The organism is Streptomyces aureoversilis (assembly GCF_042657885.1).
Classification (GTDB): Bacteria; Actinomycetota; Actinomycetes; order Streptomycetales; family Streptomycetaceae; genus Streptomyces; species Streptomyces aureoversilis.
In genome coordinates, this window is record NZ_JBHSKJ010000006.1 from 169,532 (window position 1) to 225,551 (window position 56,020).

Here is a 56,020-nt window from a genome sequence, read left to right on the forward strand (position 1 = left end):
CGGAGCGCATGGGGCTCGCGCCCAGCACCGTCAAGGACCACGTCCGTGCCGTGCTCGGCAAGCTCGGCGGCCTGAACCGCGTCCAGGCCGCGATCGTCGCCGACCGGGCCGGGCTCGTCACCGCGCAGGGCAAGCACCGTCCGCAGGCCGAGGAGGCGGGCCGGGCCCGGGGTGCGGGACAGGTGGGCGGCGCGGGGCAGGTGCAGGGCGCCGCTCCGCCGGGCGGCGGCGCATGACCGCCCCCGCCGGACTCCGGCTCGGCTCCCGGCTCCCCCCGCGGGCGCGCACCGCCGTGCTGCTGGTGGTGCCCGTACTGATCGCCGCCCTGGACGCGGTGCTGGTCAACGGGCCGGGGCTCGGCCTGGACCTCGGGGTGTCGCTGGTGGCCGCGGTCGCGCTGCTGTGGCGCAGGCGCTTCCCGCTCACCGTCTTCGCGGTGACGCTGCCCGGCATCTACATCGGCTACATCTGGTTCGCCCCGATGATCGCGCTGTACACGGTGGCGACGCTGCGCCCGGACCGGCGCCTGCTCGTCGGGGCGGCCGCGCTGCTGGCCGTCGCGCACTTCCTGCCGTACCCGATCTCGGAGCTGTCCTTCGACGACCGGCGCGAGGTGGCCCTGCAGTTCGTCGACGCGTGCGTCACCGCCGCCACGCCCGTCGCGCTCGGCCTGCTCACCCGCACCCGGCGCGAGCTCGCCTCCCGGCTGGACGAGCTGACGCGCAGCCGGGCGCGCGAGGACCGGCTGCTCGCCGACCAGGTCCTGGCCACCGAGCGCGCCCGGCTCGCCCGCGAGATGCACGACGTCGTCGCCCACCAGGTCAGCCTGATCAGCCTGCAGGCCGGCGCCGTGCAGATCAGCACGGGGGACGCCCAGGCGCGCGAGGGGACCCGCAGGATCCGCGAGCTGTCCGTGCGCACGCTCGAGGAGCTGCGGCACATGGTCGGCATCCTGCGCGCCGCCGGAGCCGACACCGAGGAGCTCACCCCGCAGCCGCGCCTCGCGGACCTGCCGCGGCTGATCGAGCTGAGCGCGCTCGACGTGTCCTACGAGAACACGTGCGACGCGCGGACCGCACGCTCCGAGGCGGTCGAACGGGCGGCGTTCCGCACGGTGCAGGAAGCACTGACCAACGCCCGTAAGCACGCGCCGGGCGCACACGTACGGGTGCGGCTGGCGGAGGACGTCGCGGAGACGCTCCTGGTGGAGATCCGCAACGGGCCGCCGGACGCGGCCGTACCGGCGCCCGGGCTGCCCGGCGGCGGGCACGGTCTGGTGGGGCTGCGCGAGCGGGCGCAGAGCCTGGGCGGAACGCTGGAGGCGCATGCGACGCGGGAGGGCGGCTTCGTCGTGCGGGCCGGATTCCCGCGGGAGGGATAAGGGGAGGCCCTTCCAAGAGGCCCCGCCGAGAGGCCTCGCCAGAGGCCCTTCCAAAGGGGGAGCGCCGCCCTACGCGGACTGCGCGGGGAGGGGTTCGCCGCTGTCGCGGCCCTCGTGGGTGGCCGTGGCCAGGTCCGGATAGATCTCGAAGAGGCGGCGCACCCCGAGTGCGCCGAGCACCCTGTTGACGTGGGAGCCGTCCGCCGCGCCGCCCTGCGGGGGCAGGATGAGTCTCAGGCGCCCCTGACAGGAGCGCATCAGGCGGCGGGCGGCGATCAGCACGCCGACGCCGCTGGAGTCGCAGAAACGCACCTCGGCCAGGTCGAGCACGAGGCTGCGCCGTCCGTCGGCGACCGCGTCGTGCACGCGTTGCCGGACCACCGGCGACGTCACCAGGTCCATCTCGCCGGAGACCCGGAGGACGGCCCAGTCCCCCCGCTCGGCGTCCTTCACCTTCAACGTCACGCGCTCGAAGCCCCTTCGCTCGGTCTCTCGCTCCCCGGAACGGACCTTTCCGCAGCCGTGGCTGCCCGGCGTCTCCCCCGTCTCTCCCTTGTGAAACGCCGGTGGGACCGGATGTACAGAACCGGCCCCCAACGAGCCTATGCCCAGCTCGAACCCTTAATCCCCAAAGTTCCGGTCACACCCGCATAACACATCGGCACATTCGCGCACGTACGATCCGTAACGATCGGCCAGATGTGCGGAAAGTGACCGGGGCAATACCATCCGGCGCCGTTCGGCGGGGCGATCTTCACGATGTTCCCCGCAAAGACGGCCTGACTGTCGGACCCGGCCACTACATTCGAGGAGTATGTGACCGTGAGCACAAGCGTTGTGCGCCGCGGACGGCGGTCATGAGTGCGACGCACACCAGCGCGACGACGACGGACCGGCAGGCCGGTTGACGTGCAGATGGCACGGGCAGACGGCACGGGCAGACGGCACGGGCAGATGGGCGGACGGAGGGGCAGACATGGCGACCGACGCATCAGCAGCAACAGCACCACCCCGGTGGGACCGCAAGATGCAGCAGCGGCTCGCGCACGGCGAGGCCGCCGCCCTCGGCGAGCTCTACGACCGCTTCGCCTCGCTCGTGCACACCCTCGCCCACCGCGTCCTCGGGGACGAGGCCGGCGCCGACCGCGTCACGCGCGAGGTCTTCGGCCATGTCTGGGAGCACCCCGGCGAGTTCGACCCCCGCGAGGGCTCGCTGCGCTCCTGGATCGCCGGGCTCACCCACCGTCAGGCCGTCGAGCGGCTGCGGCAGTCGCAGAGCGACGGCGCGGCCACGCCCGACGAGATCGAGGAGAAGGTCCGCGCGGCGTCCGCCGCCGCCCGCGCCGACTACATCGTCACCTCCATGCCGGCCCCGCTGCGCGCCGCCCTCGACCTCGCCTACCTGCGCCGTCTCGACTACCGCCGGGCCGCCGCCCACCTCGGCGTCACGGAGGACGAGGCGCGCCGCCGGCTGCGCCTGGGCCTGCAGCTGCTCTCCACCGCGCACCCCGGGCCGCGCGCCGTCGCGCCGCCCGCGCACGGAGGGGCCCTGTGAGCGAGGCACCCGGGCGGGGCGGGCCCGGCCGTCAAGACGGAAACGGCGCTTCCGGTCCGCCCCGTCCGCCGCGCATACCGCTGCCCCGGGCCGCCCCCGAGGACACCGCCCGGTGGCCGGAAGCCACCCCCACCCCCGCCCCTGCTGCCGTCCCCGCCCCCGCTGCCGAGACGCCTCCGATCGCTCCCGAGACGGCCCCGATGTCGCACAAGCTACTGAAATCCCTGCTCGGCGCGTGGGCCCTCGCCGCCTGCTCCCCCGAGGAGACCGCGGCCGTCGAGGCGCACCTGACCGACTGCGCCACCTGCGCGGACGAGGCCGTACGGCTGCGCGAAGCCGTCGCCCTGCTGCACCCGGAGGACAATCTGGACCTCGACCCGCGGCTGCGCTCCCGCGTGCTCGCCTCCTGCCTGGGCCGCCGCCCGGCCCGCGTCCCCCTGCCCTCCTGGGTCGCCCCCTACGACGCGGAGACCGCCCGGCTCGACGCCCTCCTGCGCGACTTCGGCGAGGCGGAGTGGCAGGCGCCGGTGCGGCTGCAGTGGTTCGACGGGTCGCGGGCGGTGGAGCGCGACATGTCGGTCGCCGCGGTCATCGCCCACCTCACGGCCGCCGACGGCTCCGTCGCCGCGGCCCTGGGCCTCCCGGAGCCGCCGGAGGAGGCCGCGGCGGGCCCGCCCGGCGCGGTGCGCACGGAGTGGCGGCGGCAGGGGCACGCACTGATACGGAGCGCGTCGTTCGCCGACGCGGGCGCCGCGGAACTGCCCGTCCCGGACGGACGGTTCACCCTCCCCCTGCGCGACGCGTTCCTCGACCGGGCCTTCGAGTGCTGGATCCACGCGGAGGACATCGCCGAAGCCGTCGACTACCCCTACCGCCCGCCCTCGCCCGGCCACCTCCACGACCTGGTCGACCTGACCGCCCGCATGCTCCCGTCGGCCATCGCCGACCGCCGCCGCGCCGGCCTCGCCCCGCCGCCGCGCACCCTGGCCGCGGCGGGCGCCCCGGGCCGCACGCTGCACCTGGAGGTCGAAGGCAGCGGCGGCGGCCACTGGTACCTCCCCCTCGACTCCCCCGCGGCCGGCGCCGCCCCGGAGGACGAGGTCGCCCACGTGGCCCTGGACGCCCTGGAGTTCTGCCGCCTGGCCGCGGGCCACGTCCACCCGGAGGAGGCCGCGGCGGGCCATACGGGGGACCGCGAGGCGATCCTGGACGCCTTGTACGCGACGGCTTCGCTGTCGCGGATGTGAGGATCCGCAGGAGACGCGAGAGACGCCGGAACGGCCTGTGGCCCGCATCGGGGATGCGGGCCACAGGCCGTTCTGCGGGTTCTGCGGGTCTGCAAGCTCTGCGGGCTCCGCAGGTTGCGGTCCTACGCGAAGACGACCGTCCGCCGCCCGTTCAGGAGCACCCGGTGCTCGCTGTGCCACTTCACCGCGCGGGCGAGCGCCTGGCACTCCACGTCGCGGCCGACGGCGACGAGCTGCTCCGGGGTGACCTCGTGGCCGACGCGCTCGACCTCCTGCTCGATGATCGGGCCCTCGTCGAGGTCCGCGGTCACGTAGTGCGCGGTGGCACCGATCAGCTTCACGCCGCGCGCGTGCGCCTGGTGGTACGGCCTCGCGCCCTTGAAGCTCGGCAGGAAGGAGTGGTGGATGTTGATGATCTTGCCCGAGAGGACCTTGCAGAGGTCGTCGGAGAGCACCTGCATGTAGCGGGCGAGGACGACCAGCTCGACGTTCTCCGCCTGGACGAGCTCCAGGAGCTTCGCCTCGGCCTCCGGCTTGTTGTCCTTCGTGACCGGAATGTGGTGGAAGGGGACGCCGTAGGAGCCGACGAGCTCGGCGAAGTCGGTGTGGTTGGAGACCACGGCGGCGATCTCCACCGGCAGGGCGCCGATCCGGGAGCGGAAGAGCAGGTCGTTCAGGCAGTGGCCGAACTTGGACACCATCAGGACGATGCGCATCTTCTCGTCCGCCCGGTGGATCTGCCAGTCCATGTGGAACGAGTCCCCGATGGCGGCGAAGCTGGCCCGCAGCTTCTCCACGGTGACGGACGCCTCCGCGCCGAAGTGGACGCGCATGAAGAAGAGCCCGGTGTCGCGGTCACCGAACTGCTGGCTGTCCTCGATGTTGCACCCGGTCATGAAGAGGTAGCTGGACACCGCGTGGACGATGCCCTGCTTGTCGGGGCAGGAGAGGGTGAGGACGTACTGCTCGGGCTGCGCGGGGGCCCCTTCGGCGGCAGGGGACTGGGAGGCGTTCATAGCCCAATAGCCTCGCACACCCGCGGGGCCCGTCCGACCGCCCCGGCCCCGCGGCGCCCGGCGTCGCGGTTCAGCGCGCCTGCGTGAGCCGGTCCAGCACGTCCAGCGGGCGCGGCGGCACCTCCGGCTCGTCCCCGTCGTTCAGCGCCAGCCGTACGTGCGCCTCCCGCGCGGCCCGTACGGCCTCGGGCCAGCCGTGGTGCTCCAGGTACGCCGAGACGGGCGCGTCGGGCCCGACCTGGTGCATGATCCGCAGGACCCGCAGCACGGCCAGGTCGACGAGCGCGGCCTCGCCCGAGTCCCGGAAGATCGTCCCGATGTACTTCTCGGCCGACCAGTTGTCCAGCCAGGTGTCCTCGACCAGCCGGTAGACGGCGTCGGTCACGTCCCCGAATCCCGCGTCGCCCGCGAGCCAGCGCTCGCGCTGGAAGTCGGGGTCCGAGAGCATGTGCAGCGCCGAGCGCACATGCGCACGCCAGCGCCACCACGGCATGTCATTGAGCGGCATGCCGTCCATGGTGGTCGAGCGGCGGCCGCGGCGGGAAGACTTCTCCGAACCCTGCATAGCAATCGATCGTACGTTCCCACCCGGGCGGCCCGCTCCGGCCCCCGCATTCCTGGCCCGCGACCGCTGCGATCGCCGTCGTCACGGGCGCCCCGCCGTCACCGGCGCCCCGCCGTCACCGGTGATCGCGGCTGAGCGCCGCGGCCGCCGCTACAGCTGCGCCCAGGAGTGCTGCGACAGTCCGTACTTCTTGGCGATCGGGTTCCACAGCTCCGCGGCAGCCTTCTTGGCGGTGGTCGCCTCGCCGCTGGCCCGGTCGCCGGCGACGCTCTCGCCGGACGGGCGGGCGTGGCCCTTGACGCACCCGTGCTTGCCGCCCACCTGGTCCGCCCACGCCGCGTAGTGGGTGTCCGCGGACGCGGAGGACTTCCAGGCCTTGGTGAGCTGTGCCGAGAGCTGGGCGCTGTTGGGGAGCTTGTCGATGGCCGTCTGCTGGAGGCGGGTCACCAGGCCGTCGCGCTGCTTGGCGGCGTCGCGCAGGTCGGAGGCGGACTTGCCCAGGTCCTTGCAGTTACGGGTGGAGTCGACGGCCTTGATGACGGCGTCGCGGCTGTTGTTGCTGTCCTTCAGCAGGGCGTCCAGGGCCTTGGCCTGGGCGAGGGCCGGGTCCGCGGGGTCGGCGGACGGCTCCTTCTTCTTGCCGCCGTCGTCCTCCGGCGCGCTGCTGGGCGCCGCGGAGCTGACCGCGGCGTTCTGCGGCGGGTCGCTCTTCTTGTCGTCCCCGCCGCTGAGCAGCGCCCCGGCGGCGAGCCCGGCGGCGGCACAGCCGGCGACGACGATGCCGACGATGGCTGCGGTGGGCAGCTTCCGCCGGGAGGGCGGGGAGGCGGGAGCGAGGTGCCGGGGAGCCGCGTGCGGGCCGCGCGGCGGGGGTACGTGCCCGGCCGCCGCGGGCTCGCGGCCGGCCTGCCGGGCGGCGGTGCCGGCAGCGGCGTCGGCTGAGGCGCGGAACAGCCCGTCGAACTCGGAGGGCGGCGGCCGCTCCCCCTGCGGGGCCATGCCCCCAAGGCTCCCGAGGGGCGGCCGGGGGGCGGGCGCGCCGGCGCCGGGCGGCGGGACGGGGCCTCCGGTCTGCGGGGGAAGCATCTGAGTCGCTTCACCGGCGGACGACGCGCCTCCGGCGCCGGGCGCCGGATACGGGGCGCCTGCGGCGGGGGCCGCGCCCGAGGACGCGTTTCCGCCGACCGGTGGCAAGTACTGGGTCGCCGCGGCAGCCGCGTCCCCACCGGAGGGCGCAGACCCCGGCACGGGCGGAAGGTACTGGGTGGCGGCCGAAGCCCCGTCCGAAGAAGCGTTTCCGCCGACCGGTGGCAAGTACTGGGTCGCCGCGGCAGCCGCGTCCCCACCGGAGGGCGCAGACCCCGGCACGGGCGGAAGGTACTGGGTGGCGGCCGAAGCCCCGTCCGAAGAAGCGTTTCCGCCGACCGGTGACAGGTACTGCGTGGCCGCCGCGGCCGAGTCGGGGAGCGGCGGCAAGTACTGGGTCGCGGGATCCGCGGACTGCCCGCCCGGGGCACCTCCCTGGGCACCCCCGGCGCCGCCCTGGCCGGCGCCGCCCTGCGCAGCGCCCCCCTGCGCGTACGGCGCAGGCGGCTGCGGCGCACCCGGAAGCGGTCCGGAGGAGACCGGCGGCAAGTACTGGGTGGCCTCGGAGGCGGAGTCGGGGGCGGCGGGGGCGGGCCCGGTGCCCAGGACCGGCGGCAGGTACTGCGTGGCCTCGGAGTCACCGGGGCGCGGCGGCGCGCCCGGCGGCGTGCCCGGCGGCATCTCGGGCGGCAGGGGGGCGCGCTGTGCGTCGGTCCCCCACGGCTCGCCCCAGGGCCGGCCGGGGGCCGGCTGAGGCGCGTTGCCCTGTCCGCTCTGCGTCACCGGGACTCCTCAAGCTGTACGGCAACTTATCGATAGCGCGGCCACGCTACCGGGTCGCCGCACGGCAGGGCCATGCGGCCGCCCCCTGCCCGGTAAGGGGCAGGGGGCGGCGGTTCCGGCGGTCCCCCTTACGCCGCCTGCACCTCCAGCCGGGCCCCGAATTCCCGTACCACCGGCTCCTCCCGGTAGGGCGCGAGTCGCTGCTGGAAGTCGTCCAGGTACTCCGCACCCCGGTTCGACCTCAGCGTGCCCAGCAGGTCCAGCGCCCGCACCCCGGTGGCACACGCCTCGTCGACGTCCCGCTGCTGGACCTGCGCCGTGGCCAGCAGCAGCATCCCGATGGCACGCCTGCGCACCCGTCCCTCCGCGTGCCCGGCGATGGCGTCCTCCGCGTGCCGCCGGGCCGGTTCGGCCTGCCCGAGGTCCCGGTGGCAGTGGGCCAGTTCGTCGGCCAGGTAGGCGTGGTCGAAGTGCCGGATCCAGGAGGGGTCGTCGCCGGAGTCCGGCGAGGGGTCCCCGGCCTGTTCGAGCTTGGCCATGGCCTTGGCCGCGACGCTCTGGCACGACCGTGCGTCGCCGAGCAGGGCGTGCCCGCGCGCCTCGGCCGCGTAGAACATGGCCTCGGCCCGCGGTGTGACGTGCCCCCGCGCTCCTTCCTGTGCTGCTTTCGCCAACTGGGCGATTTCCCTTGGGTTCCCCAACGAAGCCGCCAGGTGACTCATGCTGGCGGCCAGCACGTACCCCCCGTACCCACGGTCCCCCGCAGCCTGGGCGAGGCGCAGCGCCTGGATGTAGTACCGCTGGGCGAGGCCCGGCTGGCCGGTGTCGACGGCCATGTAGCCCGCGAGCTCGGTCAACCGGGCGACGGCGGCGAAGAGTTCGCGCCCCACGGACTCGCGGTAGGAGCCTGCGAGCAGCCCGGAGACGACGCTGTTGAGGTAGTGCACGACGACGGGCCGCACGTGCCCGCTGCCGTACCGGTGGTCGAGTTCGACCAGGGCCTCCGTGGTGGCGCGCACGGCGTCGACGTCGGACGGCCCCACGCGCGCCCCGGCGTTGCGGGCGACCTGGGGGTCGGCGCCGGTGATGAGCCAGTCGCGGCTGGGCTCGACGAGCGCGGAGGAGGCGACGGACGTCCCGCTGAGGAAGTCCCTCCGGCCGACGTCGCTCCGCCACAGCTCACACACCTGCTCGATCGCGCCGAGCACGGTCGGCGAGAACTGCAGGCCGACGCCGGAGGCGAGGTTCTTGCCGTTCGCCATGCCGATCTCGTCGATGGTGACGGTGCGCCCGAGTTTGCGGCCCAGCGCCTCGGCGATGATGGCGGGGGCCCGCCCGCGCGGCTGCTGGCCGCGCAGCCAGCGCGCTACGGAAGTCTTGTCGTAGCGCAGGTCGAGCCCGTGCTCGGCGCCGCACATATTGACGCGCCGGGCGAGGCCGGCGTTGGAACAGGCGGCTTCCTGAATGAGCGCCTGCAGCCGTTCGTTCGGCTGCCGCGCCACGAGTGGCCGTGCGGCCATGCTGTACCCCCTGAAACTGCTAAGCGTTCGCGGCGCCGTCCGCCGCGGAATGCGGAGAAGCTGAGACAGCTCACGACTGCGTCTTCCCCTGTGATCTTTGCCCCCTGAATGTCCGGAGAATGCGGACTTAACGGTAATGACAGCAAAGGCGGCATTGGCCAGACATTGACGGTCTCGCCCTGTCGCCGCAGAGGTGGCTACCCACCCTCGGCAGCCAACCCGCGTCTGCGCCCCCGTACATGCATCCGTGCGCCCCACGTGCATGTCCTGGCACCGCCCACAAGCGTGAGCCTGAGCCGTAACCCCTCGTGACGAGGGGAGTTGTGATGGGCGTGGAAGAGACCATCGCAGTAGGAGCCCCGCACATCCCCCAACAGCGCAGCGAGCAACTGCTGGACGCCGCTGTCAGGTATGCGGAGGAGCGGCACTGGGACGTATTCGGCGGCACGTGGCTGCAGGTGGAGGAGGGGCGGGAGCACTGCTCGTGCGGTGATCCCGGCTGCCCCGCCCCCGGTGCGCACCCCGACCGTCCGGACTGGGCGACCCAGGCCACCGGCAGCGCGGTCGCCGTCCGCCGCATGTGGCAGAAGCAGCCCGCCGCTTCGGTCCTGCTGCCGACGGGCCGCACGTTCGACGCGCTGGACGTCCCGGAGACCGCGGGGTGCCTGGCGCTGGCCCGGATGGAGCGGATGGACATCCAGCTGGGGCCGGTCATGTGCACGCCGTTCCGCCGGATGCAGTTCTTCGTCCTGCCCGGCGGGGCGCTGAAGGTCGCGGACCTCGCCCGGAAGCTGGGCTGGCACCCCACGTCGCTGGACCTCATCGCCCGCGGCGAGGGCGACTACGTGGTCGCGCCGCCCACCCGCATGGGCACGCGCGGTTCGGTGCAGTGGGCGCGCCAGCCCACGGCCGCCAACCGCTGGCTGCCGGACGCGGAGGAGCTGGTGAGCGCCCTGGCGTACGCGTGCGGGCGGGATGCGGCGGACGCCCGCCGCAGGTGAGGCACGCGGCGGCGGGCGCGAGCGGGGTCAGCCGTGATCGGCGGCCTCGGCCACGTACCCGTCGGGCCGGACGAGGAGCGTCGTGGGGCGGGCGTCGGCACGGGTGACCGTGGTGACGCCCGCCTCGTCGTGGGGCGGTGCGCCCCCGCCGCGCGGCAGGACGCGGACGTACGTCCCGGCGCGCAGCGCCTCGTACAGGCGGGAGGGCCCGCCCGGGCGCTCCGCAAGGGGCAGGTCCGGGGCGCGGCGCCCGGTCAGGGGGTGGGAGCCGGGCGGCGCGGGGTAGTCGATGCCGATGCCGGAGATCATGAGCGCGCCCCGGTCGGTGGCGAAGGGCACGGCCTGCGCGGCCAGGGCGACGGCGTCGCGCAGCCCGCGGGCGACGGGCGAGGCGAGCAGCACGGACCGCACGAGGGTGCCGCTCAGGCGCAGCACCAGCCGTCCGACGGGGTGGCGTTCGTCGTGGTAGCTGTCGAGCAGGGAGTCGGGGGCCGTGCCCTTGAGGACGGCGGCGAGCTTCCAGCCGAGGTTGGCGGCGTCCTGGAGCCCGGCGTTCATGCCGAGCCCGCCGGCGGGCGAGTGGACGTGGGCGGCGTCGCCGGCGAGGAGGACGCGCCCCTGCCGGTAGCGCGGCACCTGCCGCTCGTCGCTGTGGAAGCGCGAGGTCCAGCGCGCGTCGTGCATGCCGTAGTCGGTGCCGAAGGCGGCGCGGGTGACGGCCTTGAGCTCGTCGAGTTCGACGGGGGCACTGGAGGGCAGCTCGCAGCCGCGCCGCCAGGCGATGGCCCGGTAGTAGCCGTCGCCGAAGGGCACGAGGAAGGCGAAGCCGTCGCGGCCGCTGTTGAAGGCGGGCAGCCCGCCGGGCTCGGTCTCCAGCCGTACGTCGGCGAGCATGACGGACCGCAGCACGGACCGCCCGGGGAAGGGCATCCCGAGCGCCTTGCGCACGGCGCTGCGGACGCCGTCGGCCCCGACGACGTAGGCGGCACGCAGCGTCTCGGAGGCTCCGCCCTCCGCGCCGTCGCCGTCGTCACGGACGCCGTCGTCACGGGCGTCCTTGTTACGGATGTCCTTGTTACGGACGTCCAGCTCGACGCCGTCGGCGTCCTGCCGCAGCCCGGTCACCTCGGCCCCGCGCAGCAGCACGGCACCGGCCTTCAGGGCGCGCTCCTCCAGCACCCGCTCCGTCTCGTACTGCGGTGTCATCAGCACGCCGGGGAACCGGCTGGGCAGCCGGGAGAGGTCGATCCTCCCGCGCCCGAAGATCCGGAGGGTGTCGAGGAAGGGCCCGGTGGCCAGCAGCGGCTCGGCGATCCCCCGGGCGTCGAAGGCCTCCAGCGTGCGCGCGTGAACGGCGAACGCCCGGGTCAGATTGGACTCCCGCGCCCTCTTCTCCACCACCGTCACCCGCACACCGGCGGCGGCCAGGTCCCCGGCGAGCAACAGCCCGGTGGGGCCTGCGCCGACGACGATGACGTCGGCGGGGGCGGAGGGAGGGGTGGAAGCGGTCCGGGGGGAAAGCGGGGAGGACATGACGGCTCCTCGGGTGGCTCGTCAGTACATGTGGCCGTAATGCCAGTGCACACCCGCGCCCGAGATATGTCAACGCTTGTTGAATTAATGTGCGGCCACCAGCGCCGCCTGCCGCCGGGAGCGGCCCGCACCTTCCCCCTGCGCCGCAGCACCTACGCCCGCAGCGCCGACTCCAGGAACCCCTCCACCGCCTGTCGCCAGCCCTCCGGCTGGTCGTAGTGGACGAGGTGGCCCGCGTCCTGGATTTCGGCGTAGGTGCCGCGGGGCAGGACGCGGACCATCTCCTGGGCTTCGGCGCGGCCCAGTTCGCCGTCGGGGCCGCGGACGACGAGGGTGGGGCACTGGACGAGGGCGAGCTCTTCCCAGTGGGCGTCGTGGGCGTAGGTCTCGCGGGCCTGGAGCATCTGGCGGCGGGAGAAGGCGGGGCGCCAGCCGTCGGCGCGCTCGGCCATGATCTCGGCGTAGTAGTCCCCGCGGGCGGGGCGGGGGCGCTCCAGGGTGGGGTCGCCCTCGGCGAACCACTTGCGGACGTCCGCGAGCGTGGCGAAGGGGACCGGCCAGGACCTGAACCACTCGCCCCATTCCCGCTGCGTGGCGGCTCCGAGGGCGGAGGCCCGCATGTCGCAGATGACCAGGGCCCGGACGAGGTCGGGGCGGCGGGCCGCGAGCTGCCAGGCGGTCAGGGCGCCCATGGCGTGGCCGATGAGGACGGCGGGCGCCAGGTCCAGGCTCTCGATCGCGGCCTGGGCGTCGGCGATGTAGGCGTCGCGGGTGTAGGGGCCGTCGGCGGGGCGCTCGCTGCGGCCGTGGCCCCGCTGGTCCAGGGCGACCGCGCGGTGGCGGCCGGAGAGCCAGCGGGCGGTCTCCGCCCAGTGCGCGGCGCGGCCCATCAGGCCGTGGAGCAGCAGCACCGCGCCGGGACCGCCCGTCCCCTCCCGGCAGGGATGCTTGGGCGGATCGGCGAACTCCCAGGCCGCGAGCCGCACTCCGCCGCTCCCACTCACGTCGATACGCCGAACCATGAGCCCTGGCACCCCCTACTCTCCCCCGAGCAGCTTCACGATATAGAACTTACATTCGAATGCATGCTCATCGCGCGCAACACCCCTCGTTCGAGTGACCTCGGGGAAGGGTTGACCGGCGGCACCCAGGGGATTAATCGACCTGGGCGCGGACCGCTCGGGGAAGAAGGTCCGCGGGGCGGACCCTGAGAGCTCGGGGCTCCGGGTCGCCACGGGGGTATATGGGGAGGCAGGGCCCCGGCTGCCCGGAAGGGCGCCGGGGCCCTCGTCACACCCCACCGGCCTCATCGCGCTCTCCCTCCCCGGGGCGGCGGCGTGCCGCGCATATGCGCGCCAGCGACAGCGTGGCACGGCCGGGCCGCCCGCGGGTCCGTTACGCGGACTCCAGCCAGATTCAAGGGAGTTGACGCAGCGCAAGGGGAACCGGCGCAGCAGAACGCCCCGCCGCGGGCCGCGGAGGCGGCCGTGCGCAGCGGGGCGTCGGGCGAAACGGGGATCCGGGCCGAAGGCCTCAGCGCCGGAAGGCGTCAGCGCTTGGCGACGAAGACGTGCGCCGCGATGTCCGGCTCCAGCTCGGTGGCCTCGCCGCTGCTGCCGACGATCACACCACCCGCCGAATCCGTCACGCTGACCACCGCACCGGGCTGAACGCCCGCGCGCCGCAGCGAATACATCAGCTGGGCGTCCGTCTGGATCGGCTCGCCGATCCGGCGTACGACCACCGTCTTGCCGTCGGACCCGGCGTCCAGGTCCATCAGGCTGACCATGTCCTCATTGAGCAGCGGGTCCGGCTCGGCCTTCTCGCCCAGCTCCTCCAGGCCCGGGATGGGGTTGCCGTACGGCGACTCGGTGGGGTGGCGCAGCAGCTCCAGCACGCGGCGCTCCACCGCCTCGCTCATCACGTGCTCCCAGCGGCAGGCCTCGGCGTGGACCTGCTCCCACTCCAGGCCGATCACGTCCACCAGAAGGCACTCGGCGAGGCGGTGCTTGCGCATCACGCGCGTGGCCAGCCGGCGGCCCTCCTCGGTGAGCTCCAAGTGCCGGTCGCCCGCGACGGACACCAGGCCGTCGCGCTCCATGCGGGCCACGGTCTGGCTGACCGTCGGCCCGCTCTGGTCGAGCCGCTCGGCGATGCGGGCACGCATGGGGACCACACCCTCCTCCTCCAGCTCGAGAATGGTGCGGAGATACATCTCCGTGGTGTCGATCAGTCCGGACATGCGTGCCCCTCGATAAGTCGTGCGCTGGCCCCTGAACCCAATTCTGACGCATACCGCCGACAACGGTGCCGCGTACGCCCCCTGCCCGCCCGCCGTATTGACAGGGCCCTGGTCCAGACCGCAACGTGATCCGCGCCACGAGCGTACGCCAGACCGTACGCGCCACCGGATCTCGATCTAAGGAGCCCCGCAGCGATGAGCGAGAACAAGCTGGCCGGGCAGTTCTTCGACGCCGCGATCGGGCTGCTGCAGCGCGTGCGCGACGAGGAGGCCGGGCACATCACGGCCGCCGGGTCCCTGCTCGCCGACACCGTGGCGGACGGCGGCCGGATCTTCGCCTTCGGCGCCGGCCACTCCTCGCTCCCCGCCCAGGACGTCGTCTACCGCGCGGGCGGCCTGGCCCTGATCAACCTCCTCGCCGTCCCCGGAGTCGTCGGCCTCGACGTCATGCCGGCCACGCTCGGCAGCGCCCTGGAGCGGGTCAACGGCCTGGCGGGCGCGGTCCTGGACACCAGCCCCGTGCAGGCCGGCGACGTCCTGATCGTCATCTCCCTCTCCGGGCGGAACCCTCTGCCCGTGGAGATGGCCATGAACGCCCGAGCGCTCGGCGTCCGCGTCATCGGCGTCACCTCGCTCGCCTACGCCGAGCACACCCGGTCCCGCCACTCCTCCGGCACGTTCCTGAAGGACCACTGCGACCTCGTCATCGACAGCAAGATCGACATCGGGGACGCGGAGCTCACGGCGGACGGCATCGCGGCCCCCTTCGCCCCCGCGTCGACGGTCGTCACCAGCGCTCTGATGCAGGCGGTCGTCGCGGCCGCCGCGGGCGAGCTGGCCGCCCGCGGCATCGACCCGCCGATGCTGCGCTCGGGCAACGTGGACGGCGGGCACGAGTGGAACGGGCGGCTGCTGCGCGAGTACGGGGACCGGATCTTCTTCCGTCACTAGGCGCGCCCGCCCGCCACCACTGGACGCGCCCGCACGCCAACACCAGGCGCACCCGCCCGCATCAGGGCGTCGGTCCCGCCAAGTCGATCGACGCCGCCACCCGGCACGCGATGTCCTCCGCGTACGTCGCGTCCGAGCGGTCGAAGGGGCGGCGCGACGGCCCGCGCAGGAACGTCACCACGCCGAGCGTCCGCCCGCGGCTGCGCAGCACCGTGGCGAGGGCGTGCACGGTGCCCTCGGGCCACTTGCGCGCGGCGGCCCAGGTCTCGGTGCAGTCCGAGGCCGCGCGGACGGAGCCGCAGCGCTCGACGGCCTGCAGGGCGGGGTGCCCGTCCGGATACGGCACCGGCAGTCCGCCGCGGCCCATGGCCGGGCAGGGCCCCGGGGTGCCGGCCGGCGTGGCGGTGGCTCTGACCAGCCGGACCGGGGGCTCGGGAGCCGGGCGCGCTTCGGGGAGCAGGTCGATCAGGGCGTGGTCGGCGAAGCCCGCGAGGGCGAAGTCCATGTAGAGGGAGGCCGCTTCCATGGGGTCCTCGCACTCGGCGACGGCCCGGCCGGCCCGATGCAGCTGGCTCGCGCGAAAGCGCAGCCGGGCGCTGTCCTGTTCGGTGAGCCGGGCGGCCGTGACGTCCAGGAACAGCCAGGCGACCCCCAGCGGCACCGGCTCCTCGGCGAGCGGCGACGCCAGCCGCAGGAAGCCGCTGCGCCAGCAGCGGCGCTCCGGCGGGGTGCCGCCCTGGTCGCGCAGGGTCACCCACAGGTCGGTGGGGGCGGGCGGGGCGCCCGCCGCGAGGACGTGCTGGAGGGCGCCTTCGACCTCCTCCACCCCCTGGTCGAGCAGCTCGCCGAGCGGCCGGCCGAGGAGGGCGGTACGGCCGGTGCGCAGGGCGCGCGCGGCGTGGGCGTTGGCGAGGGCCGGGCGCAGGTCGGCGTCGACGAGCACGACGCCCCAGGACGCGTCCCCGAAGAGGGCCTCGCTGAGCGCGATGGAGCGCTCCAGGTCGATCTGCGTGTGCACTTCGCTGAACGCGCAGTAGACCCCGGCGGGCCGGTCGCCCGCGCCGGGCAGGGCCGACAGCTGGGTGCGCACCAGCACCCGTCCGCCGTCCTTGGTGAGCAGCGCGAACTCGTGCACGTGGCGGCCGGGCGACGCCATGGCCGCGTCCAGCCGGGCCGCGACCTCCGCGGCGTCGGCGGGCCGCACCGCCCAGCCGGCCAGCCCCTGCCGACCGACGGCCTCGGCCGCCGTCCAGCCCAGTATCCGTTCGGCCTCGCGGTTCCAGTGGGTGACCGTGCCCTCGGCGTCGAAGGCGCACAGCGCGGTGTCCATGCCGTCGAGGAGCGCCGCGAGGAGGCCGGAGTCGTCGCTGTCGGCGGCTTCCACCGAACCGGGCGCGGCGGCCGGGCGGGCCGGGCCTGACGTGTGTGGTGCGGTCACGAGGTACCCCCAGCTGGACGCGTCTGCATGTCCTGCACGACGGGTCATTCAACTCGACCGTGATGGGCACCACACCGTCTTCGGGGAAATCGTTGCCCACCGGAAATTCGGTTGTCGCTCACCCGCACGCTTCCTAGGGTGGTGAGCACACGAGAAGGGAGGTGGTTCGGGACATGATTTCTTTCCGGACGCGTGAGGTGACTGCGGGCTAGCGCCCGTCGTCGCGCCAAGCGCAACGCCGGGGCCTCGCAGCTGCAGCTGAGGGGATCCGCCGGCCAATCCCGAGCAGTCACCCGATCCGTGGGCCGCCGAGTCGTCCGCTCGGCACCGCCGCGCCGCAGGGCGCGGCGGTAGCCGGCCCACGGATCGTCTGCTTCACCGCCTTACGGGGCGAGCCGCTCCACCCGCCAGCCCGCCTCTCCCCCACGCACCTCGCGCACGTACCGCAGCCGGTCGTGCAGCCGGTTCTCGCGGCCCTGCCAGAACTCCACGCTCTCCGCGGTCACGCGATATCCGCCCCAGCCCGTCGGCACGGGCACCGGCTCCCCCTCGGGATAGCGGGCCAGCAGCCGCTCGTACGCGGCGTCGATCTCCTCCCGCGACGCGACGACAGCCGACTGCGCGCTCGCCCACGCGCCCAGCTGCGAGCCGCGCGGCCGCGAGTGGAAGTAGACGGCCGTCTCCGAGGGGTCCACGCGCTCGGCCCGGCCGGCGACGATGACCTGACGGCCGATCGGGTGCCAGGGGAAGAGCAGCGAGACGTGCGGATTGCCCGCCAGGTCCGCGGCCTTGCGCGAGCCGTAGTTGGTGTAGAAGACGAAGCCCCGCTGGTCGTAGCCCTTGAGCAGCACGGTCCGCGAGCCGGGCCGGCCCTCGGCGTCGACCGTGGAGACGACCATGGCGTTGGGCTCCCGCAGCCCCGCCGCGAACACCTGCGCGAACCAGATCGCGAACTGCTCGTACGGATCGGGGGCGAGGTCCCGTTCCAGGAGGCCCTCGGAGCGGTACTGCTCGCGCATGGCGGCGGCGTCCAGCGCACCGCCGTGGAATTCGGGGGCGGGGAACTCGTCGGCGTGGGTCACGCGGCCCATCCTGTCAGCAAAGGCCCGCGAAACGCCCAGGGTCAGCAGATCAGCCTGCCCTCAACCGGCCCTCCGTAACCCTCCCGTGGGCAAAACCCCCACTGTGCCGGACATCACCTTTCGCCGCATGTGGCGAACCCCCCAAAATCGCAGGGCGGGAAGCTGTGGTACCCGCACATCACCGGCTATCGTTTCCGGCCGGAATCCGGAACGAGCCCGCCCGTCAGGGGTCCGGGCGCGGAACCGGGTGAAGACCCCTCCGCACGGGGCATGACCCGGATGACCGGTGACGGACCACGAGTCGCACCGAGCAGCCGCGCCCGACCGGGCCCGGCGCCCCAGCTGTCGCACACATCATGAGGAGCCGCCTGATGTCCGACTTCGTACCCGGACTCGAAGGAGTCGTCGCGTTCGAGACGGAGATCGCCGAACCCGACAAGGAAGGCGGCTCCCTCCGCTACCGAGGCGTCGACATCGAGGACCTGGTCGGCCAGGTGTCCTTCGGCAACGTCTGGGGCCTGCTGGTCGACGGCTCGTTCAACCCCGGTCTGCCGCCCGCCGAGCCGTTCCCGATCCCCGTCCACTCGGGGGACATCCGCGTCGACGTCCAGTCCGCGCTCGCGATGCTCGCCCCCGTGTGGGGCCTGAAGCCCCTCCTCGACATCGACGAGGCCACGGCCCGCGACAACCTGGCCCGCGCCGCCGTGATGGCCCTGTCCTACGTCGCCCAGTCGGCGCGCGGCCAGGGCCTGCCGATGGTCCCGCAGCGCGAGATCGACAAGGCGGAGACCGTGGTCGAGCGCTTCATGAAGCGCTGGCGCGGCGAGCCCGACCCCAAGCACGTCAAGGCCGTCGACGCCTACTGGACGTCCGCCGCCGAGCACGGCATGAACGCCTCCACCTTCACGGCCCGCGTCATCGCCTCGACGGGCGCCGACGTGGCCGCGGCGCTCTCGGGCGCGGTCGGCGCCATGTCCGGCCCGCTGCACGGCGGCGCGCCCTCCCGCGTCCTCGGCATGATCGAGGAGATCGAGCGCACGGGCGACGCCACGGCCTACGTCAAGCAGGCCCTGGACCGCGGCGAGCGCCTCATGGGCTTCGGCCACCGCGTGTACCGCGCGGAGGACCCGCGCGCCCGCGTCCTGCGCCGCACGGCCCGCGAGCTGGCCGCACCGCGCTACGAGGTCGCCGAGGCCCTGGAGAAGGCGGCCCTGGAGGAGCTCCACAACCGCCGCCCCGACCGGGTCCTCGCCACGAACGTCGAGTTCTGGGCGGCCATCGTCCTGGACTTCGCGGAGGTCCCGGCGCACATGTTCACGTCGATGTTCACCTGTGCCCGCACGGCGGGCTGGAGCGCGCACATCCTGGAGCAGAAGCGCACGGGCCGCCTGGTCCGCCCCTCCGCCCGCTACGTGGGCCCGGGCCCGCGCGACCCGCGCGAGGTCGACGGCTTCGCGGACATCACGGGCACGGCGGCGGTAGCGGGCTGACGCCGCCCCCTGACCGGCGAAGGCAGTTGCGCGAACCCGCGCAACTGCCCGCACAGCCGTACGCCCCCGGGACCCGGGGCCGTACCGAACGGGGCGGCGGCCTCACAGCAGATCGCTGAGGACGCCCGTCCAGTGCCGGACCACACGGTCGCGGCGGGCGGTGTCGTCCGTCAGGAGGTGGGCAAGGCCCAGGCCCCGGCACATGTCGAGGAAGCCCTGGACCGTTTCGCGCACGCCCGCGCGGCGTTCGTCCGCGCCGAGGAGCTCCAGCGCCATCCGGTGGACCTCCCGGCCGACCCGCGCCTCCAGTTCGGTGACCCGGGCCCGTAGCGCGGCGTCGTTGGCGGCGGCGACCCACAGCTGCAGGGCGGCGCGGAACAGCGGCCCCGTGTACAGGTCCACGAGCTGGACGACGGCCAGGTACGTACGGGCCGGGCCGATGATCAGCTGCACCTGGGGCAGCAGGCCGCGCACGGCGGCCGACCGCTGTTCGGCCACGTACTCCACCGCGGCCGTGAACAGGTCCTCCCGGGTGCGGAAGTGGTGCTGGGCGGCCCCCCGCGAGACGCCCGCGCGCTCGGCGACGACGGAGACGGTCGAACCGGCCCAGCCGTGCTCGGCGAGGCAGGCGATCGCCGCTTCGAGGAGCCGTCGGCGCGTGGCGCGGCTGCGGTCCTGCTTGGGCAGGCTCAGCGCGTCCATTCCGGCTCCCTGCGCTCGAGGAAGGCGGTCATGCCCTCGCGGGCCTCGGCGGAGCCGAAGAGCCGGGCGGACAGCTCGGTCAGCCGGGCCGTATCGCGGTCGAAGACCCGCCGCACGTCCGCCGTGACCAGGGCCTTGGACTCGGCGAGCCCCTGGGGCGAGCCGCGCCGCAGCCCGTCCAGAACCGGCCCCAGATCTTCCTCCCCCGCGGTGACCAGCCCGATCCGTACGGCCTCCGCCGCCCCGAACCGCTCTCCGGTCAGGTAATAACGAGCCGCCGCCCGCGCGTCGAGGCGCGGCAGCAGCGGCAGGGATATGACGGCGGGCGCGAGCCCCAGCCGGGCCTCGGTGAAGGCGAAGGACGACGCCTCCCCCGCCACGGAGATGTCACAGGACCCCAGCAGCCCCAGCCCGCCGGCGCGCACGTGGCCGTTCACCCGGGCCACCACCGGCTTGGGCAGCTCCACCACCGCGCGCATCAGCCGTACGAGGGCCTGCGGGCCGTCCGTGCCCGTCTCCCTCAGATCGGCGCCCGAACAGAAGGTGTTGCCGGCATGGGTCAGCAGGACGGCACGCGTACCGGCGTCCTCCGCAGCCTCCGCCAGGCCCTCCAGCAGCTCGGCGACCAGCCGGGACGACAGGGCGTTGCGGTTGTGCGGGGAGTCCAGGGTCAGCGTGGTGACGCCTTGCTCCGAGGAGCGGTGGACCAGTTTCATCTAAGCCGCCTTTCTCAGTACGACTTGGGCAGGCCGAGCGTGTGGTGCGACACGTAGTTGAGGATCATCTCCCGGCTGACCGGGGCGATCCGCGCCACCCTCGACGCCGTGAGCAGCTGGGCGAGCCCGTACTCGGAGGCGAGGCCGTTGCCGCCGAGGGTGTGCACGGCCTGGTCGACGGCGCGGACGGCGGCTTCGGCGGCGGCGTACTTGGCCATGTTGGCCGCCTCGCCCGCCCCCATGTCATCGCCCGAATCGTAGAGATGGGCCGCCTTCAGCATCATCAGCCGGGCGAGCTCGACCTCGATGTGCGACTGGGCGAGCGGGTGCGCGACGGCCTGGTGCGCGCCGATGGGCTCGCGCCACACCGTCCGCGTGCGGGCGTAGTCGACGGCCCGGCCCAGGGCGTAGCGCCCCATGCCGATGGCGAAGGCGGCGGTCATGATGCGCTCGGGGTTGAGGCCGGCGAAGAGCTGCAGCAGGCCGGCGTCCTCGTCGCCGACCAGGGCATCGGAGGGCAGCCGCACGTCGTCGAGGACGAGCTCGAACTGCTTCTCCGGAGCGGCGAGTTCCATCGGTATGGGAGTCCTCGTGAACCCAGGAGCGTCCCGGTCCACGATGAACAGGCACGGCTTGAGCTTCCCCGTCCGCAAGTCCTCCGTACGGCCCACGATCAGTGTCGCGTCGGCGACGTCCACGCCCGAGATGAAGACCTTGCGGCCGTTGAGCACCCAGTCCCCGCCGGAGCGGCGGGCCGTCGTCGTGATGCGGTGCGAGTTCGATCCGGCCTCGGGCTCGGTGATGCCGAACGCCATCTTCGTCGTCCCGGCGGCGATGCCGGGCAGCCAGTGCCGCTTCTGCTCCTCCGTGCCGAAGCGGGCGATCACCGTGCCGCAGATGGCGGGCGAGACGACCATGAGCAGCAGCGGGCAGCCCGCGGCGCCGAGCTCCTCCAGGACGACGGCGAGCTCGACCATGCCGCGGCCGCCGCCCCCGTACGCCTCCGGGAGGTTGACGCCCAGGTAGCCGAGCTTGCCGGCTTCCGCCCACAGCTCGTCGGTGTGCTTGCCGTCGCGGACGGCCGCGGTGACGTACTCCCGCCCGTAGCGGCTGCCGAGAGCGGCGACGGCGGCACGCAGATCCTGATGTTCCCGGGTCTCTACGAAGCTCATGACAACGGCTCCTTCGGCTCCTCGGTGACGACGGCGAGCAGGGCGCCGACCTCGACCTGGCGGCCGGGGGCGGCGTGCAGGGCGGTGAGCGTGCCGGCGGACGGAGCGACGATGCGGTGCTCCATCTTCATGGCCTCCAGCCAGAGCAGGGGCTGCCCTTCCTCGACCACGCACCCCTCGGCGACCCCGTCCGCGAGGCGGACCACCGTGCCGGGCATGGGGGCCAGCAGAGAGCCCGGCGCCGTGGGCATGGCGCCGGGGTCGGGGAAGCGGGGCAGGGGGGTGAACGTATGGGCGCCGGACGGTGCGTCCACGAAGACCCGGTCGTCGTAAGCGCTCACGTCGTAGGCCGTACGGAGCCCGTCCGCCTCCAGGACCACGTGGCTGCGGTCCGCCGCGACCAGCCGGATGCCGGTGGCGCCTTGAGCCTCCAGGCCGTGCCGGGTGAGGCGGTAGCGCACGGTGTACGAGGTGCCATCCGGCTCGGAGCGATATCGCTTCTCCTGAGGCTGGGAGGGAAGATTACGCCAGCCGCCGAAGCGGGAGCGGCCTTGTGCGTCCGCGACGGCCGCGGCGAGGGCGGCGATTGCGGCGCCGCCGGCGCGCGGGGCGGTCAGTTCGGCCAAGTGCCGCTCATAGAAGGAGGTATCCATACGCCCGGCGGCGAATTCCTCGTGACGGAGGGACCGTACGAGGAGGTCGCGGTTGGTGACGGGCCCGTGGATACGGGCGCGCTCCAGCGCGTGCGCCAGTAGGCGGATCGCCTCCTGGCGGGTGGGCGCCCAGGCGATCACCTTCGCCAGCAGCGGGTCGTAGTACGGGGTGACCGTGTCGCCCGTGGCGACGCCCGCGTCGACGCGGAGGTATCCCGCGCCTCCGGCGCGGTCTTCGGCCCACCCACCCACCCATTGAGGCAGGGCGTGTTGACGTGGTTGGGGGTTGTCGGAGCGAGAGACGTCGTCGGCATGAGAGCCGTGGGGATGAGATGCCGCCGAGCCATGGATGCCGGAACGAGGAGCGCCGGGACGCGAGGCGCCTGAGCCGGGAGCACCAGAACGCGAGGCAGCTGAGCCGGGGGCGGCGGCTGGAGGAGAAGTGAGCGGGCCACTGGCACCGGCAGAACGCGGGACGGGGACGGCTGCCGTTGGTGGCGTGCGGCGGGAGGGGGTGGGGGCGCAGGGGTGGGGGTCCGGGGCGCTGACGTGTATTTGCGGGCCCGATGAGGACGAGGGCTCCACCACGTCGCCGCGAGCGGGCCCGTAAATATACGGCCCCGGACCCCCACCCCGGAGCCCCCGCCACCGGCACCCCCACGCACCCACCGACAGCTCCCGCACAACACCCGTCTGCGGCCGCCACCCCGCCCCCGGGTCCTCCGCGTACAACCTCGCCTCCACCGCATGCCCGGACGGCACCGGCGGCGCAGCGCCCAGCGCCGCCCCCTCCGCCACCCGGATCTGCAGTGCCACCAGGTCCAGCCCGTACACCGCCTCCGTCACCGGATGCTCCACCTGCAGACGCGTGTTCATCTCCAGGAAGAACGCCCGCCCGTCCTTCACCAGGAACTCCACCGTCCCGGCCCCCACGTACCCGATGGCCCGCGCCGCAGCCGCCGCAGCCTCGCCGAGCACCCCCCGCAGCTCTTCCGGGAGCCCCGGCGCCGGCGCCTCCTCGATCACCTTCTGGTGCCGCCGCTGCAGCGAGCAGTCGCGCGTCCCCAGGACCCACACGCCCCCGTGCGCGTCGGCGAGGACCTGCACTTCCACATGCCGCCCGCCCTCCACGTACGGCTCGACGAAGACTTCGTCGTCGCCGAAGGCGGCCATGGCCTCCGCCCGCGCGGAGGCGAGCTCGGACTCCAGCAGGGCGGGGTCCCGTACGACGCGCATCCCCCGCCCGCCCCCGCCCGCCGCGGCCTTGAGGATCAACGGCGGCTCCCCGGCGGATGCCGTCGGCGCGGACGCCGCCGACGCGGACGCCGCCAGCACCGGCACCCCCGCCTCCGACATGATCCGCTTGGCGCGCGTCTTCGAGGCCATCGCCTCGATCACCGGGGGCGGCGGCCCGACCCACACCAGCCCCGCCCGCTCCACGTCCCGCGCGAACTCCGCGCTCTCGGAGAGGAACCCGTACCCCGGATGCACGGCATCCGCGCCCGCGGCGAGCGCGGCCCGCACCACCGCGTCCCCCCGCAGGTACGTGTCCGAGGCGGCAACCCCGGGCAGCCGCACCCCCGCATCGGCCTCCCGTACGTGCAACGCGCCGGCGTCAGCGTCCGAGTACACGGCGACGGTACGAATGCCCAGCTCCCGGCACGTGCGGAAGACCCGGCACGCGATCTCGCCCCGGTTGGCGACCAGCAGTGACCCGATCACTCGGCCATCACCCTCCCCATCCCCTCACCCTCACCTCACATCCGAAAGACCCCGAACCCACCCCGCACGCCCTCCACCGGCACCGTATGAATCGCCGACAGGCACACCCCCAGCACGGTCCGCGTGTCCCGCGGGTCGATGACGCCGTCGTCGTAGAGCCGCCCGGAGAGGAACACGGGCAGGGACTCGGACTCGATCTGCTGCTCGACCATGACGCGCAGCGCGGCGTCGGCTTCTTCGTCGTACGCCAGCCCCTTCGCCTCGGCCGAAGCGCGGGCGACGATCGACAGGACCCCCGCGAGCTGCTGCGGCCCCATGACGGCGGACTTGGCGCTGGGCCACGCGAACAGGAACCGGGGGTCGAAGGCCCGCCCGCACATGCCGTAGTGCCCGGCCCCGTAGGAGGCGCCCATGAGCACCGACAGATGAGGCACCCTGGAGTTCGCCACCGCATTGATCATCATCGCGCCGTGTTTGATGATGCCGCCCTGCTCGTAGGCCTGCCCGACCATGTATCCGGTTGTGTTGTGCAGAAAGACGAGCGGCACGTCGCGCTGATTGGCCAACTGGATGAACTGCGCGGCCTTCTGCGACTCCTCGCTGAAGAGAACACCCTGCGCATTGGCGAGGACCCCCACGGGATACCCGTGGATACCGGCCCACCCGGCAACCAGACTGCTCCCGTACCGCGCCTTGAACTCGTCGAAGTCCGACCCGTCCACCACACGGGCGATGACTTCGCGAGGATCGAAGGGCACCTTCAGATCACCCGGCACGATGCCGAGAAGTTCCTCCTCGTTATACAGAGGCGGCTCTGCGCCCCCCGGATCGGGCTGCGCTTTGCGCCAGTTGAGCCGCGCAACCACACGCCGCGCCGAACGCAGCGCATCGAGCTCGTCGACGGCGAAGTAGTCGGCGAGACCGGACACGCGCGCGTGCATCTCCGCACCGCCCAGGGCCTCGTCGTCGCTCTCCTCCCCCGTGGCCATCTTCACGAGCGGCGGCCCGCCGAGGAAGACCTTCGAGCGCCCCTCAACCATGATCACGTGGTCGGACAGGCCGGGGACGTACGCGCCTCCGGCCGTCGAATTGCCGAACACCACCGCCACCGTGGGAATGCCGGCGGCGGACAGCCGCGTCAGGTCCCGGAACAGCCCGCCCCCCGGGATGAAGATCTCCTTCTGGCTCGGCAGGTCGGCGCCGCCGGACTCGACGAGCGAGACGACCGGCAGCCGGTTGGCGAACGCGATCTCGTTCGCCCGCAGGGCCTTCTTCAGGGTCCAGGGGTTGCTGGCCCCGCCCCGCAGGGTCGGGTCGTTGGCCGTGATGAGGCACTCGACGCCCTCGATCACTCCGATGCCGGTGACGAGGGAGGCGCCCACCGTGTAGTCGCTCCCCCACCCGGCCAGCGGGGAGAGCTCCAGGAAGGGCGTGTCCGGGTCGATCAGCAGCTCCACCCGCTCGCGGGCGAGGAGCTTGCCCCGCGCCCGGTGCCGGGTGACGTACTTCTCCCCGCCTCCGGCCAGGGCGCGCGCGTGCTCCGCCGCGATCGCGTCGAGCCGCTCCAGCATCGCCGTGCGGTGGGCGGCGTACTCCGCGCCCGACGTGTCGAGCCGGGACGTCAGCACCGTCACAGCAGCACCTCCGGTATGTCCATGTGCCGGGAGCGCAGCCACTCGCCCAGGGCCTTGGCCTGCGGGTCGAAGCGGGCCTGGGAGGCGACGCCGGCGCCGAGGAGCCCGCCGACGGTGAAGTTGAGGGCGCGCAGGCCCGGATAGACGTGGCGGGTGACGGGGAGCCGGGCGGTCTCCGGCAGGAGCCGGCGGAACCGCGCTCCGGTGAGCTCGTGGGCCAGCCAGCGCCACGCCTCGTCCGTGCGCACCCACACGCCCACGTTGGCCGAGCCGCCCTTGTCGCCGCTGCGCGCCCCGGCGACGAGCCCGAGCGGCGCGCGCCGGACGGGCCCGCGCGGCAGCGGCTCGGGCAGGACGGGGGGCTCGGGCGGGGGCTCCCCCTCGGCGGCCGCGGGTACGGCGGGCACCCGCAGCCGCGTCCCGTCCGGCAGCACCGCCGTGTGCCGGACGGCGTACGCGTCGACCGACGCGGCCTCGAACACGCCGTACGGGGACCCGCGGCCCGGCGGCGCGGTGACGTGGAAGCCGGGGCAGCTGGCCAGGGCCAGCTCGACGGCGGCGCCGCTGACGGCGCGGCCGACCGCCTCGGGGTCGGGGTCGCGCACGACGAGCCGCAGCAGGGCGCTCGCCTCCTCCTGCACCTCCGCGTCGGCGTGGTCCGTGCGCGCGAGCGTCCACCGGACCTCGGCGGGCGGGCGCTTGCCCAGCGCGTCCTCCATCTGCTCCCGCACGAGGGCGGCCTTGGCCTCCACGTCGAGGCCCGTCAGCACGAACACGACCTCGTTGCGCCACCCGCCCACGCGCGTGAGCCCCACCTTGAGCGTGGCCGGCGGGGCCTCGCCCCGCACGCCACTGATCCGTACGCGGTCCGGGCCGTCCTGCGCCAGCCGGACGGTGTCCAGGCGGGCGGTCACGTCGGGGCCCAGGTAGCGCGGGCCGCCCGTCTCGTACAGGAGCTGGGCCGTGACCGTGCCCACAGTGACGGCGCCGCCCGTACCGGGGTGCTTGGTGATGACGGCCGAGCCGTCGGCGTGGATCTCCGCGATCGGGAAGCCGGGGCGGCGGACGTCGTGCTCGGTGAAGAAGGAGTAGTTACCGCCCGTGGCCTGCGTGCCGCACTCCAGGACGTGCCCGGCGACGACCGCGCCGGCCAGCCGGTCCAGGTCGTCGGCGAGCCAGCCGAAGTGGGCGGCGGCGGGGCCCGTGACCAGCGCGGCGTCGGTGACGCGGCCGGTGACGACGATGTCCGCGCCCGCGCGCAGGCAGGCGGCGATGCCCGCGCCGCCGAGGTAGGCGTTGGCCGTGAGGACGTCCGGGCCCCACTCCCGCTCCTGCAGCAGGTCGTCGCCCTCGACGTGGGCGACGCGGACGTCGGCGCCGACGCGGCGGGCGAGGGCGCGGATCTCACGGGCCAGGCCGCCGGGATTGAGTCCGCCCGCATTGGCGACGATCTTCACGCCGCGGTCGGCGGCGAGGCCGAGGCTCTCCTCGAGCTGGCGGAGGAAGGTCCCGGCGTAGCCGCGGGCGGGGTCCTTCAGGCGGTCGCGGCCGAGGATGAGCATGGTCAGCTCGGCCAGGTAGTCGCCGGTGAGGACGTCGAGGGGGCCGCCGGTCAGCATCTCGCGGAGGGCGCCGAAGCGGTCGCCGTAGAAGCCGGAGGCGTTGCCGATCCGCAGCGGACGTAAGGGTTCGGGGTCTGTCACTGTGTGCCGCTCCCTCGGGAGTTCGTCAGGACGGAGAGAGCGTGACAGCGCCCGGGAAAACAATCAAGCGTGCTTGCCTTTATTTTTCGGTCAGTTGTGCGGGTGACCGGCGGCGAGGGCCTCGGCGATCACCTCGGCCAAGTGGCGGGCGCGCGCGCCTTCGCCGCCCGCGAGCTGGGCGATCTGCGTACGGCAGGAGAACCCGTCGGCCAGGACCTCCACCTTCGCGCCCCGCCCGGCGGCCTGCCGCAGAGCGGGCAGCAACTGCTCCTCCGCGCACGCCACGGACACCTCGTAATGGCCCGCTTCGAACCCGAAGTTCCCGGCCAGGCCGCAGCATCCGCCGCTCAGCGCACCCACCAGGCCGGCGCGCTCGCGGAGGCGGCGCTCGGCGGCGTCGCCGAGGACCGCGTGCTGATGGCAGTGGGTCTGACCGGCCACGGGGCGGTCCAGGCGGGGCGGCCGCCAGTGCGGGGCGAGCTCTTCGAGGGCCTGGGCGAACGTACGGACGGACGCCGCGAGTTGCTGCGCCAGTGGATCGCCGGGAAGCAGCTCGGTGAGATCCGTACGGAGCGAGGCGGCGCAACTGGGCTCCAGCACGGCGACGGGCAGACCGGCGGCGAGCGCCGGGGCCATGAGGTCGAGGGTGCGGCGCATCTCCTTGCGGGCGCGGTCGAGTTGACCGGTGGAGACCCAGGTGAGCCCGCAGCAGGGTGCCTTCGGCGGGACGGCGATACGGAGACCGGCGCTCTCCAGGACCGTCGCGGCGGCGCGGGCGACCTCCGGGGAGAGGAAGTTGGTGAACGTGTCGGGCCAGAGCACGAGGTCCGCGCCTGCGGCGGGCCTTTCGCCCCGCCCACCCACCCGTTGCCCGGAGCCGGAGCCGGAGCCGGGGCCGGGGCCGGGGCCGGGGCCGGGGCCGGGGCCAGAACCGGAGCCAGAACCGGAGCCCGTAGCGGTGCCTGCGGCCCGGGCGCCGCCCGTGCCGAGGCCAGCAGCCGGCAGCTCACCAGCCGAAGGCACTCGCTGACCGGCATCCCCGTCGGCCGGGCCGTCGCTCGGGCCACCACCCAACCCGCCGCCCCGCACGTCCCCCCGCCCCCGCCACCACCGCACGAACGGCTCCCCCGCGAGCCGCGGAAGATCCCGTTCCCGGGTGAGCCCGGCGAGGCGCTTCGCTGCCGCGGCGGCCGGCCCGATGCCCGTCAGCCGGTTGACCGTCCCGGCCGCCCGGAGCGTCGCCACCGCCCGGAGCCACACCGGCAGCCACCCCATGGCGTAGTGGGCGGCGGGCCGCAGCCGGCCCGCGTAGTGGTGGTGGAGGAACTCCGCCTTGTACGTGGCCATGTCGACGCCCACCGGGCAGTCGCTGCGGCATCCCTTGCACGCCAGGCACAGGTCGAGCGCCTCGCGGACCTCCTCCGAGCGCCACCCGTCCGTGACGACCTCGCCCGCCAGCATCTCGTGCAGCAGGCGGGCCCGGCCGCGCGTGGAGTGCTGTTCCTCGCCCGTCACCCGATAGGAGGGGCACATCACGCCCGCCGCGCCCGGAACGACCTCCGTCTCGCGGCACTTGGCGACGCCGACGCACCTCCGCACGGCCCCCGCGAAGTCCCCGCCGCCCTCGCCGTCCCCGGGGTAGGCGAAGACGACCGGCACCGGACGGCCGGGGAGCACGTCGAAGCGGAGGTTCTCGTCCAGCTTGCGGGGGCGGGCGAGGATGCCGGGGTTGAGGCCGCCGTCCGGGTCCCAGACGTCCTTGAAGCGTTCGAAGAGGCGGACGACCTCGGGCCCGTACATCTTCGGCAGGAGTTCCGCCCGCGCCTGCCCGTCGCCGTGCTCGCCGGACAGCGATCCGCCGTGCGAGACGACCAGTTCGGCGGCGTCGCCGGAGAAGTCGCGGAAGCGCCGCACGCCGTCCGGGCGGGTCAGGTCGAAGTCGATGCGCACGTGGATGCAGCCGTCGCCGAAGTGGCCGTAGGGCGCACCGTGCAGCCCGTAGCGGCGCAGGAGGGCGCGGAAGTCGCGCAGGTAGGCCCCGAGCCGGGCGGGCGGGACCGCGCAGTCCTCCCAGCCGGGCCACGCCTCGGTGCCGTCGGGCAGGCGGGTGGCGGTGCCGGCGGCGTCGTCGCGGACGCGCCACAGGGCGCGCTGCCCGGCGGCGTCCGCGACGACCGTGCAGCCGGTGGCGGCGGGGGCGGCGGCCCGGGCGATCTCCTCGGCGCGCGCCCGGGCCTCGGCGGCCGTGTCGCCGCCGGTTTCGACGAAGAGCCAGGCCGCTCCCCGGGGCAGTCCGGCCGCCGCGGCGGGGCCGACCAGGTCGGCGGCCATGCCCTCGACCGTCAACGGGCGGTGCGGCAGCAGCAGATGGGCGGCGTCGGCGGCGTCGCTCTCGTCGGCGTACCCCAGCACCGCCAGTACGCGCGCCCGCGGCGCCTCGACCAGCCGTACGACGGCCTCCGTCAGCACCCCGAGCGTGCCCTCGCTGCCGGTGAAGGCGCGGGCCACGTCGGTGCGCCGTTCCGGAAGCAGGGCGTCCAGCGCGTAGCCGGAGATCCGCCGCGGGAGGTCGGGGAACCCGGTGCGCAGCAGCGCCAGTTCGCCCCCGACCAGGCCGCGCAGGCCCGCGGCGAGCCGCGGCGGCAGGCCGTCGTACCCGCGGGCGAGCCGCGCCCGCTCGCCGCCGTACGTCAGCACGTCCAGTTCGTGGACGTTGTCGGCGGTCGTCCCCCAGGCCACGGAGTGCGCGCCGCACGCGTTGTTGCCGATCATGCCGCCGAGCGTGCACCGGCCGTGCGTGGACGGGTCGGGGCCGAACGTCAGCCCGTGCGCGCCCGCCGCGGAGCGGAGCGCGTCGAGGACGACGCCCGGCTGGACGACGGCCGTACGGGCCTCCGGGTCGATCGTCGTGATCGCGTTCATGTGGCGGGTGAAGTCCAGCACCACCCCCGTGCCCGTCGCCTGCCCGGCGATCGAGGTGCCCCCGCCGCGGGCGACGACCGGCACGCCGTGCCCGCGGCAGACGGCGAGGGCGGCCGCGACGTCGCCGGCGTCGCGCGGGGCCACGACACCGAGGGGCACGCGGCGGTAGTTCGAGGCGTCCATGGTCATCAGGGCGCGGGCGGCGGCGTCGAAGCGGACCTCGCCCCGCACGGCCTTGCGGAGGGCGGCCTTCAGCTCGCCGTGCAGCTCTTCATCCAGCCGTTCATTCGACTGCTCGTTCGGCCCTTCGTGGTCAGCATCACTTTCCACAAGATCAGCCATACCCCCCATAGTGCCCCGGAGCCCCCGGTTCCACCGTCTCACCGAACGGACGTTTTACTGATCGGGAACACCGCACGCACTAGGCTGCCTGCGTGGCTGATATCCAGATTCCCGCTGACATCAAGCCCGCCGACGGTCGCTTCGGCGCGGGCCCGTCCAAGGTGCGTACGGAAGCGCTCGCCGCGCTGGCTGCCACCGGAACCTCTCTGCTCGGCACGTCCCACCGCCAGGCCCCGGTCAAGAACCTGGTCGGCCAGGTGCGCGACGGCGTGCGCGAACTCTTCTCCCTGCCCGAGGGCTACGAGGTGATCCTGGGCAACGGCGGCTCCACCGCCTTCTGGGACGTCGCGACGCACGGCCTGATCGAGACCAGGTCGCAGCACCTCACCTTCGGCGAGTTCTCCTCCAAGTTCGCCAAGGCCGCGAAGCTCGCGCCGTGGCTGGAGGAGCCGACCGTCATCTCCTCCGAGCCCGGCACGCACCCGGAGCCGAAGGCGGAGGCGGGCGTCGACGCCTACGCCTTCACCCACAACGAGACCTCCACCGGCGTAGCCGCGCCCCTCAAGCGCGTCGAGGGCGCCGACGAGGGCGCGCTCGTCCTGGTGGACGCCACGTCCGGCGCGGGCGGCCTGCCCGTCGACATCGCCGAGACCGACGTCTACTACTTCGCCCCGCAGAAGTCCTTCGCCTCCGACGGGGGCCTGTGGCTCGCCGTCTTCTCGCCCGCGGCCCTGGAGCGGGCGGCGCGCGTGCACGCCTCCGGGCGGCACATCCCCGAGTTCTTCTCGCTGCCGACCGCGATCGACAACTCCCTGAAGAACCAGACGTACAACACCCCCGCCCTCTCCACCCTCTTCCTGCTCGACCAGCAGCTGAAGTGGATCAACGGCCAGGGGGGCCTGGACTGGGCGGTGCGCCGCACCGCGACCTCGGCCCGCACGCTGTACGGCTGGGCCGAGGCCTCCGAGCACGCGGCGCCGTTCGTGACCGACCCGGCCAAGCGGTCGGCCGTCATCGGCACGATCGACTTCTCCGAGGACGTGGACGCGGCGGCCGTCGCCAAGGTCCTGCGCGCCAACGGCATCGTGGACACCGAGCCGTACCGCAAGCTGGGCCGCAACCAGCTGCGCGTCGCGATGTTCCCGGCGATCGACCCGGCGGACGTGGCGGCCCTGACGGCCTGCGTCGACTACGTGATCGAACGCCTCTGACGAGGAGGGGCCGCCCGCTCAGGGGGCGGCCCCGTCACACGCCTTTCCCCCTCCCGCCCACCCGCCTCACCGGCGCCGGAGCACCCTCCGCACCCCCAGCACGAGGACCGCCGCCACGGCGAGCGTGCCCGCGCCGAGAGCGATGGTGCGGGTCCGGTCGTCGCCGTCGCCACCGTCCGAGCCGCCGCGGGAGGCGCCGCCGGCCTTCGCGTCGTCCCGCTGCTTCGCCGCCGTGTCCGGCAGGAGGTCGCCCTGCAGGGCGACCGGTTGCACGGAACTGCGCTTGCCCTCCGTCCCGTACATGAGGGTCCGGCCGTCCGGGGCGAAGGTGACCGACTCCCCCTGGCGCTGCAGCGGCACGCTCGGGCGGCCGATCTCCTCGGGGCGGCCGTCGCGCCAGCGGTACTCGATCGCGTCGAAGTAGCCGCGGACGACGAGCCGGGTGCCGTCCGGGGAGAAGGCGCCGTCCGTGGCCCACGTGTCGATGTCCGCGGTCTTCCGGAAGACGTTGACGCCGGACGCGGACAGCTTCTCCGGGGCCGCGTACAGGGCGCCCGGGCCCGAGCGCTTCTTGCTGACGATGTACACGCGCCCGGTCTTCGGATGCACCATCAGCGACTCGGCGTCGCGCGGGCCGTCCTCGTAGCGGACGGTGTAGCGGGTGGGGGTGACGGTGGTGTCCTTGAGGGTCTTCGGCTCGGCGAAGCGGTAGATCCGCACTTCCTTCCAGCGCCCGCCGAAGTTGTCCCCGATGTCGCCCACGTAGAGGGAGCCGTCCGGGCCGAGGGAGATGGCCTCGACGTCGCGGGGCTCGACCCCGGCGAGGGTGACGGTGGCGACGGTGCGGCCGGTGCGGCTGTCCACGGCGTAGACGTACGGGCCGTCGTCGCTGTCGTTGTGCGTCCAGTACACGCCGGGGTGGCTGCGGCTGGCCGCCAGTCCGCTGGACTCCCTGATCCGCGGGTCCTCGATGGTGAAGGTTACGGCGCCGGCGGCGGTCTGCTGCGCGGCGTCGTCGCCGTCGGCCAGGGCCGGGCCGGCGGGCAGCACGGCGAGCGCGGCGGCGGCGAGGGCGGCGAGGATCGGGCGTGGACGCATGGCTCCAAGCCTGCCATCCGGCCGCGCGCCGCGGGGTCGGGCGCCACCGACGCGGTCGCGGCAGGCGCGGTACTGGGCGGCCCCGCCGCGGCGCCGGTGCGACCGGCGCGCGCCACCCGCCCGGAACGCGACACCTCCGCTTTCCCGCGCGCCGCCCTGATCTGCGCCCCGTCCCCGACACCTCTGCAAACAGGGTGAATATTCGCCAGACCCGCGGCCGAAAAGCGCCAACCAATAGGAACTCATTGGCGAATTACCGCACTGTCGTTCGCGCGATCTCCCGTTAGGTTCTCGTTCGAACGGCAATCAGTTCCAGGGAGGGAAGTCAATGAAGCGCATCAAGCGCCGCCTGGCCTACGCCGCCGTGGGTTCGATCATGGCGGCCGGTACCAGCCTGGTGGGGGCCTCGGCCGCTTCGGCAGCACCGGCGCCGCACGTCTCGTCCTGCGACAGCTACAGGAACAACGGGACCGTGTGGACGGCCAACTGCCGCGTCGACTACGGCCAGTCCCAGTCGTGGACCCGGTGTTCCGACGGCACCTACCTGTACGGCTCCTGGGTGGGCAAGGGCTACTGGATCTTCAGAGGCGACTGCTCCGGCCACGGCCGGGTCGTGAGCTACGGCCACACGGACCGCTGACCCGGCGCGAGCCGGTGACGTGACACCCTGACGGTTTCCGCCCCGCCCGGTATTCGGCGGGGCGGATTCCGCCTTCCCGTCTTCCCGCCTTCCCACTCTCGCGCCCTCCCGCCCTCCGGCCCGCACTGCCGCTTTTTGTTTTATGCAAAAAATAATTCACTTTGATTTGCCGGAGAAAAGCCCTGCTCAGGCGACGCGGCGACCTCGCTCGCCCCCCACTCGCCCCTCACTCGCCCCTCATGTGCCCCAGCCGCCCCACGATCCGCGATGATGTACCCATGCGGATCATGTTCGTCGGCGACTCGATGACCATCGGTAGCGCCGGTGACCACACATGGCGCTACCGCATGTGGCAGCACCTCAACGCGACCCACGGCGGCCCGTACAAGATCGTCGGCCCGCGCCGCGAGCTGTACGACCCGGCCGCCGACGCGCCCGTCTCCCACGCCTACGGCGCACCCGACTTCCCCGAGCGCGCCCGCGCGCACCTCGCCGGCTGGGGCGAGGGCTGGCTGCACATGGCCCCGCTCGTCGGCGACGCCGTACGGGCCGGCCGCGCCGACACCCTCCTCGTCTCGCTCGGCCTCATAGACCTGGGGTTCTACACGGACGCCGGGCAGACGGCCGAGAACGTGCACCGCTTCGTCACGGAGGCGCGGGAGGCCAACCCGCGGATCCGGGCGGTGCTGCTGCCCGTCATCCGCAACGTCCGCGCCCTGGGCGACCCGGCGTTCGCCGACGAGTGCGAGCGCTTCAACGAGCTGCTCGGCAAGGCCGTCGCCGAGCTCGGCACGCCCGGCTCGCCACTGCTCCTGGCCTCCCGCCCGGAGGGCTGGGACATCGACCGCGACACCTACGACGGCACGCACCCCAACGCGGCCGGCGAACACCTGCTGGCCGCCGCCTTCGCCGACGCGATGCACCAGGCGTGGGGCGTGGGCGCGCCGTACATCCCGGCGCAGGACTGACACCCCGGCACCCGGCTTCTCCGCACCGCCTGACGCGCTGCCCGACGCGCTCCGGGCGCGCTGCCCGACGCGCTGCCGAGCCTGCTGCCTGGCGCGCTGCCGGACGGGCGCGCCGTCCGTCGCCGGCGGGACACGCCGTCCGAGGCCCGCCCTCTTGATTGGAGTGCACTCCAGGGCGTTGGCTGGTCCGCTATGGAGTACACGCAGCTCGGACGCACGGGACTCAAGGTCAGCCGGATCGTCCTCGGGACGATGAACTTCGGCCCCCAGACGGACGAGGCCGACAGCCACGCCATCATGGACGCCGCGCTCGACGCGGGCGTCAACTTCTTCGACACCGCCAACGTCTACGGCTGGGGCGACGACAAGGGCCGCACCGAGGAGATCATCGGCACCTGGTTCGCCAAGGGCGGCGGCCGCCGCGAGAAGGTCGTCATCGGCACGAAGGTGTTCGGCAACATGGGCGCGGACGGCGCCGACTGGCCGAACCACGACCGCCTGTCCGCCGTCAACATCCGCCGCGCCGTCGAGGGCAGCCTCCGGAGGCTGCAGACGGACCACATCGACCTCTACCAGTTCCACCACGTGGACCGGGCCACGCCGTGGGAGGAGATCTGGCAGGCGGTCGACGTCCTCGTCCAGCAGGGCAAGATCGTCTACGCGGGCTCCTCCAACCACGCCGGCTGGCACATCGCCCAGGCCAACGAGACCGCGCGGCGCCGCGGCTCGCTCGGGCTGGTCAGCGAGCAGTGCCTGTACAACCTCGCCGAGCGGCGCGCCGAGATGGAGGTCGTCCCGGCCGCGCAGGCGTACGGGCTCGGGGTGATCCCCTGGTCGCCGCTGCACGGCGGGCTGCTCGGCGGCGTGATCCGCAAGGAGCGGGAGGGCGGCAGCGCCCGCGCCGCGTCCGGCCGCTCCGCGGACGCGCTCGCCAGCACCAAGGTCCGCGAGCAGGTGCAGGCCTACGAGAACCTGCTCGACAAGCACGGGCTGGCACCCGGCGAAGTGGCCCTCGCCTGGCTGCTCACCCGCCCGGGCGTGACCGGCCCGATCGTCGGCCCGCGCACGGCCGACCAGCTCGCGTCCGCCCTGCGCGCGGCCGAGCTGGAGCTGTCCGGCGAGCTGCTCGCCCAGCTGGACGAGATCTTCCCGGGCCCGGGCCCGTCGCCGGAGGCGTTCGCCTGGTAGGGCCAGGACCGCGGTCAGCACGCGGTCAGCACGTTCAGGGCCGGGCAGGCGCGGAGTCGTGGCGTCGGCCCGGCCCGGCCCGGCCTGGCCTGGCCCCTGGGAAGCCGCCGCGCCGGCGTGAACCCTGGAGACCTCTGCCGGCTGCTGGAAGCCTTCGCGCCCGGCTTACGGCGTCACTTCACCGCGGCCACCACGGCGACGACGACGAGCATCGCGGCGAGCGCGGCGGTCATGATGCGGTTTCTGGTCTTCGGGTCCACGCACCGAGCGTAACGGGCGGCGGGCAGTGGCCCGGCCCTCGGGGCTCTCCTGCCTGCTGCCACCCGCCCGGCTACCCGCCCAGCTCCCAGGCGGCCACCGTCTCGTAACGAGGACGCTCCCCGGGAACGCCGCCACCCGGAAGCCGGCTCCGCATGAGCTCCAGCCGGGCCACGGTCCAGGGCGTGCCGCTGAAGCCGGCGAGGCCCTCGGCGTACGGCCGGAGGTTCACCGGGCCCGCGGCGCGGGCGAGGGTGAGGTGGGGCCGGAAGTCGTGCGTGGTGTCGACGGCGACGCCCGCCCGGCGCGCCCCGGCCGCGGCCGAGCGCGCCAGGTCGCGCAGGATCGTCCGCTCGCCGTCGGCCCCGACCCACAGCACCCGGTCCCCGAACCGCCCGCCGCCGGCGAAGCGCAGTTCGTGCGGCGGGTGGCGGTGGGCGGCGCGCCCCAGCCGCTCGGTGAGCTCCGGCAGCAGCTCCGGGTCGACCTCGCCGAGGAAGGCGAGCGTGAAGTGCCAGCCGGACGGTTCGGTCCAGCGCAGCCGCTCCGCACCGGGCAGCCCGCGCAGGGACGCGGTGGCGTCCGTCAGCTCGACGACGGCCGCCTCGGGCGGCAGGACAGCGGCGAAGAGTCGCATGGAACCAGTCTCCCCTTTGGGCAGGGGTTTACGGATCGGGCGCCCGGCGGTTGTTCGGACGGGCCGGGCGCCTCCTGCCGGCGACTACGCCGCCGTCGCCAGCCCCTCCGCCGGTGCCGGCTCGCGCGGGACGAAGGCCACGTGCGGGTGGCCGCGCCGCAGGTCGATCTTCAGGCGCAGGCCGCCGACCCGGGCCAGGGCCAGGCCCACCCCGGCCGCCGCGAGCGTGGCGACCGCGCCACCGGCGAGGAAGCCCACGCGGGCGCCGTAGACGTCGGTCACCCAGCCGACCAGCGGGGCGCCGAGGGGCGTGCCGCCCATGAACACCATCATGAACAGGCTCATGACACGCCCGCGCATCGCGGGATCCGTGGCCAGCTGCAGGCTGGAGTTGGCGGTCACGTTGATCGTGAGGCCGAACATCCCGATCGGCGCGAGGAGCGCCGCGAAGACCCAGAACGAGGGCGCGAGCGCTGCCGTGATCTCCAGCAGGCCGAAGAGCAGGGCGGCGCCGACGAGGAGCCGCAGCCGCGAGCTGCCCCGGCGCGCGGCGAGCAGGGCGCCCACCAGGGAGCCGGCCGCCATCAGGGTGTTGAGCAGGCCGTAGGTGCCGGCGCCGCCGTGGAAGACGTCGTTGACGAAGGCCGTGAGCCAGATCGGGAAGTTGAAGCCGAAGGTGCCGATGAAGCCGACGAGGACGATCGGCCAGACGAGGTCCGGCCGCCCGGCCACGTAGCGCAGGCCCTCCCTGAGCTGGCCCTTGCCGCGCGGCGCGCGGTCGACCTTGTGGAGCTCGGAGGTGCGCATCAGCAGCAGCCCGGCGACGGGCGCGACGAAGGACAGGCCGTTGAGGAGGAACGCCCAGCCGCTGCCCACGGCGGTGATCAGCACACCGGCGACGGCGGGGCCGACCAGGCGCGCGGACTGGAAGTTGGCGGAGTTGAGGCTGACGGCGTTGCGCAGGTCGGCGGGGCCGACCATCTCCACGACGAAGGCCTGGCGGGCGGGGTTGTCGACCACGGTGACGAGGCCGAGCGCGAACGCGGTCAGGTACACGTGCCAGACCTGCACGTGCCCGGAGAGGGTGAGGACGGCGAGCGCGAGGCCGGTGACGCCCATGGCCGCCTGGGTGGCGACGAGCAGCCTGCGCTTGGGGTAGCGGTCGGCGATGACGCCGCCGTAGAGCCCGAGGAAGAGCATGGGCAGGAACTGCAGGGCCGTGGTGATGCCGACGGCGGCGGACGAGCCGGTGAGGCTGAGGACCAGCCAGTCCTGGGCGATGCGCTGCATCCAGGTGCCGGTGTTGGAGACGACCTGGCCGGTGGCGAAGAGGCGGTAGTTGCGGATTCTGAGGGAACTGAAGGTGCCGCCCTTGCGCCCCGCACTCGTCGTCGGGCCGGGCTTGTTCAGGGCGGCGCTGTGCATGGCGTCGTCGTGGCTGTTCGGTGCGGGTGCGGAGTCTGCTCCGTGTCCCGTACTCAAAGTGGGTTCGCCTCCTCCTGGCGCGTATTACAGGTGCGCGAGTTTCTCGAGGACGGGCGCGGCGGCGCGCAGCGTCGCCCACTCGTCCTCGTCGAGCCGGCCCACGAGCTCGGTGAGCCAGACGTTCCGCTTGCGGCGGCTCTCTTCGAGCATGGCCTCGGCCCGCTCGGTCTGGGTGACCACCTTCTGGCGGCGGTCCTCGGGGTGCGGCTCCAGCCGGACCAGGCCCTTGGCTTCGAGCAGGGCGACGATGCGGGTCATCGACGGGGGCTGCACGTGCTCCTTGCGGGCGAGCTCGCCCGGCGTGGCGCTGCCACAGCCGGCGAGGGTGCCCAGCACCGACATCTCCGTGGGGCTGAGCGATTCGTCGACCCGCTGGTGCTTGAGCCGACGCGACAGGCGCATGACACCGGAGCGCAGGGAGTTCACTGCTGCGGTATCGACTTGGGGGTCCCGGTCCGACATGTTCTTTAGCTTAACTCATTACCCGGACTAAATAAAGCCGGTTTACCAGGGCGCCCGGTGGCACCGCCCGTAGCACCGGAAGCACGGCGGGGAAGCGCGGCGACCCCCTCCTGCCCCCTTGCATGCGCGGGGGCAAACCGTATGATCACCGGACTATCACGGCGAATCATCGGGGGAACGCCATGAGTACACGCACGAGCACGCACATCTCTGCCGACACGGCCGCAGACGCAGCCACCGACACAGCCGCAGGCATAGCCGCAGAGGCAGCCGCAGGCGCAGACGCAGACATAGCCGCAGACAGGAACACGACCGCAGACCCGGGCGCGGTTGCGCCGCCGGCCGGCTTCGCCGACTGGGTGCAGCACTTCACCGACGAAGCCGAACGGCGGCGGCGGACCGGCGACCCCGACTGGACGCAGGACGTCCGCCTGCCCCGCGCCGTCCGCAGCAGCCTCCAGCGCTTCCAGGTCGGCGAGAGCGGGGACGGCGCGAACCTGATCGGCAAGGCGGACCGGGCGGGCGACCCCGACTACGCCGCCGCCGTCCGCCTCTTCGTCGCCGAGGAGCAGAACCACGCGCGCCTGCTCGCCCGGCTCCTCGCCGCCGACGGCGCACCGCTCCTCGACGGCCACTGGAGCGATGCGATCTTCGTCCGGGTCCGGCGGCTGTTCGGGCTGCGCCTGGAACTGATGGTCCTCACGATCGCCGAACTCGTCGCCGTCCCCTACTACCGGGCCGTCCGCGACGGCGTCGGGCAGGCACTGCCGTCCGAGGTCGCGGCCCGCATCCTGGCCGACGAACAGCGCCACATCCCCTTCCACTGCCTGCGCCTGCGCCGGTCGGTGGGCACCCTGCCCCGGCCGCTGCGCCGCCCCGCGATGGCCGGCTGGCGGGTGCTGCTCGGCGGCGCCGCCGCCTTCGTCGCCGTGGACCACGGGGCGGCGCTGCGGCGGCTCGGGGTGCGGCGGGGGCGGTTCGTCGCCCAGGTGACGGGGCTGGCGGACGCGGTCGTGGCGGACGTCCTCGGCACGGGCCCCGGGCGTACGGGCGGGGGACGTACGCCCGGGGACCGTACGGACGAGGGCCACCGGCCCCTGCCCGTCATGTCCGGCCGCTGACAAAAGTCATGGCCAGTCGTGGATCAACGGCACTGCCGGAGGCACCGGGCCGACCGCGAAGGTAGGCGTACGCCCGGAAGCCGCACGGCTTACGGGGCACACACCGCAGACCCGGGGGCCTCCGACCATGAGCAACACGCCCGTCACCGCACCGTCGACAACCGCCGCACCGTCAGCGACCGGCGCCCGGTCGATGACTGACGCGTCATCAACGACGGCCGTCCCGCGGGGGCGGGCGCTCTGGGAGAGCTTCGCGCCGCTGGTGGTGGACGCCGTCCTGCCGATGGCCGCGTACTACACGCTCAGCAAGGGGTTCGGCATGGGCACGGTCGCGGCCCTGGGCTGGAGCAGCGCGCTGCCCGCCGTGCGGACGGTCTGGGGCCTGGTGAAGGACCGCCGGCTCAACGGGCTCGCCGCGCTCATCCTCGTCGTCAACATCGTGGGGCTGCTGCTCAGCACGGTCAGCGGGGACGCCCGGCTGATGCTGGCCAAGGACAGCGCCGTGAGCAGCGTCGTCGGTCTCGTCGTGCTGGTCTCCGCGTTCGGGCGGCGGCCTCTGATGACCACCGGGCTCAAGCCGTGGGTGGTCAAGGGCGACCCCGTGCGGCTGGCCGCCTGGGACCGGCTGTCGGCCGGCGACGCGCGGTTCCGGCGCACCGAGCGGACGTTCTCCCTCGTGTGGGGGACGGCGCTGCTGGCCGAGTGCGTCGCCAGGGTCGTGGGCGCGTACACCCTGCCGGTCGACACGATGGTGTGGCTGGGGAACGTGATCCTGGGCGTCGCGATCGTCGCCGGGATGCTGGTCGGCGGCGGGCTGGCCGCCGACCCGATGGAGAAGATGGTCGACGCGGAGGTCCGGGAGGGCGCGGGGCTCGCGAAGGGCGTGGAGACGGCCGCCCCCACCGCCTACGCTGGAAGTGCGGCCCAGTGAACGAACACCCGGGAGGCCGTCATGACCAGGAAAGTCGCCGACTGCAGCCGGTCGCCCAGCGAGACGGACTGCTCGCTGACCCTCACCGGTGAGGAGGACGAGGTCATCCGCGCCGCGAGCGAGCACGCCTTCTCCGTGCACAAGCACCAGGACAGCGCCGCGTTCCGCGAGCAGATCCGCGAAATCCTGGAGGACGAGAAGGCCAGCGCCTGAGGAGACGCTTTTCCCCCGTCCTTCCCCGCCCGCACTCGTGGCTCACGCGGGGAAGCGCCGGTCCACCCAGCGCCACGCCAGCTCCAGCGCCCCGGCCGCCGTCGCCGCGATGGCGACGGCCGCCCAGGGCATGGTCGTGCCCACGAGCTTCAGTGCGAAGAAGTGCTGCAGCCAGGGCGTGACGAGCACGACGAGGAAGCCCGCGCCCATGGCCAGGACGAGGCCGATCCGCCACCACGTGTACGGGCGCGCGATGATCGCGAGCACCCACAGGGAGATCAGGAAGAGCGTCAGCGTCGCCGCGCTGGTCTCCGCGTCGAGGGCGCCCGGGCCCGCGTAGTGGTGCCGCGCCAGCAGGTACGCGGCGAAGGTCGCGGCCGCCGCGATGATCCCGGCCGGGATGGCGTACCGCATCACCCGGCGCACGAAGTGGGGCTTCGCGCGCTCCTTGTTCGGCGCGAGGGCCAGGAAGAAGGCGGGCACGCCGATGGTGAGCGTGGAGAGCAGCGTCAGGTGGCGCGGCAGGAACGGATACGGCACCTGCCAGCAGACCACGAGGATCGCCAGCAGCACCGAGTAGACGGTCTTCGTCAGGAACAGCGTCGCCACGCGCGTGATGTTGCCGATGACGCGGCGGCCCTCCGCCACCACCGACGGCAGCGTGGCGAAGCTGTTGTTCAGCAGCACGATCTGGGCGACGGCCCGGGTCGCCTCGGAGCCCGAACCCATCGAGACGCCGATGTCCGCGTCCTTCAGCGCGAGGACGTCGTTGACGCCGTCGCCCGTCATCGCGACCGTGTGCCCCCGGGCCTGCAGCGCGCCGACCATGTCCCGCTTCTGCTGCGGGGTGACGCGCCCGAAGACCGCGCTCCGGTCCAGGGCGGCGCCCATCTCCTCCCGGCCGGCGGGCAGCCGCCGCGCGTCGACCGGCCCCTTGGCCCCGGTCAGGCCCAGCTTGGCGGCGACGGCCCCGACGGAGACCGCGTTGTCGCCCGAGATGACCTTGGCGGAGACGTTCTGCTCGGCGAAGTAGCGCAGGGTGTCGCCCGCGTCCGGGCGCAGCCGCTGCTCCAGGACGACCAGCCCCGTGGGCCGGACGCCGTCGGTGACGCGCGGGTCGTCCAGCTCGCGCGCGGCCCGGGCGAGCAGCAGTACCCGCAGCCCCCGGGCGTTGAGCTCCTCGACCTGGGCGAGCGCCGTGGCCTCCGGGGCCAGCAGCACGTCGGGCGCGCCGAGCAGCCACGTGCCGCTCTCGCCGTCGGGGGTGCTCAGCGCGGCGCCGCTGTACTTCCGGGCGGAGGAGAAGGGCAGCGACTCGGTGCAGCGCCAGCGCGCCGGCGCCGGATAGGCGTCGATGATCGCCTGGAGGCTGGCGTTGGGCCGGGGGTCGGCCTCGCCGAGGGCGCCGAGCACCTGGCGCACGTAGGCCTCGTCCGTCTTCTCCCCCACCGCGCCGTCCAGCAGGTGCAGCTCGCTGACGTCCATGCCGCCCTCGGTGAGCGTGCCCGTCTTGTCCAGGCAGACGACGTCGACGCGGGCCAGGCCCTCGATCGCGGGCAGCTCCTGCACCAGGCACTGCTTGCGCCCCAGCCGGATCACACCGATCGCGAAGGCCACGGAGGTGAGCAGCACCAGCCCCTCGGGAACCATGGGCACGATCCCCGCGACCATCCGCCGGACCGCTTCCCTCCAGTCGTGGTCCTGGACGATCCACTGGCTGATGATCAGGCCGACGGCCGTCGGGATCATCATCCACGTCACGTACTTGAGGATCCGGCTGATGCCGGTGCGCAGCTCGGAGTGGACGAGCGTGAAGCGGGACGCCTCCTCGGCGAGCTGGGCCGCGTAGGCCTCGCGCCCGACCTTGGTGGCGGTGAAGGCGCCGCCGCCCGCCACGACGAAGGACCCGGACATGACGGGGTCCCCGGTCCGCTTGAGCACCGGGTCGGCCTCACCGGTCAGCAGCGACTCGTCGATCTCCAGCCCGTCCGCCTCCAGGACCCGGCCGTCCACGACGCACTTGTCGCCCGGACCGAGCTCGATCACGTCGTCGAGGACGATCTCCCCCGTCGGGATCGCACAGGGCGCGCCGTCGCGGCGCACGGTCGGCTTCGCCTCGCCGATGACGGCGAGCGAGTCGAGGGTCTTCTTGGCCCGCAGCTCCTGGATGATGCCGATCGCGGTGTTGGCGACGATCACGAAGCCGAAGAGGCCGTCCTGGATCGGGCCCACGACCAGGATGATCAGGAAGAGGACGCCGATGATGGCGTTGAACCGGGTCAGGACGTTGGCCCGGACGATCTCCGTGGTGGAGCGCGAGGAGCGGACGGGTACGTCGTTGACCTCGCCCCGGGCCACTCTCTCGGCGACCTCGGGCGCGCTCAGGCCCGGGTGCGGCGCCGGCAGGTGTTCCTCGGTCGCGGTCTGCGCCGGATCGCTCATGGATCCGACGGTACGGGGGCGCTGGGCGCCGTGCCTTTCGAACGGCGGGATGGCGTACGACCCGAACGGCCCGCAGCCGGGGAATCAGCCACAGCGGCGGAGCCCGCGGGCCTTCCCGGGCAGGCCCCTGTGCCTAGCGGGTCGTGCTTCCCGCCTCTTCGCGGCGATCGGCGGCGCGGCGGATCGCCGCGTCCCGCTTGCGGACGTACCAGATGCCGATCAGGCCGAGCCCGCCGCCGGCCAGGCACGTCCACACCCACCACAGGTGACCGTGGTCCCGGAACCAGCCGTAGAAGGGGATCTGGACGAGGAAGAGGACGAACCAGATGACGGTGCCGCCGGTGATGGTGGCGACGACGTTGCCCTCCAGGGGCTCCGGCGCTTCGTGCCTGGGTGTCCACTTCGTCATGGGCGCAAGCGTAGTCCGTGGGGGGGCGGAGGGCTTGCGCGAGCCCCGGCGGGGCCCCGCGCGAGCGCGGCGCGAGCCCCGGTGGAGCGCTGTACGAGCGTGGCGGCGGTGTGCGCCCGGGCGCGGGCCCCTTGGCGCATAAGGGTCTACGCGCGGAGATAGCAATCGCGAGCTTGTTTATTCATACTGAATCGAACGGAAAATGACTGGCTGGTTTCGTTTGATCATACAGTTCATGATCCATTCGCGTGTCCCCCCGCCGCCTACGTCCCCCCGCGCAGGCCCATCCGACTGAGGTCCCGTATGCCCACCTCGGCCACTTCCCCGGTCGACGCCCAGCAGCCGTCCACGCCGCCGTCCCAGCCCAAGGGCGCCCTCGACCGGTACTTCCGGATCACCGAGCGCGGCTCCTCCGTCTCCCGGGAGCTCCGCGGCGGCCTGGCCACCTTCTTTGCGATGGCCTACATCGTCGTCCTGAACCCGATCATCCTCGGGGCCGGCCAGGACAAGTTCGGCCACCAGCTGGACAACGCCCAGCTGGTCACGGCCACCGCCCTGATGGCCGGTCTCAGCACCGTCCTCATGGGCGTCATCGGCAACGTCCCGATCGCCTGCGCCGCCGGCCTCGGCATCAACGCCGTCGTCTCGCTCCAGCTCGCCCCCAAGATGAGCTGGCCTGACGCGATGGGCATGGTCGTGCTGGCCGGCCTGGTGCTGATGGTGCTCGTCGCCTCCGGGCTGCGGCAGCGCGTCATGGACGCCATCCCGGGCGGGCTGCGGCGCGCCATCGCGATCGGCATCGGCCTGTTCATCTCGCTGATCGGCCTGGTCGACTCCGGCTTCGTCACCCGCAACCCGGACGCCGCCCACACCACCGTGCCCCTCGGCCTCGGCCAGGGCGGCCAGCTGCAGGGCTGGCCCGTGCTGGTCTTCGTCGCCGGCCTCGCCCTGACGTTCATCCTCGTCGTGCGGAAGACGCGCGGCGCGATCCTCATCGGCATCGTCGCCATGACGCTCGTCGCCATCCTGATCAACTCGCTCGCCAAGATCCCGGGCACGAGCTGGGGCCTGTCCGTCCCCCAGGTGCCGGACAAGATCGTGGGCGCCCCCGACTTCGGCCTCATCGGTGACATCAGCCTCTTCGGCGGCTTCCAGGAGGTCGGGCTGCTGACCGGCTGCCTGTTCGTCTTCACCGTGCTGCTCTCGGGCTTCTTCGACGCAATGGGCACGATCATCGGCGTCGGCGAGGAGGCCGGGCTCACCGACGAGAACGGCCAGCTGCCCAACATGGGCAAGATCCTCATGGTCGACGGCGTCGCCGTCGCCGCCGGCGGCCTGGGTTCGGCCTCGGCCAACACCTGCTTCGTGGAGTCCACGGCGGGCGTCGGCGAAGGCGCCCGCACCGGCCTCGCCAACCTGATGACCGGCGGCCTCTTCCTCCTCGCCCTGGTCTTCACCCCGCTCGCCACGGTCGTCCCGTCGCAGGCCGCCACGCCCGCACTGCTCGTCGTCGGCTTCCTGATCATGGCGGCCAACGTCAAGGAGATCGACTGGAGCGACTTCACCATCGCGGTGCCGGCGTTCCTGACGATCATCGCGATGCCGTTCACGTACTCGATCACCAACGGCATCGGGATCGGCGTCCTCGCCTTCATCCTGCTGCGGATCGCCGACCGGCGGGGCCGCGAGGTCCCGTGGCTGCTCAACGTGGTCGGGCTCTGCTTCCTCGTGTACTTCTTCCTCGACCCGATCGAGCAGATGCTGGGCGTGAAGTAACGGCCCCGCGGCCTTCCGCCCTCGCTCCGCCCCCGGTGGCCCCTGCCACCGGGGGCTTCGCGTTCCCCGCCTTCTCTGCTCTCCGCCCGGGAACGGCACACTGAAGCGGTGAGCGTGGTGATCGATGTCTCGGACGTACCGCTGGACCGCGTGTCCTTCGCGGTGTCGCCGCTTGCCGAGCTGGGAGCGGCGCTGCACGTCCTGGCCGAGCCGTCCCACCACCCCGGTCTCCTCGACTGGGCCGTCCGGACCAGGACCCACCTCCCTCCGGACCTGGCCGACAGGCTCCACGAGGCGGACATCCTCTGGCGCTCCACGCGTTCGGACCTGTTCCTGCCCGGCAGCGCAGCGGCGGGCCTCACAGGGCTCGGCCCCAAAGGGGCCGGCCTCAAGGCGGCCGACCTTAAAGTGGCCGACCTTGGAGTGGCCGACCTCAAAGAGGAGCTGGACGCGTGGGACCGGCTGGACGACGACGCCTTCGTCGTCGCCGCGGTGGAGATCTCCTGCGCCACCTCGTTCGCCCACCCCAGGCCGTCACCACTGCGCCGCGCCGAGGACCGCCGCCGGGCCCGGGAGCTCGCCGCAGCGCGCGGACTGCGGCAGGCCGCGTTCGCCGACCGGCTGCTGGAGGACCCGCAGAAGGTACGCGCCTGGCTCCGCCGGCTCCTGGAGGACTGCGAACAGCACTTCTTCGGCGAGGTCTGGCAGCGGGTCCGCCCCCAGCTGACCGCCGACGCCCGCCACAAGAACGAACTGCTCAAGCACCGCGGTCTGGCGCATGCCGTCGCTTCGGTCTCCTCCGCCATCACCCTGGACACCGAACGCCACCTCCTGGTGATCGACAAACTGCAGGACGGCCGGGTGAGAGCCACCTCCACCGGGCTGGTCTTCCTCCCCACGGCCTTCGGATGGCCGCACCTCGTCGTCCGGGACGCCCACGGCGACCGGCCGGTCCTCCAGTACCCCGTCGCCGTACCCGAGCTACCGCCGGCGCTTTCGCTGGCGGTGGTCCGGCAACGCCTGGAGGCCGTCGCCCACCCCCTCCGGCTTCGCCTGTGCCGGACCCTGGCCCGGGGCCCCCACTCGACCACGGAACTGGCAGACGCCAACGGCCTCACGGCCCCGGAGGTGTCCCGGCACCTCGGCGTCCTGAAGAAGGCCGGACTCACCCGCACCCGCAGGCAAGGGCGGTACGTCTTCCACGAGCTCGACATCGAGCTCGTCGGCCGCCTCGGCGCGGACTTGCTGGGGAACGCGTTGCGCTAGGTGCGTTCTGGGGCCTGGGGCCTGGGGCTTACCTGTGGATCGCGTACGGCGGTCGCGGCGAGGGCCTCGCCATCGGCGCGTACGTCGCTACCGGTACATCAGCCGCCGCAGCACCACCTCCACCGGCCCCCGCCGGCCCCGGCGTTCCAGCGCGTACGCCCCGGCCACCGTCACCAGCCATATCCCCACCGCGAACAGGGCCATCGTGGCGCTGGTCAGGCGGGCGCCTATACCCAGGCCCCAGGCCGCGAGCAGCGGGGCGAAGAGCAGCGAGTGGGCGAGGTAGCTGGACAGGGACCGCTTGCCCACGGCGGCTATGGCCGTGACGGCCACTGCGGCCTTCGCGTTTCCCCGTGCCTCCCGCCCGCTCCACCAGTGCACGAACAACGCCACCACCGCGACGTAGCCGAGCCCGGCCCCGTACCCCGTGATCTCCCGGAGCACCGTCAGCGCCCCGGACTCGCTCTGCGCGTCGTCCGGCACCTTGAGTGCCCCGACATGGGCGAGGGCCGCGGGCAGCGCGCCGAGCCAGCCGACCGCGATGCCGAGGACCGCCGTGCGGCGCAGCAGCGGCAGGTGGCGACCCGGCTCCTCCAGGATGCGGCGGCGCGCGGCCCAGAAGCCGAGCAGGAAGATGACGTAGCCTCCGCCGATCAGGGAGAAAGGCGCAGCGGTGAAGGTGACGAAGAGCCCGGTCGTCAGCCGGGTCCCGGCTGCCGCGAACCAGCCCTCCTCGCCCGCCCCGTAGGCCGCGGCCCCCGGTTCCGCGCTCGCGTCGCCCAACGACCCCAGCTCCCCCTGGAGCAGTGCCGATATGACCGGCTGAGCGGTCACGAGCACCAGCTGCGCGGCGGCGATCGCGATGCACCATTTCAGGACGCGCTCGCTCCGCCGGAGGAAGAGCGGGGCGAGGGCGAGGCTCAGCAGCCCGTAGTAGCCGACGATGTCGCCCGCCATGAGCAGCGTGGAGTGGGCGAGCCCGATGCCTATCAGGAGCAGGCTGCGCCTGCGCAGGATCCCGACCGCGTCGCGTTCGCCGGCCCCGGCCCCGGCGGCGGTCAGGCGCAGGAAGAGCTGCATCATGCCGTAGCCGAAGAGGAAGGCGAAGAGCGGATAGACCCGTAGATCGAGCGCTGTGATCATCGCGAACTGGGCCGCGTGGTCCGGCCATCCGCCGGTCACGGGCTGCCACCCCGAGGGCCCGTACTCGGACTTCCACAAGTGGAACGCGGTGTTCGACAACACGATGAACAGCAGCATGATCCCGCGCGCAAGATCGGGCGCGAGGGCCCGCTCGGCGGAGCGTACGCCGCCACGGCGTGGGGCTGGGGCTGGGACCGGGGTGCTGCCGACCCCGCCGGTGGTGTCGACCGTCATGCTTCGACGCTAGGGAAACAGCAGGTGGTGAGGCGTCCGCCTTTGGTCTAGGAGCGCATCACCTTCGTCTAGGCACGCGCCATCTTCCGACTAGAGGTGCACCACCTTCCGGCGAGGGTGCGCCACCTTTCGTCAGGGAGCGGCGAACGGCGCCCTGCGGACGGGCGGGCGGACACCGGCCTGAGCGGTGGCGCGCGCTCTGCGGCCGGCTGCCCCTTTGGGGGTGGTCGGGGCCAAGGCAGGCTGGCAGCAGGGGGAGGGATGGGGGCTTGGGTTCGGTGGGTGGGCTGTTCGGTGGGTGGGGGCTGGCCGCCGTACTCCTGCCGTCACGGATGCGGGCGCGTGAGGAGACCAGTCCCTCCGGTTGTGGCTGAGGAGGAGCTGGCAGCTGCCGCGATGTGGTTGGGCCCGTCGTGGGCGCTTCGCTCAGCGCGCCACCATCGTGGTTACGCGTCAAACTGCCCCTGAGCGGGGGCTGGTGGGACGAGGGGGCTCTAGGGGGCTGCTGAGGCGCACAGCCGCCATCCCGGCCCACTTATCCGCCGGGCCACGGCCCAGGCCCGGAAGGTTGCGAGGCAACGAGGCTATGGCCCGGGCTTGCGGGTGTGTGGGCGAGGAGGCCGTGCAGGGGTTCCAGGGGTTCTGAGGCGCTCGGCTGCCATCCCGGCGCACCTATCCGCCAAGCTACGGGCCCAGGTCGGGGGTTTGTGAGCCCAAGAGTGTTTGTGAGCACTCACTCCGCGTAGCGATGCGCGGAGCTTGGACGTTGGGTAGGGTCCGGCGGGGAGGTGCGGGGATGAGCTTCCGGTTGGCCGCGTACGCCGTGTGTATCGAGGACGGGCGGGTGCTGCTCGCCCGCTACGTACCACCGGAGGGCGGGAGTCACTGGACTCTTCCGGGCGGCAGGGTCGAGCACGGGGAGGATCCGTTCGATGCGGTGATCCGGGAGGTCGCCGAGGAGACCGGTTGCGCCGCGGTGGTGGATCGCCTGCTGGGAGTGGACTCACGGGTGATCCCTGCGGCCGCCGCGCGGGCGGGGGTCGAGCACCAGAATGTCGGCATCTTCTACCAGGTCCGCATCACTGGCGGCCGGCTGCGGCCTGAGCCGAACGGCGAAATCGCCGAGTCAGTCTGGACTCGGGTCTCCGACGTCGCCGGCCTGCGCCGGTCATCGCTGGTCGACATCGGCCTCGCCCTGGCACAGGCCCTTCCGGCAACCGGCCACGTTGCTCCTGTCCCGGTCGGCGGCCTGATCCAACACTGAGTCATCACCAGGAACTGCGACCTGCTTGCCCCGGCGACGTTCGTGACTACCGTCAACACCCCCTACCCGGGCCAGCGGAACCACCCGATCCAAGAGGGCCCTGGTGGGACTGCTGAGGCGGCCAGCCGCCGCCCTGGGTGGGGGCCGCCCCGCCGCGGTTGCTGAGGCGGCGAGCCTCCCTCCCCCGCCGCATTCCGCCGCCGCTACCGGCCCAAGCCAGAGGCTCGTGAGGTGAGGAGATACGGCTGGGGCGGTTGAGGCACTCGGCCGCCATCCCCGGCCACTTATCCGCCGCCGTACTTCCCAGGCCGGTGGATCCGCGCCCAAACAGCCCCCAGCCCCCACCAACCCGCACCCGCACCCGAACCCGCCCGAGCAACCACGATGGTGGCGCGCTGAGCGGCGCGCCCCCACCGGTCCCAGCCACACCGCGGCAGCAGCCCGCTCCCCTCAGCCACGACCTATGCGCAAGGTCTCCTCACGCACCCGCATCCGTGACGGCAGGAGTGCGCCCCCCACCACCGGCCTCAAGCCATCCCACGGGCCCAAGCCCCCTCCCCCGCTGCCAGCCTGTTCTAACCCGCACCCGAACCACGGAACTCAACCCCAACCAGCGCGCAAGCACGCAGAGCGCACCCCTCCCGCCGGGCGGCGGCGCGGTCCGCAGCGACGGCGCTGCGGCGGGGCGGGGTGGCCGCATGCGGAAGGCCCGGCGGCCTGAGGGCCGCGTACTCGGTGAAGCGGACGGTTCCGCAGTCGCGGCAGCGGGCCTCGCCCCGAGTACGGGCCGCCCAGCCCCCACCGTGGGTGCAGGTCATCCGCACGGTCACGCACCCCCCATATGCACGGTCCGCCAGTGACGGCGCTGCAGCACCAGCGCGTCCCCCGTCTCCACCGGATCGTCCCCGGCCGCGGCTTCCTTGCAGGCCGCCGCCAGCTGCGCACACTCCCCGCACCCGTACATGGGCCGCGACCCGGCCGGCCAGAGCCCGGCGGCCTCCCGATCCTCCCGCGTCACAAGCCGCAGGGAGGCGAACGGCGCCTCCCACTCAAGCCCGCCCCCAGGCCGCCGCAACGTCACAGGCTCCCCACACCCCCGATCACCTGCGCGACCCGCCCCTCCCGCGTGTCCACCACGAACGCACCGATCCTGTACGTCATTGCCCCACTCCTCCCCTGCCTGGCACGCCTGCCTCACGACGGCCTCACGCCTGCCTCACGCCTGCCTCACGCCTGCCTCACGATGGCCTCACGATGGCCTCATGCTGCGCCTGGCGAGTCTTTCGGTCGATACTTTCGCCGGAAAGTTGGCACGATGGGGTGAACAGAGGGGTGAACAAGGGGGCGCATCAACGGGAGTTGATATCGGTAGAGTCAGCGCCCACGGAGGTGACCACATGCCCGATGTCACGCCCACCCTGCTGCGCCGGAGGCTGGGGGCGATCTTGAAGACGATGCGGGTGAGGGCCGGACTCAACCTCGCGGAGGGGGCGAGGCTGCTGGGCATGTCCGGGCCGACCTTGAGCAAGATCGAGAACGGGAGGCAGCGCCCCGATCTGGAGAAGCTCTTTGCCGCATACGGAGTCACGGACAAAGCGCGCATCGCGGAGACGACGGAGATCGCGAGACTGGCCAACAGTGCCCGCCAGAGGAGCATTTACGCGCAGTACAAGGACGTGATTCGTCCACCGTTCGCCGACTTCATCGAGCTGGAAGAGATCGCTACCCGCACCGACGCCTACGCGGCCATCGTCATTCCGGGACTGCTGCAGACGGCGGCGTACGCCCAGGCCGTCATCGAAGGCGGCAGCGCATGGAGCACGCCACGTGACGTACGGAATCTCGTGGACCTACGCATGAAGCGACAGGAGATCCTGGCGAGCGTGCCGGGCGCTCAAACCACCAGGCCCCCGCTCTCATTGCGGTGTGTCCTCGACGAGGCCTGCCTCCGGCGCGAGATGGGCAGTCGCGACGTTCTCCGAGGGCAGCTGGAGCACCTCATCGCCGTGTCGAAGCAGCCGAATGTCGAGCTGCAGGTTCTCCCCTTCAGCTCAGGGGCGCACACTGGAATCAACGGCGCCTACACGGTCTTCCACTTCGACGTGGGCGATCCCGTCGTTGCAGTGGAACCACTCGCGACCTCTGTGTACATGGACGAGGACACCCTCGTCACGCGGTACACCGCTGCATTCGATCACCTGTGGGCACAAGCCCTGGACGCGGACACGAGCCGCGACTTCATCTCAAGGGTTGCCAAGGAGGCACGATGAGGTTCAAGAAGAGCAGCTACAGCGCCACCGTTGAGGATTGCGTAGAGATCGCTCTCGCAGAGGGCTCCGACCCCGTACTCATACGCGACTCCAAACGGCCCGGCGGGCCAACGCTCCGCGTCGCCGCCGCGCCGTACCGTTCCTTCGCACGAGCGATCCAGAGCCGCGAGTTGGGGGCCGCGTGACCGACACCCGCTGGGTCAGCAGTTCCCTGCCCTACGTCACCGCCCGGCCCGACGGCAGTCCCGACGCGTGGAGTGCGGAGACGGCCGCGCAAGGGCGTCGCGGGCGGCAGAAGATCGTCCACGCCGGGGAGGTGCCCGCCCCGGACGCCGTCGCCGGGCTGCTCGGCGTCCGGCCCGGCGAGGTCGTCGTGGTGCGGCGGCGGCTGATGGTGCTGGACGAGCGGCCCAGCGAGCTCACCGACACCTACTACCCCGTCCGCATCGCCCGCGGCACCGCACTCGCGGGGACCGCGAAGATTCCCGGCGGGGCCGTCACCCTGCTGGCGCGGCTCGGGTACGCGGGGACGACCGTCCGCGAGGACGTCGTCGCGCGGATGCCCACCGACGATGAACGGCAGGCGCTCGACACCGCACCCGACGAACCCGTCATCCAGCTCACCCGGCTCACCCTCGACGGCGCCGGGGAGCCCATCCAGGCGGACGTCTTGATCATGCCCGCCCACCGTCAGCGCCTGCGCTACGAGATCACCCTGCCGTAAGGGCCCCAAGGGTCCCCAGGGTCCCCAGGGTCTTCGGTTTACCGTTCGAGCGGGCCGGAAGCCCGATACCGTACCGGCCAGGGACCGTTGCACCGGCACCGGCGGGAGGGACCGCTCCATGGGCATCCAGGGCGCAGACCACAAGAGCGGGCCCTTACCGGGCGTCTACCGCATCGACCCCGAGGCCTCGAAGGTGCGGTTCCGGATGCGGGCGCTCTTCGGGCTGTTCCCCATCAAGGGGACCCTCTCCGTCGCGCACGGCCGCATCGCCGTCGAGGAGCCCGAATCCGCCTCCACCGTCGAGGCCGTGATCCCCGTCGACAGCTTCGCCAGCGGGCACGCCCAGCGTGACCGGCACGTCCGCTCGGCCGACTACCTCGACTCGGCGCTCCACCCCGAGATCCGCTTCCACGGCGGCGACGTGCGCCGCGCGGACGGGGAGGTGACGGTGCACGGCGAGTTGACGGTGCGCGGTGTCGCCCGGCCGGTGGTACTGACTCTGAGTCAGGTGGAGGTGGACGGTTCGCGCTTGGCCCTGCAAGCCACGGCCGTCGTCGACCGCTACGAATTCGGCGTCACCCACGCCAAAGGGATGACGGGCCGTCGGCTGCGGATCGCGCTCGACGTGGTGGCCGTGCGCTGACACCCCACGCGCCGACGCCCCCGTGCGCTCCCGCCGCCCCTTCCGTTCCCCCTGTCGTCCTCCCGGAGAACCGGTACCTTCGGGGGAAAAGCGGCTGGTGGTCTTGGGCGGCCTTAGGGGATTCGGTGGGGATCGAGAGCGATCAGCTTGTGTACGACTATCTGAGCCGGGTCGGCGACATCGCCCAGCGGCGGGCGGACCTCACCTCCGCCGACCGGATGCGTCTGGTCTCCCGGCTGCGGACGGAGATCGAGCGCCGCAGGGCCACCGAGGGTGCCGACACGCCCTCCGCCGTGCAGCGCATCCTCACCGGCCTCGGCAGCCCGGACGAGGCGGTCGACGACGCCGGAGCGGCCGGCTCCGGCACGGGTTCCGGCACCGGCACGGGCGCGGGCTTCAGCTCCGCCGCGGACGCCCGCCCCCGCCCCGGCTCCCGCTCCGCAGCCCGCAGCGACCGCGGCAACCGCAGCGACCGCAGCGACCGCAGCGACCGCAGCGACCGCAGCGACCGCAGCGACCGCAGCAGCAAGGTCCCGGCGCCGCGCCGCGAAGGCGAGCCCGCCCGCGCGGCCGTCCCCGCCGGGCCGCCCTCGTACGTCGCGCCGGAGAGCCCCGCGGCCCCGGTGGGCGCCGATGCCGATGAGATGCCGGACTGGTGGCGCACCGACGCCTCCCCGTACGCGGACGGTGGCGGCGCCCACGGCGCGGCGCGCGGCACGGTCCACGGGTTCACCGGCGGCATCGAGATCCCCGACATACTGAAGCCACCCCCGCTCCCCGGCGACCGGGAGCCCTCGGACGGCACCCCCGGGCCGGGCGGCCGGCAGGGCGAGCACGGCACGGAAGGCCCGGAAGGCGTGGACGAGTACGCGGAGGAGGACGGCGCTCAGCGCGCGACCCTGTTCCGGCGCGCCGACGGCGCCCCCGTCCCTCCGCTGCTCCTGCTCGTCGCCCTGATCCTGGTCGTGGGCGCCGTGCTCGGCAACTGGATCGTCCTGGCGGTCGGCTGGGGCCTCGCCTATCTGACGCGCAAACTCTCGCACAGCGAGTCCCAGTGGGCGGTGATGGGCGTGCCCGGGCTGGTCGTGGCCGCCGGGATCGTCTGGCTGTGGGGGCGTACGGAGGGCCGCTGGGGCGACCCGGTGCCGGAGGGCGGCCTGGGCGCGGCGCTGTCGGACACCTGGCCGTGGGTGCTGCGGGCCGCGGCCGTCGGCTCCGCGATGTTCGTGGTGTGGCGTTCGCGACGGCCGGGCTGATCCTGCACCGGGCGAGCCCGGCCGAACCGCGCGCCGTCAGTCCGCCAGGTGCGCCCGTAGTTCGTCCAGGATCCGGTTCGCCGCCGTGTAGCCGATGCCCTGGATCCACAGCCGGTCGTCGACCTTGAACGTCCGGCCCTCCCGTACGGCCTTCATGCCCTTCCACAGCGCGCTGCCGGTCGTCCGCGGCACCCGGGCGCGGTCCGGGTCCCCGTAGACGGAGGTGAAGAGGACGTCCGCGTCGGCCTGGTCGATCTGTTCGGGGCCGACGTCGTACGAGAAGCCGTCCTTGGCCCGGTCCACGACGTCGGGCCGGCCCACCCCCGCGTCCTGCAGCACGGTGCCGATGAAGTTCTTCCGGCCGTAGATCCGGATGGCGGCGCCCTCCACGAACCGCACGACGTTCACCTTCAGCGCCGCGGCCCGCTCCGTGCCGCCGAGCGCCTCGGTGACCTCGCGGGCGTGGGTCTCGTACGCCGCGACAACCTTGCGGGCCTCGGACGTCCTGCCGAGTGCCTCGGCGTGGGTACGGAAGTTGTCCTTCCAGGGGTGGCCCGTCGCGGCCGTCATCACCGTGGGGGCGATCTTCGACAGCTCGTCGTAGCGCTGCGCGTCGCGGTCCTTGTTGGTGAGGATGAGGTCCGGCTTCAGGGCGGCGACGGCCTCCAGGTCCGGGACGCCGATCCTGCCGACGTCCTCGGTGCCGCGGACGCTCTCCGCCGGCAGGTGCTCGGGGGAGCCGGAGGCGGTGTCGGCACGGGTGGCGCCGACCGGTCGTATGCCGAGGGTGACGGCGGAGTCCAGCTCGGCGGTGTCCAGGACGACCACGCGCTGCGGGTGCTTCTTGACCTTCACCTCGCCCATGGCCGTGCGCACCAGGTGCGTGCCGCCGCCCGGGCCGTCCCCGGAGCCGGAGGTGCAGGCGGACAGGGAGGGCCCGAGCGCGGCGGCCGCCAGGAAGGCGGCCGCGGTGAGGAAGAGGGAGCGTCGGGGACGGCGTCGGGGGTTCCGGTTCATGTCCCGGCCTGCCTTTCGTGGGGAGGAGCCCCCACGAAAGGCGGGGAGCTCAGACGGCCGTGCTGCTGCCGGCCTGTGCACCGGCCGCCGGTCCGGCCTCCCACGGCCGTCCCGGCACCACCAGAGGACTGCCCGTCACGGGGTCCGGAACCACCACCGACTCCAGTCCGAAGACCTCGCGCACCAGTTCCGCCGTGACGATCCCCTCCGGGCGGCCCTGCGCGACGATCCGTCCCGCCTTCATCGCCACCAGGTGGTCGGCGTAGCGCGCCGCCTGGTTGAGGTCGTGCAGCACGGCGACGACCGTGCGGCCGCGCTCGCGGTTCAGGCGCCGTACGAGGTCGAGGACCTCGACCTGGTGGGCGATGTCGAGGTACGTCGTCGGCTCGTCCAGGAGCAGCAGGTCGGTCTCCTGGGCGAGCGCCATCGCGATCCACACGCGCTGCCGCTGGCCGCCCGAGAGCTCGTCCACGGCCCGCTCGGCGAGGGCCGCCGTGTCCGTACGGGCCATGGCGTCCGCGACGGCCCGTTCGTCCGCCTCCGACCACTGCTGCCACCAGCGCTGGTGCGGCTGGCGGCCGCGGGCGACGAGGTCCGCGACGGTGATGGCCTCGGGTGCGACGGGCGTCTGCGGCAGCAGGCCGAGCGACTTGGCGATCGTCCGGGTGGGTATCCGGGCGAGCTCCTCGCCGTCGAGCAGCACCGTGCCGCGGACGGGCTTCAGCAGCCGGCCGAGCGCGCGCAGCAGCGTGGACTTCCCGCACGCGTTGGGGCCGATGACGATGGTGACCTCGCCGTCGGGGACGGACAGGTCGAGGCCGTCGACGACGGTGCGGTCCTCGTAGGCGAGGGTCAGGTCGCGGGCGGCCAGGCGGCTGCCCGCACCCGCCGGGCCGTCCATCACGTCG

At 73.2% G+C, this 56,020-nt stretch carries 50 protein-coding genes (1 of these 50 only partly in view); 22 read left to right on the plus strand and 28 right to left on the minus strand.

Annotation, left to right across the window (positions count from 1 at the left end; genetic code table 11):
* A protein-coding gene (locus ACFPP6_RS12775) for a response regulator (protein WP_382040503.1) crosses the window boundary here: on the plus strand, window positions 1-236 show its 3' end. The gene continues 517 nt to the left of window position 1, outside the view; only the last 236 of its 753 coding nucleotides appear in the window; its start codon lies beyond the left edge, outside the window; it ends in the stop codon at window positions 234-236.
* Window positions 233-1,381: a sensor histidine kinase gene (locus ACFPP6_RS12780; protein ID WP_382040506.1), complete on the plus strand. Its 1,149-nt coding sequence runs from the start codon at window positions 233-235 to the stop codon at window positions 1,379-1,381. Before ACFPP6_RS12775 ends, ACFPP6_RS12780 begins: the two co-directional genes overlap by 4 nt.
* A gap of 69 nt (window positions 1,382-1,450) precedes the next feature.
* Here the strand turns inward: ACFPP6_RS12780 and ACFPP6_RS12785 are convergent, their stop codons facing one another.
* A complete protein-coding gene (locus ACFPP6_RS12785; protein WP_179082233.1) occupies window positions 1,451-1,846 on the minus strand; it encodes an STAS domain-containing protein in 396 nt (131 codons plus the stop codon).
* A gap of 511 nt (window positions 1,847-2,357) precedes the next feature.
* Between ACFPP6_RS12785 and ACFPP6_RS12790 the strand changes: the two genes are divergently transcribed.
* Both ACFPP6_RS12790 and ACFPP6_RS12795 read left to right on the plus strand, forming a co-directional pair.
* Window positions 2,358-2,936, plus strand: a complete 579-nt coding sequence (locus ACFPP6_RS12790; RefSeq protein WP_382040509.1) for a sigma-70 family RNA polymerase sigma factor — start codon at window positions 2,358-2,360, stop codon at window positions 2,934-2,936.
* Entirely contained in the window at window positions 2,933-4,183 is a 1,251-nt protein-coding gene (locus tag ACFPP6_RS12795) for a zf-HC2 domain-containing protein (RefSeq protein WP_382040512.1), read from the plus strand. The genes ACFPP6_RS12790 and ACFPP6_RS12795 overlap by 4 nt, the downstream gene beginning before the upstream one ends.
* A gap of 122 nt (window positions 4,184-4,305) precedes the next feature.
* Here the strand turns inward: ACFPP6_RS12795 and purU are convergent, their stop codons facing one another.
* The 4 genes from purU to ACFPP6_RS12815 all read right to left on the minus strand — a co-directional run bounded on the left by purU (window position 4,306) and on the right by ACFPP6_RS12815 (window position 9,153).
* Complete coding sequence (gene purU / locus ACFPP6_RS12800) at window positions 4,306-5,199, minus strand: formyltetrahydrofolate deformylase (protein WP_336013025.1); 894 nt, start codon at window positions 5,197-5,199, stop codon at window positions 4,306-4,308.
* Window positions 5,200-5,269: 70 nt separating this feature from the next.
* Window positions 5,270-5,770, minus strand: a complete 501-nt coding sequence (locus ACFPP6_RS12805) for an SCO4402 family protein (protein ID WP_417801534.1) — start codon at window positions 5,768-5,770, stop codon at window positions 5,270-5,272.
* Between the two features lie 144 nt (window positions 5,771-5,914).
* Window positions 5,915-6,763, minus strand: coding sequence for a hypothetical protein (locus ACFPP6_RS12810; RefSeq protein WP_382040516.1), 849 nt, complete (start codon window positions 6,761-6,763; stop codon window positions 5,915-5,917).
* Between the two features lie 998 nt (window positions 6,764-7,761).
* Entirely contained in the window at window positions 7,762-9,153 is a 1,392-nt protein-coding gene (locus ACFPP6_RS12815; protein ID WP_382040519.1) for a transcriptional regulator, read from the minus strand.
* A 326-nt stretch (window positions 9,154-9,479) separates the two neighbouring features.
* Here ACFPP6_RS12815 and ACFPP6_RS12820 point away from each other — a divergent pair, with 326 nt between their 5' ends.
* On the plus strand, window positions 9,480-10,154 hold the full coding sequence (locus ACFPP6_RS12820) for a bifunctional DNA primase/polymerase (protein WP_179082226.1): 675 nt from the start codon (window positions 9,480-9,482) through the stop codon (window positions 10,152-10,154).
* Between the two features lie 27 nt (window positions 10,155-10,181).
* Here ACFPP6_RS12820 and ACFPP6_RS12825 read toward each other — a convergent pair whose 3' ends face one another.
* From ACFPP6_RS12825 to ACFPP6_RS12835, 3 genes are all read right to left on the minus strand, one after another.
* Complete coding sequence (locus ACFPP6_RS12825) at window positions 10,182-11,687, minus strand: FAD-dependent monooxygenase (RefSeq protein ID WP_382040522.1); 1,506 nt, start codon at window positions 11,685-11,687, stop codon at window positions 10,182-10,184.
* A gap of 152 nt (window positions 11,688-11,839) precedes the next feature.
* Window positions 11,840-12,709 carry an alpha/beta fold hydrolase gene (locus ACFPP6_RS12830; protein WP_382040525.1) on the minus strand — a complete coding sequence of 290 codons (870 nt, stop codon included), beginning with the start codon at window positions 12,707-12,709 and terminating at the stop codon, window positions 11,840-11,842.
* A 527-nt stretch (window positions 12,710-13,236) separates the two neighbouring features.
* Entirely contained in the window at window positions 13,237-13,929 is a 693-nt protein-coding gene (locus tag ACFPP6_RS12835) for a metal-dependent transcriptional regulator (RefSeq protein ID WP_030369085.1), read from the minus strand.
* 195 nt (window positions 13,930-14,124) lie between these two features.
* On the opposite strand from ACFPP6_RS12835, the gene ACFPP6_RS12840 reads away from it, so the two are divergent.
* On the plus strand, window positions 14,125-14,880 hold the full coding sequence (locus ACFPP6_RS12840; RefSeq protein WP_382040528.1) for an SIS domain-containing protein: 756 nt from the start codon (window positions 14,125-14,127) through the stop codon (window positions 14,878-14,880).
* Between the two features lie 61 nt (window positions 14,881-14,941).
* On the opposite strand, the gene ACFPP6_RS12845 is transcribed toward ACFPP6_RS12840, so the two are convergent.
* Together ACFPP6_RS12845 and pdxH are read right to left on the minus strand one after the other, a co-directional pair.
* A complete protein-coding gene (locus tag ACFPP6_RS12845; RefSeq protein WP_382040531.1) occupies window positions 14,942-16,366 on the minus strand; it encodes a PAS domain-containing protein in 1,425 nt (474 codons plus the stop codon).
* Window positions 16,367-16,701: 335 nt separating this feature from the next.
* Window positions 16,702-17,409, minus strand: coding sequence for a pyridoxamine 5'-phosphate oxidase (gene pdxH, locus ACFPP6_RS12850; protein ID WP_382040533.1), 708 nt, complete (start codon window positions 17,407-17,409; stop codon window positions 16,702-16,704).
* A gap of 362 nt (window positions 17,410-17,771) precedes the next feature.
* Here pdxH and ACFPP6_RS12855 point away from each other — a divergent pair, with 362 nt between their 5' ends.
* On the plus strand, window positions 17,772-18,890 hold the full coding sequence (locus ACFPP6_RS12855; protein ID WP_382040536.1) for a citrate synthase 2: 1,119 nt from the start codon (window positions 17,772-17,774) through the stop codon (window positions 18,888-18,890).
* Window positions 18,891-18,992: 102 nt separating this feature from the next.
* Here ACFPP6_RS12855 and ACFPP6_RS12860 read toward each other — a convergent pair whose 3' ends face one another.
* The 7 genes from ACFPP6_RS12860 to ACFPP6_RS12890 form a co-directional block, all read right to left on the minus strand.
* On the minus strand, window positions 18,993-19,592 hold the full coding sequence (locus ACFPP6_RS12860; RefSeq protein WP_382040539.1) for a TetR/AcrR family transcriptional regulator: 600 nt from the start codon (window positions 19,590-19,592) through the stop codon (window positions 18,993-18,995).
* Window positions 19,580-20,308, minus strand: coding sequence for an enoyl-CoA hydratase family protein (locus ACFPP6_RS12865; protein WP_382040541.1), 729 nt, complete (start codon window positions 20,306-20,308; stop codon window positions 19,580-19,582). The genes ACFPP6_RS12860 and ACFPP6_RS12865 overlap by 13 nt, the downstream gene beginning before the upstream one ends.
* A gap of 14 nt (window positions 20,309-20,322) precedes the next feature.
* A complete protein-coding gene (locus ACFPP6_RS12870) occupies window positions 20,323-21,480 on the minus strand; it encodes an acyl-CoA dehydrogenase family protein (RefSeq protein ID WP_382040544.1) in 1,158 nt (385 codons plus the stop codon).
* Complete coding sequence (locus tag ACFPP6_RS12875) at window positions 21,477-23,855, minus strand: ATP-binding protein (RefSeq protein ID WP_382040547.1); 2,379 nt, start codon at window positions 23,853-23,855, stop codon at window positions 21,477-21,479. Before ACFPP6_RS12875 ends, ACFPP6_RS12870 begins: the two co-directional genes overlap by 4 nt.
* Before the next feature lie 35 nt (window positions 23,856-23,890).
* A complete protein-coding gene (locus tag ACFPP6_RS12880) occupies window positions 23,891-25,489 on the minus strand; it encodes an acyl-CoA carboxylase subunit beta (protein WP_382040550.1) in 1,599 nt (532 codons plus the stop codon).
* The gene (locus ACFPP6_RS12885; RefSeq protein ID WP_382040553.1) at window positions 25,486-27,192 is read right to left on the minus strand and encodes an acyclic terpene utilization AtuA family protein; all 1,707 of its coding nucleotides are present in this window, start codon (window positions 27,190-27,192) and stop codon (window positions 25,486-25,488) included. The genes ACFPP6_RS12880 and ACFPP6_RS12885 overlap by 4 nt, the downstream gene beginning before the upstream one ends.
* A gap of 90 nt (window positions 27,193-27,282) precedes the next feature.
* Window positions 27,283-30,456: an FAD-binding and (Fe-S)-binding domain-containing protein gene (locus ACFPP6_RS12890; protein WP_382040556.1), complete on the minus strand. Its 3,174-nt coding sequence runs from the start codon at window positions 30,454-30,456 to the stop codon at window positions 27,283-27,285.
* A 92-nt stretch (window positions 30,457-30,548) separates the two neighbouring features.
* Here ACFPP6_RS12890 and serC point away from each other — a divergent pair, with 92 nt between their 5' ends.
* On the plus strand, window positions 30,549-31,667 hold the full coding sequence (gene serC / locus ACFPP6_RS12895) for a phosphoserine transaminase (RefSeq protein WP_382040559.1): 1,119 nt from the start codon (window positions 30,549-30,551) through the stop codon (window positions 31,665-31,667).
* 66 nt (window positions 31,668-31,733) lie between these two features.
* Here serC and ACFPP6_RS12900 read toward each other — a convergent pair whose 3' ends face one another.
* A complete protein-coding gene (locus tag ACFPP6_RS12900) occupies window positions 31,734-32,765 on the minus strand; it encodes a hypothetical protein (RefSeq protein ID WP_382040561.1) in 1,032 nt (343 codons plus the stop codon).
* A gap of 328 nt (window positions 32,766-33,093) precedes the next feature.
* On the opposite strand from ACFPP6_RS12900, the gene ACFPP6_RS12905 reads away from it, so the two are divergent.
* The 3 genes from ACFPP6_RS12905 to ACFPP6_RS12915 all read left to right on the plus strand — a co-directional run bounded on the left by ACFPP6_RS12905 (window position 33,094) and on the right by ACFPP6_RS12915 (window position 35,561).
* Window positions 33,094-33,405 (plus strand): hypothetical protein, encoded by a 312-nt coding sequence (locus ACFPP6_RS12905; protein ID WP_245700532.1) that lies wholly within the window; start codon window positions 33,094-33,096, stop codon window positions 33,403-33,405.
* Window positions 33,406-33,683: 278 nt separating this feature from the next.
* On the plus strand, window positions 33,684-34,373 hold the full coding sequence (locus tag ACFPP6_RS12910) for a GDSL-type esterase/lipase family protein (RefSeq protein ID WP_382040564.1): 690 nt from the start codon (window positions 33,684-33,686) through the stop codon (window positions 34,371-34,373).
* 192 nt (window positions 34,374-34,565) lie between these two features.
* Window positions 34,566-35,561, plus strand: a complete 996-nt coding sequence (locus ACFPP6_RS12915; protein ID WP_382040567.1) for an aldo/keto reductase — start codon at window positions 34,566-34,568, stop codon at window positions 35,559-35,561.
* A gap of 173 nt (window positions 35,562-35,734) precedes the next feature.
* Here ACFPP6_RS12915 and ACFPP6_RS12920 read toward each other — a convergent pair whose 3' ends face one another.
* From ACFPP6_RS12920 to ACFPP6_RS12935, 4 genes are all read right to left on the minus strand, one after another.
* Window positions 35,735-35,884, minus strand: a complete 150-nt coding sequence (locus ACFPP6_RS12920; protein ID WP_382040570.1) for a hypothetical protein — start codon at window positions 35,882-35,884, stop codon at window positions 35,735-35,737.
* A gap of 8 nt (window positions 35,885-35,892) precedes the next feature.
* Window positions 35,893-36,456: an RNA 2',3'-cyclic phosphodiesterase gene (gene thpR / locus ACFPP6_RS12925; protein ID WP_382040573.1), complete on the minus strand. Its 564-nt coding sequence runs from the start codon at window positions 36,454-36,456 to the stop codon at window positions 35,893-35,895.
* A gap of 84 nt (window positions 36,457-36,540) precedes the next feature.
* Entirely contained in the window at window positions 36,541-37,938 is a 1,398-nt protein-coding gene (locus ACFPP6_RS12930) for an MFS transporter (RefSeq protein WP_382040576.1), read from the minus strand.
* A 27-nt stretch (window positions 37,939-37,965) separates the two neighbouring features.
* Window positions 37,966-38,403, minus strand: a complete 438-nt coding sequence (locus tag ACFPP6_RS12935; RefSeq protein ID WP_168090691.1) for a MarR family winged helix-turn-helix transcriptional regulator — start codon at window positions 38,401-38,403, stop codon at window positions 37,966-37,968.
* A gap of 359 nt (window positions 38,404-38,762) precedes the next feature.
* On the opposite strand from ACFPP6_RS12935, the gene ACFPP6_RS12940 reads away from it, so the two are divergent.
* The 3 genes from ACFPP6_RS12940 (at window position 38,763) to ACFPP6_RS12950 (ending at window position 40,668) form a co-directional block, all read left to right on the plus strand.
* Window positions 38,763-39,524 (plus strand): ferritin-like domain-containing protein, encoded by a 762-nt coding sequence (locus ACFPP6_RS12940; protein ID WP_382040579.1) that lies wholly within the window; start codon window positions 38,763-38,765, stop codon window positions 39,522-39,524.
* A gap of 193 nt (window positions 39,525-39,717) precedes the next feature.
* Window positions 39,718-40,455, plus strand: coding sequence for a VC0807 family protein (locus tag ACFPP6_RS12945; RefSeq protein ID WP_382041013.1), 738 nt, complete (start codon window positions 39,718-39,720; stop codon window positions 40,453-40,455).
* Window positions 40,456-40,476: 21 nt separating this feature from the next.
* On the plus strand, window positions 40,477-40,668 hold the full coding sequence (locus ACFPP6_RS12950; protein ID WP_382040581.1) for a DUF1059 domain-containing protein: 192 nt from the start codon (window positions 40,477-40,479) through the stop codon (window positions 40,666-40,668).
* 42 nt (window positions 40,669-40,710) lie between these two features.
* Here ACFPP6_RS12950 and ACFPP6_RS12955 read toward each other — a convergent pair whose 3' ends face one another.
* Window positions 40,711-43,110, minus strand: coding sequence for an HAD-IC family P-type ATPase (locus ACFPP6_RS12955; RefSeq protein ID WP_382040584.1), 2,400 nt, complete (start codon window positions 43,108-43,110; stop codon window positions 40,711-40,713).
* 133 nt (window positions 43,111-43,243) lie between these two features.
* The gene (locus tag ACFPP6_RS12960; RefSeq protein WP_382040586.1) at window positions 43,244-43,519 is read right to left on the minus strand and encodes a DUF2530 domain-containing protein; all 276 of its coding nucleotides are present in this window, start codon (window positions 43,517-43,519) and stop codon (window positions 43,244-43,246) included.
* A gap of 303 nt (window positions 43,520-43,822) precedes the next feature.
* Between ACFPP6_RS12960 and ACFPP6_RS12965 the strand changes: the two genes are divergently transcribed.
* Together ACFPP6_RS12965 and ACFPP6_RS12970 are read left to right on the plus strand one after the other, a co-directional pair.
* Window positions 43,823-45,295: an NCS2 family permease gene (locus ACFPP6_RS12965; RefSeq protein ID WP_382040588.1), complete on the plus strand. Its 1,473-nt coding sequence runs from the start codon at window positions 43,823-43,825 to the stop codon at window positions 45,293-45,295.
* Window positions 45,296-45,403: 108 nt separating this feature from the next.
* Window positions 45,404-46,561, plus strand: a complete 1,158-nt coding sequence (locus ACFPP6_RS12970; protein WP_382040591.1) for a DUF5937 family protein — start codon at window positions 45,404-45,406, stop codon at window positions 46,559-46,561.
* An 87-nt stretch (window positions 46,562-46,648) separates the two neighbouring features.
* On the opposite strand, the gene ACFPP6_RS12975 is transcribed toward ACFPP6_RS12970, so the two are convergent.
* A complete protein-coding gene (locus ACFPP6_RS12975) occupies window positions 46,649-47,938 on the minus strand; it encodes a DUF418 domain-containing protein (RefSeq protein WP_382040593.1) in 1,290 nt (429 codons plus the stop codon).
* Between the two features lie 796 nt (window positions 47,939-48,734).
* On the opposite strand from ACFPP6_RS12975, the gene ACFPP6_RS12980 reads away from it, so the two are divergent.
* Window positions 48,735-49,202 (plus strand): NUDIX hydrolase, encoded by a 468-nt coding sequence (locus ACFPP6_RS12980; protein ID WP_382040595.1) that lies wholly within the window; start codon window positions 48,735-48,737, stop codon window positions 49,200-49,202.
* Window positions 49,203-49,777: 575 nt separating this feature from the next.
* Here the strand turns inward: ACFPP6_RS12980 and ACFPP6_RS12985 are convergent.
* Window positions 49,778-50,020 (minus strand): DUF6255 family natural product biosynthesis protein, encoded by a 243-nt coding sequence (locus tag ACFPP6_RS12985; protein ID WP_382041016.1) that lies wholly within the window; start codon window positions 50,018-50,020, stop codon window positions 49,778-49,780.
* A 579-nt stretch (window positions 50,021-50,599) separates the two neighbouring features.
* Between ACFPP6_RS12985 and ACFPP6_RS12990 the strand changes: the two genes are divergently transcribed.
* The 5 genes from ACFPP6_RS12990 (at window position 50,600) to ACFPP6_RS13010 (ending at window position 54,095) form a co-directional block, all read left to right on the plus strand.
* Window positions 50,600-51,472 carry a helix-turn-helix domain-containing protein gene (locus ACFPP6_RS12990; protein ID WP_382040598.1) on the plus strand — a complete coding sequence of 291 codons (873 nt, stop codon included), beginning with the start codon at window positions 50,600-50,602 and terminating at the stop codon, window positions 51,470-51,472.
* Complete coding sequence (locus ACFPP6_RS12995; protein WP_382040600.1) at window positions 51,469-51,657, plus strand: DUF397 domain-containing protein; 189 nt, start codon at window positions 51,469-51,471, stop codon at window positions 51,655-51,657. The genes ACFPP6_RS12990 and ACFPP6_RS12995 overlap by 4 nt, the downstream gene beginning before the upstream one ends.
* On the plus strand, window positions 51,654-52,196 hold the full coding sequence (locus ACFPP6_RS13000; RefSeq protein ID WP_382040603.1) for a UTRA domain-containing protein: 543 nt from the start codon (window positions 51,654-51,656) through the stop codon (window positions 52,194-52,196). Before ACFPP6_RS12995 ends, ACFPP6_RS13000 begins: the two co-directional genes overlap by 4 nt.
* A gap of 118 nt (window positions 52,197-52,314) precedes the next feature.
* A complete protein-coding gene (locus ACFPP6_RS13005; RefSeq protein WP_382040605.1) occupies window positions 52,315-52,839 on the plus strand; it encodes a YceI family protein in 525 nt (174 codons plus the stop codon).
* A 125-nt stretch (window positions 52,840-52,964) separates the two neighbouring features.
* Window positions 52,965-54,095 (plus strand): hypothetical protein, encoded by a 1,131-nt coding sequence (locus ACFPP6_RS13010; RefSeq protein ID WP_382040608.1) that lies wholly within the window; start codon window positions 52,965-52,967, stop codon window positions 54,093-54,095.
* Window positions 54,096-54,131: 36 nt separating this feature from the next.
* Here the strand turns inward: ACFPP6_RS13010 and ACFPP6_RS13015 are convergent, their stop codons facing one another.
* Both ACFPP6_RS13015 and ACFPP6_RS13020 read right to left on the minus strand, forming a co-directional pair.
* On the minus strand, window positions 54,132-55,112 hold the full coding sequence (locus ACFPP6_RS13015; RefSeq protein ID WP_382040611.1) for an ABC transporter substrate-binding protein: 981 nt from the start codon (window positions 55,110-55,112) through the stop codon (window positions 54,132-54,134).
* A 49-nt stretch (window positions 55,113-55,161) separates the two neighbouring features.
* Entirely contained in the window at window positions 55,162-56,013 is an 852-nt protein-coding gene (locus tag ACFPP6_RS13020) for an ABC transporter ATP-binding protein (RefSeq protein ID WP_382041019.1), read from the minus strand.
* Between the last annotated feature and the right edge of the window lie 7 nt (window positions 56,014-56,020).

Coding starts and splice junctions, on each gene's coding strand:
- ACFPP6_RS12780 (WP_382040506.1), top strand. CDS start 233: ATGACCGCCCCCGCCGGACTCCGGCTCGGCTCCCGGCTCCCCCCGCGG.
- ACFPP6_RS12790 (WP_382040509.1), top strand. CDS start 2,358: ATGGCGACCGACGCATCAGCAGCAACAGCACCACCCCGGTGGGACCGC.
- purU (WP_336013025.1), bottom strand. CDS start 5,199: ATGAACGCCTCCCAGTCCCCTGCCGCCGAAGGGGCCCCCGCGCAGCCC.
- ACFPP6_RS12810 (WP_382040516.1), bottom strand. CDS start 6,763: ATGGCCCCGCAGGGGGAGCGGCCGCCGCCCTCCGAGTTCGACGGGCTG.
- ACFPP6_RS12815 (WP_382040519.1), bottom strand. CDS start 9,153: ATGGCCGCACGGCCACTCGTGGCGCGGCAGCCGAACGAACGGCTGCAG.
- ACFPP6_RS12820 (WP_179082226.1), top strand. CDS start 9,480: ATGGGCGTGGAAGAGACCATCGCAGTAGGAGCCCCGCACATCCCCCAA.
- ACFPP6_RS12825 (WP_382040522.1), bottom strand. CDS start 11,687: ATGTCCTCCCCGCTTTCCCCCCGGACCGCTTCCACCCCTCCCTCCGCC.
- ACFPP6_RS12830 (WP_382040525.1), bottom strand. CDS start 12,709: ATGGTTCGGCGTATCGACGTGAGTGGGAGCGGCGGAGTGCGGCTCGCG.
- ACFPP6_RS12835 (WP_030369085.1), bottom strand. CDS start 13,929: ATGTCCGGACTGATCGACACCACGGAGATGTATCTCCGCACCATTCTC.
- ACFPP6_RS12840 (WP_382040528.1), top strand. CDS start 14,125: ATGAGCGAGAACAAGCTGGCCGGGCAGTTCTTCGACGCCGCGATCGGG.
- ACFPP6_RS12845 (WP_382040531.1), bottom strand. CDS start 16,366: ATGACCCGTCGTGCAGGACATGCAGACGCGTCCAGCTGGGGGTACCTC.
- pdxH (WP_382040533.1), bottom strand. CDS start 17,409: ATGGGCCGCGTGACCCACGCCGACGAGTTCCCCGCCCCCGAATTCCAC.
- ACFPP6_RS12855 (WP_382040536.1), top strand. CDS start 17,772: ATGTCCGACTTCGTACCCGGACTCGAAGGAGTCGTCGCGTTCGAGACG.
- ACFPP6_RS12860 (WP_382040539.1), bottom strand. CDS start 19,592: ATGGACGCGCTGAGCCTGCCCAAGCAGGACCGCAGCCGCGCCACGCGC.
- ACFPP6_RS12865 (WP_382040541.1), bottom strand. CDS start 20,308: ATGAAACTGGTCCACCGCTCCTCGGAGCAAGGCGTCACCACGCTGACC.
- ACFPP6_RS12870 (WP_382040544.1), bottom strand. CDS start 21,480: ATGAGCTTCGTAGAGACCCGGGAACATCAGGATCTGCGTGCCGCCGTC.
- ACFPP6_RS12890 (WP_382040556.1), bottom strand. CDS start 30,456: ATGGCTGATCTTGTGGAAAGTGATGCTGACCACGAAGGGCCGAACGAG.
- ACFPP6_RS12900 (WP_382040561.1), bottom strand. CDS start 32,765: ATGCGTCCACGCCCGATCCTCGCCGCCCTCGCCGCCGCCGCGCTCGCC.
- ACFPP6_RS12905 (WP_245700532.1), top strand. CDS start 33,094: ATGAAGCGCATCAAGCGCCGCCTGGCCTACGCCGCCGTGGGTTCGATC.
- ACFPP6_RS12910 (WP_382040564.1), top strand. CDS start 33,684: ATGCGGATCATGTTCGTCGGCGACTCGATGACCATCGGTAGCGCCGGT.
- ACFPP6_RS12915 (WP_382040567.1), top strand. CDS start 34,566: ATGGAGTACACGCAGCTCGGACGCACGGGACTCAAGGTCAGCCGGATC.
- thpR (WP_382040573.1), bottom strand. CDS start 36,456: ATGCGACTCTTCGCCGCTGTCCTGCCGCCCGAGGCGGCCGTCGTCGAG.
- ACFPP6_RS12935 (WP_168090691.1), bottom strand. CDS start 38,403: ATGTCGGACCGGGACCCCCAAGTCGATACCGCAGCAGTGAACTCCCTG.
- ACFPP6_RS12945 (WP_382041013.1), top strand. CDS start 39,718: ATGACTGACGCGTCATCAACGACGGCCGTCCCGCGGGGGCGGGCGCTC.
- ACFPP6_RS12950 (WP_382040581.1), top strand. CDS start 40,477: ATGACCAGGAAAGTCGCCGACTGCAGCCGGTCGCCCAGCGAGACGGAC.
- ACFPP6_RS12955 (WP_382040584.1), bottom strand. CDS start 43,110: ATGAGCGATCCGGCGCAGACCGCGACCGAGGAACACCTGCCGGCGCCG.
- ACFPP6_RS12960 (WP_382040586.1), bottom strand. CDS start 43,519: ATGACGAAGTGGACACCCAGGCACGAAGCGCCGGAGCCCCTGGAGGGC.
- ACFPP6_RS12965 (WP_382040588.1), top strand. CDS start 43,823: ATGCCCACCTCGGCCACTTCCCCGGTCGACGCCCAGCAGCCGTCCACG.
- ACFPP6_RS12975 (WP_382040593.1), bottom strand. CDS start 47,938: ATGACGGTCGACACCACCGGCGGGGTCGGCAGCACCCCGGTCCCAGCC.
- ACFPP6_RS12980 (WP_382040595.1), top strand. CDS start 48,735: ATGAGCTTCCGGTTGGCCGCGTACGCCGTGTGTATCGAGGACGGGCGG.
- ACFPP6_RS12985 (WP_382041016.1), bottom strand. CDS start 50,020: ATGACCTGCACCCACGGTGGGGGCTGGGCGGCCCGTACTCGGGGCGAG.
- ACFPP6_RS12990 (WP_382040598.1), top strand. CDS start 50,600: ATGCCCGATGTCACGCCCACCCTGCTGCGCCGGAGGCTGGGGGCGATC.
- ACFPP6_RS12995 (WP_382040600.1), top strand. CDS start 51,469: ATGAGGTTCAAGAAGAGCAGCTACAGCGCCACCGTTGAGGATTGCGTA.
- ACFPP6_RS13005 (WP_382040605.1), top strand. CDS start 52,315: ATGGGCATCCAGGGCGCAGACCACAAGAGCGGGCCCTTACCGGGCGTC.
- ACFPP6_RS13015 (WP_382040611.1), bottom strand. CDS start 55,112: ATGAACCGGAACCCCCGACGCCGTCCCCGACGCTCCCTCTTCCTCACC.
- ACFPP6_RS13020 (WP_382041019.1), bottom strand. CDS start 56,013: ATGGACGGCCCGGCGGGTGCGGGCAGCCGCCTGGCCGCCCGCGACCTG.